A 54,359-nucleotide genomic window follows, 5' to 3' on the forward strand; every position below is an offset into this window, starting at 1 on the left:
TGCAAGGTCGAAAATCTTCGAAGAGGGGGAGATTAAAAGGGTAAAATTGTAAAAGTCAGACTTTTCCGGAGTGAAGTTATTTTCTCGAAGGTAAGCTGTTACGATACTTGCGGGAATATTAAGAGCTGCCTCACCGCTTGTCACTGACTGTTTGGTAACGAAGATAACCTTGCATGGGTCCAAATAATGTAACTCAGGTTCAATCAATGTTGTAGAGGCTTCGCCAGGTTTAACCGGAAAATAGGGTAGCGAGTCGGTCGATGTAAAAAAATGCTCATGGTTCGGAGAGACATATTCTCGACTCCCATAATAGGGAGATATGTAACGGCATCGTCTTGAAACAAGTGATCTGAACTCGAATGCTGTACTCGCTGCACTGTTCCATAGAAGCTCTCCGTAGCCACCTGCGTGCACTGCAGCATTAACCTCTAGAGACATAAATAATGGATAAAACGGACTCGTGGAAGAGTGGAGCATAAACGCATTATTGAAGACATGCTTTGAGCAGTATTGCGACTTGTGCTCTATGTGCTTATCTTTCTTGTGTATTTGGGATGTTTGCGAAAAGCCGGACATTTGCTTGTGTACTGACTGGGTGACAATCAGGCCAGGCGACTCTTCAGATACAGGTACGTTTAACGGCGAAAGATGAGCTAGCTGAGCCACAAAAGGCTCGTATCCTGACCAAGCGGAGTCAAAAAGAATATAATCGCAAAGATGACCTATTTTTTTGACCAACGCTCCCGCGTCCACTATCACTCCATCACACGTTGCATGCTGCACTATCGCAAGACGGAAGGGCCTTTCTTGTCCAGACTTCGCCACACTCGTCTGCGAAGCCTTGAATCTGAGAAGTCCTTCATCTAATGAGCCATTCTTGTATCCACCTAGAACGCCGCAGTCATCGCGAAAATTTTCTAAATACACGGGGAGCGCACCACTTTGAATAAGAGCTCCCAGAAAAATAGACTTATGGTTGTTACGATCCATGAGAACCAAATCGCCCGCTGTTAACAGTGCGCTGGTGACAATCTTATTCGCCGTCGAGGTCCCGTTTAATACAAAATATGTCTCATCCGAATTGAATACATCGGCTGCCAAACGTTCAGCGTCTCTGACGGGACCTTCATGACAGAGGACATCGCCGAGCTCCGGTGCCGCATGGGGAACGTCAACCTGAAATATCTGCTCACCTAGCAACTCCTTGAGTCTTGTTCCTGCTGGATGAAGGTCTAGACATTTCCCTCCCTGGTGCCCGGGGCACGCAAATGTCGGCCTTTTCCTTGAAACAAACTCGGCAATAGTTCGCGTAAATGGAGGATGAGACGCTAAATTAAAATTCTTGGCGGCAGCGTGTATTTTCTTGATAGTGAGTGGCGACACTAGATCTCGTAAAATCACGGCCCGTTGCCTGATCAAGGGGCTGGATGGCTCTGCCTCACTGGTGAGTAAAACTATAAAAAGAGGGGTATTCCAACATTGTACGAATTCCATCACCCTCTCGGTTAAAGCATCATTTAATGTAAGAACAAGTGCAGAGGCAGAAACCAAATTAACGCATAGGCCGAGTTCTTCTAACGTAAAATCAGATTGGGCAAGCAACTCAATGGATAGGCTATGTACGATTTTTGCTCTCATCCTCTTTCCCCTTTGCACTCCAGCGCAGTGGCGCGAGTAGCAGCATAAACGTTATGCCAACAAATGTTGCTGGCCCAACGATAAAAAAGACAAAACTAGCAACAAGTCCTGAAACGGCATCACCTATCACGGTTGTGAAATAATACAGCGAAAAATTTTTACCTATTTCATTCTGGTTGGATAGATATTGAATGTTTGTAACAATAGCGATGTCGACAAAAGCCCCTACAAATCCCACAAAAAATAAAATAATCAGTGATACAACAATATTGAACTCCAACATAACTGCTGCAAGAAAAAACAATATTCCATACAGCGTCCAGTACTTGAAAACTGATCTGGCAGTTGTTTTCTTGTTAAACCTGGTATACAACGTGCCGCCTAACACTGTACCCAGCGCAAGCAATGAGAAAACATAACCGACAGCAGCCTCTGATTGGAACCGTTCCAGCACCGATGCAGGTAATATGAAACGCAATACGGATGTAGCAAACATGGCGCAGATGGTCGTGCAACAGATAACACCGAACAGGGAGGCGTTAGACTCACGGAGCTGAGCTACTATACCAGCAGTTTCCTTTATAAGGGCAAGACAGTTGAAAGGAGCGGGCTCCTGTTTCTTACTTGTCGCGAGTGTTGATATGCAAATAGCGGATAATAATAAAAAGACCGCAAAAAACAAAAATGTAAAATTTGGTGAGAATAATATTGAAATCATTGAAAAAACTAACGGGCCAATAATAGACGAGGTGTCCTCAACAACTTGTACTCCGCTATTTATCGAAGAGAGATCATCCTTTGCCACGATTTCAGGAAAGTAGGCGCGAAAAGTCGGGACGTAAAAGCAGTCCAGCGCAGTCATAACCATGGCAGCCGCAATTATAGCTGCGATAGTCGCTTGTGAAAACTGGAACAGAGCAAAAAACAATATTGCGACTATACACTTCAACAGTTCTACAATGATAAGTGTTGTTTTTTTTCTGTAGTTATCCGCCAGCCATCCACCAACTGGAGAGAATAACGCGCTGGGCAAATATCGCAAAAAATACACGAAGCCAACCAGTAAAATATCTGCATCGACCAAAGTAACAATTGCGACAGCAAATGCAGTTTCAAATGCAAATTCTCCGCACTTTGACAGAAAGTATGCAGACGAAAGAATTTTGGTGCTTGAATTAAATGTCAATGCCTGCATATCCTTGGCCGTCTTAGTGCTATCTATGACGCGGAATAGATTAATTCGTCTCGTGTAATATCTCGTCCTGAGGTATTCAGTTTTTCAAAGACCAGCTTTTTCAGAATGTTCTGCTCGCTTTTCGGAATCAAGTAATACATGATGTTGCTGTACCATAAGTATCCTAAGCGAGTTAGTTTGTATGCGTCATCTGTTTCGGTGATTAGCTGTGCGTCTAATAGCGAATGGACTTTATCCATAAGTTCTTTTGGCATTTTCTCAATTTTTGCTCTACGCTTATTAATCTCGCCGTGATACGGCAGGCGCAGCACTACCGGTTTTATTGTGTCAAGAATCGCGTCATGATGGCTGATCTGACAAATACACTCACCTTCCGACATTTTATTTATATATTTTTCGCGAAGTGGTGTATTAGTTATCACGTTTTCTGCAACCGAAGAAATGGCGCCCACACCAAATCCCAGCAAATCACAATCTTCGTAGCCATAAACATGCTCGTGATAAATAAAAGAGTAATCTTTAGTTATCAGTTCACCGCTGTTTGAGGATGTACGTACATATCCATGTCCATTGTAAGGCACAAAGCCTTTCTGTCTCATATGTTCATCTATCATTAACTTCATATTAAGTTTGCGCATCGCTGGCATAACCTCGTTGAAGTTTTCCTTGATTTTTTTGTGCAATTTGACTGAGGTCGCAACATTATTGATTGGGTATATGTCAATATTTGTCAGCCCGAGTTCTACAGCTTTATCGATGTCCGCCAGGGTCTGACTCTCCCCGCTCCCGTTCATCCCATACATGATGTCACACAGGACATTCTTAAAATTTGGAACCAGTAGTGCGGCCGCTCTCTCGATTTCGCCAATATCGTCATTTAGGTTGAATAGTTTTCGCCACATCGGATCTATTGTTTGCAATCCAAATCGCGCATGTGTAACACCGATGTCAGATAGAGCAATGACACGCTCCTTGTTGACGCTTGATACGTTAAATTCAAAAGAAAATTCGTCAACTGTCGACATGTCGAAGTGGCGATGTAAGGATTCGCCGATATCGTAGATGTTTTTCGGGGACAGTAGTGAGGGCGTTCCGCCACCGAAAAATACCGCCTTGACCGGAACTTTCTTGTAGTCAATCAATCTTGATTTGTACTCTATTTCCTTTAATAGAACAGCGGTGTATCTATTTATATCTTCCTTATCCTTATATAGTCCGCGAGTAAAGGGGCAGAACGAGCAAATTGCTTCGCAAAAGGGAATGTGAAAGTACAGAGCGCGTGAATTTGCCTTTTCATTTGCCGTAGTCAATATCTGCGACAGTTGGCTCTCAGAGGATTGAAAGACTTTTAACGACTGCGAAGGGAAGAAGAAATTGTAAAGTGGAAATTGATAGTCGAACTTCACAAGGCCGTTATTGATAAGTTTCATTTCCATTCCTTCCCTTGCAGTGCAGGGTACAGGCCGTCCTACAAGACGACACGATAACTGTCCGGACATCCATGTCGATGAAATTAATAACCCCAAGTAGCATTGGGTTTTGTCCTGTGGCACGATTTCCACAACTTATAATTGCCCGGCGTAAAGCAAAAGGGGAGGGAAGTTTCCCTCCCTCCCCTGGCTATTACCACATGCAAACGCCCTTGGTGGTAACGTCGGTTACATCAGTTTCGAACAGTTCAATTGCGGATTTCATATATATTTCCTGTTTTTATATGAGTAATGATGTCCCGTGTTCCTAGGACATTTGGAATCTAAGCTTGGGTATCAGCATTCGTCAAATCTGCGTGAGTAACTAATTATTACTTAGTGGTCGCAACGGTAGAGTGTAATAGCTGACCTTTTCGGTAAAGTGTTGCGTTTATGTCCAATTACGAACTAAGTGTTGTGAAACCTCTTTTCCTACAAATCCTTCATATACACACTGTTTAAGCGGTTGAAATAACGACGCTTTTTAGGTTGTGTACGAAATGTCCTTCAGAAAAAAGATCGCTGCGATGTTTGGCTGGTGGCTAACATGGCAAAGCGTTACGCACTCACCGATTCTGCTTGGGAATTGATCGGGATTTGGTTGCTGGTGCGAACTTGCTTTAACAGCTATTCGAGGATCTGTGGCACGCTGCGCTGTTGAAAGATCCGCCAGTTGGAACCGCAGATTGGCCCGGGCCAGTTCGGGCTCGATCTCGCTCCGGTACCATTGCGGCGATGGCCGGTATTGCCCTGTTCGAAGCGACTGGTCAGGCCATGGACATGGCGGTGCCGAATGTTCGGTGCGACGAGTTGATCCAGCAGAGTCGCGAAGTCGGCGTTGGCCGGGCATGGCAACTCCTGCTTTTTATTCCCAGGGGCGGGTTTAAAAGCCTCGCGTAAATGGCGCAGCGGCCATGCGTGACAAGGGTTACTGCGACTACAACTGGTGGCACCAGCTGCAGAGCAAGGGCGCTTTCTTCGTCACCCGGCTGAAGAAAAACGCCAACATCAAGGTGCTGCACGCGCACTCAACCGTGGCCGACCACAGCCCGGTCATGACCGATGAAGTCGTTCAGTTCGGCAAAAAGCATCTGGGCGGCAAACGCCTGAATGACTATCGAGACGAACCGGTAAGACGCGTCATGGTGGAGCGCGAGGGGCATGCGACGCCATTGATCCTGGTGACCAACGACTTCTCGCGAACGGCCGAACAAATCGCTGACTTGTATAAAGATCGCTGGAAGATCGAGCTGTTTTTCAAGTGGATCAAGCAACATCTGAAACTCAAACGCTTCTATGCCTGCTCCGAAAACGCCGTGCGCCTGCAGATTTACAGTGCCTTGATCAGCTACTTGTTGCTGCACCTTTTCCACCGGCGCTCCGGGTTTCCCGGCTCGTTGTTTGAGCTGACGGTTCGCATTGCTCATGTCTTGCATGAACGGCCTGCTACCCAGGAATTTAAAGCCCGACGAAGGCAGGAGCGAGAAAAGCTAAAGGCTGCCCAAGGCAGCCTTTAGCTATGAAACAAGTTTACCGGACACTAGTGATGCGGAGCGTGGGAACGAGAAGGGAACGAGAACTGGTCGTGTGTGGAGCTGATGCAGATCAGCCAGAGGCTGGTTCGCTGAGCAGCAGTTGGGCAGGTACGCCGAGGAGGTCCAGGCAGGGGGGATTGCGCGCAGGTCCGTCTGCACGGAGCCCTTGGGGTGCGTGGTCGAAGGATGAATGTAGTGAAAGTCTTTTCCGCTAACAGTTGGGTTACAAGCCCGTAGCTCATGAGATACGGGCTTGTGGCAGCCCTCAGAATTTTGCTGCGGCTCCGCGCGAGTTGGGGTAGTCCAGTTGCTGCGCGATTTGGTCTTTGATCAGCAACCTCTTCTCCTTGAGTTTCTTTAGTTCGTCATCCGCGGCTGCTTGCGATTCTTTATCCAGGACCTCTGCGTCGACCGTGTGATATTTGCTCAGGAGCGTGTCGAGCTTGGGGTCAGTTTTCCTGCGGTTTTCGATCTCTTCCTTTGACCGCTTCAAATCCTCGTACAGATTATGTCTTACCGGCATCTCGTCACCTCTCCGTGTTTCGTGCAGGAGTCATGAGACCTTCAGGATAGTCTTGATTTGGCCGTTGGTCGCTCCTTTCGGTCGGATCAATCCGGAGGCGGGGAGTGTTGCCACTCGATTAGTTTGCAACAGGCCGCTAGTCTTCAGGTTCCTCCCCATGGATAAGCGTAATCGTCATGCCCCACCTTCATCTGGAATACACCCAAAACCTGCCAGAGCTGGACGCCGACAAGGTGTTGCTGAGGCTCAATCATGTGCTGCTGGCCAGCGGGCAGTTCAGCAATGAGGTGGACATCAAGAGCCGGGCGATCGAATTGGGCGTCTTTCGGGTCGGCACCGCGATGGCCGAGCGGGGGTTCGTGCATGTAAAGCTGGCGATACTCAGCGGGCGCTCGCCGGAGGTGAAGAAACAGGTGTCCGAAAGCCTCCTGGCGGCCTTGCGTGAGGCTGTGCAGTGGCCGGCCGATGTGGACGTTCAGCTGTGCGTGGAGATACTGGACATCGACCGCGATTCGTACTCCAAGATGCACCTGGCGGCGATTTAGGACCGGTCGCAGGGGCAGGGTTGTCCTGGCCTGCCTCTGAACCAAAGCTGTTGGCAACGCACCGACCGCACCGGTCCCACGCCTAGCCGGGCCAGCGCTTTTCAGCAGTGCTCTTGTCGAGTCAATGCCCAGTATTGGCCTGCGCCGATATATACTGCGCGCCATTGTTCGAGGGAGAGCCTTGTGGCCATCGATATTCACTGGATTCGCGACGACGCCAGCCTTGCCAGCCATTGTGCGCAGTGGCTGGGTTTGCCGTATGTTGCACTCGACACCGAGTTCATGCGCGTTGATACCTTTTTCCCGATCGCCGGTTTGATCCAGGTCGGGGATGGTGCGCGCGCCTATTTGATCGACCCCTTGCTGATCAGCGACTGGACCCCCTTGGTGGGCCTGCTGGAAAACCCGGCGGTGATCAAGGTGCTGCACGCCTGCAGCGAAGACCTGGAAGTGTTGCTGCGCCTGACCGGTACCCTGCCGACGCCGCTGTTCGACACGCAACTGGCGGCGGCTTATTTGAACCTCGGCTTCTCCATGGGTTATTCGCGCCTGGTGCAGGAAGTGCTGGGTATCGAGTTGCCCAAGGGCGAGACGCGGTCGGATTGGTTGAAGCGCCCACTGTCGGACACCCAGATCAGCTACGCCGCCGAAGACGCCGTACACCTGGCCGAAGTCTACGAAAAGCTGCGCCCGCAATTGTCCGACGATAAGTTCGGCTGGGTGCTCGAGGACGGTGCCGAGCTGGTGGCGCAATTGCGTCGCGAGATCGATCCCAATGAGCTGTACCGTGACGCCAAGCTGGCCTGGAAGCTGTCGCGCGCTCAACTGGCGGTGCTGCGTGAGCTCTGCGCCTGGCGTGAGCGTGAGGCCCGCGCCCGGGACCTGCCGCGCAACCGCGTCATTCGCGAGAACGCCCTGTGGCCGTTGGCCAGGACCCAGCCGGACAACCTGGCGACCTTGGCCAGGATCGAGGACATGCACCCGCGCACCGTGCGTCAGGACGGCGAGTTCCTGCTCGGCCTGATCAAGCAGGCCGCCAGCGTCCCGCCTGCGGACTGGCCCCCGGCGCTGCCCGAGCCGCTGCCGATCGAAGCCTCGGCGGTGCTCAAGCAACTGCGCGCTATCGGCCAGGCCGAGGCCGAGCGCCTGAACATCGCGCCCGAGCTGATGCTGCGCAAGAAAACCCTGGAAGCATTGCTCAAGAGCGGCTATCCCAACGGTCCCTACCAACTGCCTGATTCGTTGCGCGGCTGGCGGCGCGAACTGATGGGCCAGGCGCTGCTCGACAGCCTCGCCTCTGCCGGAGAACAGTAATGAAACGCATTTGTTCGATCTACAAAAGCCCACGCCGCAACGAGATGTACCTCTATGTTCTGAAGGCCGACGGCCTTGAGCGCGTACCCGAGGGCCTGTTGCCGGCCTTTGGCAAGCCGCAGCATGCCTTTGACCTGGTCCTGTCGCCCGAGCGCAAGCTGGCGCGCGAGGATATAGCTCTGGTGCTGGCGAACCTCGAGAAGCAGGGCTATCACCTGCAGATGCCGCCGGCCGAGGATGAGTACATCGAGCACTTGCCCGAAGAACTGTTGCGCCGTAACGATCCGGTCTGATTCAGCCACAGCGACTGTTTGCAGCGATAATCGACAGGTATTTCCACTGGGGCCGGCAACGGGATATTCCCGCTGCCGGCCGCAGGTTTGAATTTGAAAGGTTTTATCAATCATGCGCGTTCTGATCGCAGAACAGGATTACGCCCTCTACGCCCAACTGCTGCGTGAGGCCGTCCCGGACCTTGAGGTCCTGACCAGTGGCGACTCGGCCGAGCTGGCCGCCCTGGCCGCCGATTGCCCGGTCTGGCTGGGCCAGCCCGATCTTTTGGCGACCCTGCTGCGCCAGGGTCATCAACCCCAGTGGCTGCAATCGACTTGGGCCGGTATCACGCCGTTGCTCGCCGAGGGTGTGCCGCGCCATTACCGCCTGACGCGCGCCGTTGGCATTTTTGGTCAAGTGATGGCCGAGTACGTGCTGACCTATATGCTCGGGCATGAGCGTGAAGTCCTGCCGCGGCTGGTCAGCCAGGTCGAGCGCAAGTGGGACAACCGCCCAGGCCGGAGCCTGGCCGGGCGCAAGGTGTTGATTGTCGGCGCCGGTGATATTGGCCAGAGCGTTGCCGAGTTTCTGCAGCCGTTCGGCGTGAAGCTGTACGGCGTTGCCAGCCAGGCGCGCAACCAGGCACCGTTCATCGAAGTGGCTGCCCTGGAAGATCTGGGGCGCCTGGTCGGTGAAGCCGATTACGTGATCAATCTGCTGCCCAATACGGCGGCAACCCAGGACCTGTATGACGCGGCCCTGTTCGCACGCTTCAATCCCAATGCGTTGTTCATCAACGCCGGGCGCGGTGTGGCGGTGGTCGATGCCGACCTGGTCGAGGCCTTGAAGCAGGGGCACCTGGCCGGTGCGGTGATCGACGTCTGTCGTCAGGAGCCGCTGCCACAGCGCCATCCGTTCTGGACCGCCTGGGGCTTGTTGTTGACCGGGCACAGTTCGGCGCCGACCTCGCCGCCGGCCATGGTGCAGTTGTTCGTCGACAACCTGCGGGCGTATCAGGCAGGCCAGGCATTGCGTGGCGAAGTGGATTTCCAGCGCGGCTATTGAGAGGGGAGCGGCCCGTGACGCCCGGTGACGGGCCCCACCGCCCCGGCACACTAGACTGACGGCCTTTTTTGCTTGCATCGCTTTTATCGAAACAGGACACCCGTACCATGGCGGCTAAAGTCGAACCCTTCTGGATGCGCAAGACCCTCGAGCAACTCGACCAGGGGGAATGGGAGTCGCTGTGTGACGGCTGTGGTTTGTGCTGCCTGCAAAAGCTCGAAGATGAAGACGACAATACGGTCTATTACACGCGCATCGCCTGCAAGCTGCTGGACCTCAAGACCTGCCAGTGCAGCGATTACGGCAATCGCCGCGCCGTGGTGCCCGATTGCATCCAACTCACGCCGGGCCAGGCCGATCAGTTCAAATGGCTGCCGCCCACCTGTGGCTATCGCCTGGTCAGCGAGGGGCAGGACTTGCCGCTCTGGCACCACCTGGTCTGTGGCGATCGCGAGCAGGTGCACAAGCAGCGGATCTCCCAATCCGGGCGCATGCTCAGCGAGAACAACGTGGCTGAAGATGACTGGGAAGACTATCTGATTTTTCGTGCGGGTTGAGCGCCCGGGGGTTGATGGGCACTGCCACGGGTTGGGTTGAACGGAGTCTGTATGCGTGTGTGTGGCCGACTGGGGTTGGCGTTTTTACTGCTGGTGCTGGGTACGTCGTCGTGGGCGGCGAAAAAGGTCGATCTGGATTACCGCGTTCGCCTGCTGCCGCAGAGCGACCAGGCCGAGGTTCAATTGACCCTGGCACAGGGCGCGGCGGTGCGCAGCCTGGATTTCGACCTGGGCGAGCAGGGTACCTACAGTGATTTCAAGGCCGACGGCAGCTGGCAGTTGCAGGCCGATGCCAGGCGTGGCCAGTGGCATCCGGCAGAGGGCAAGGCCAGCTTGAGCTACCGGGTGCGCATCAGCCGCGCGCACAAGTCCGGCAGCTTCGACAGTCGCATCACCCCGGCCTGGGCATTGTTTCGGGGCGATGACCTGGTGCCGCCGGCGCGTCTCGACCAGCAGGACGGCACCGAATTGGTGGCGCGCCTGACCTTCGAGCTGCCGGCCGGCTGGAAAAGTGTCGAGACCGCCTGGCCGCGCATCGGCAAGCAGCGCTTTCGCATCGACAACGTATCAAGGCTGTTCGACCGCCCGACCGGCTGGATGCTCGCCGGCACCATCGGCAGCCGCCGCACCCGGCTGGGCGAGACCGAAGTCACCGTCGCCGCGCCCCAGGCCCAGGGCATGCGGCGGATGGATGTCCTGACCCTGATGACCTTCGTCTGGCCGCAATTGCAGTCGGTATTCGCGCGTACGCCAGCGAAACTGCTGATTGTCGGTGCCGGCGATCCGATGTGGCGCGGGGCCCAGGGGGCGCACAATTCGATCTTCCTGCACAGTGCGCGGCCGCTTGTCAGCGAAAGCGGTTCCAGCCCGCTGGTGCGCGAGCTGGTGCATGTGTTCGGACGTATACAGGGCAGCGAGCGCAGTGACTGGATCGACAAGGGCCTTGCCGAGTACTACGCCATCGAGCTGGTTCGTCGCGCCGGCGGCATGAGCGAGGAGCGCTACCAGAGCCTGCAAGCGGGCTTGACCAAGGCCGGTCACAAGGTCACCAGCCTGCGCGGCGAGCGCATCAATCAGGCGACGATTGCCCGTGCGGTGTTGTTGCTGCAGGACCTGGACCGCGAAATTCGCCTGAAGACCCACAACAAGCGCTCGCTGGACGATGTTACCCAGGCGTTGATGCGGTTGGGCAAGGTCGGTACTCCCGAGTTCATCCAGCTCAGCGAAAGCGTGATTGGAGAGCCTTCGCGGGTGTTGGAGAGCAAGTTGTTGCAATAGCGGTGAACCGGGAATCCCTGCGGCCGCTGCGACGCTCGGGCGCGTAGCGGCCGCAAAAAGCCCAAGGTCACCGCTTGTTCAGCGCATCCTCATCGGCCTTGAGCGCCTTCAACTCATCACCCGCACGCTCGATCCGCGCACGAACATTGTCGATATCCCGGCGCCCCCTCTCCAGCAAGCTCTTGGCCGAACTGTGCCCGGTAATGCCACGCACCAGTGCGACGCCACCAATGGCAACCTGAATCATCCCGAACAGCCCGCCGCGTCGCAGGCCCTTGCCGACCATGATCACGCCACCGGCAACGGAGCCGGCGCGTTCCCAGCCCTGGACGTTGTGCTCGGGTTTGCTCTGCAAGGGGGTGGATTCGATAAGTGCTGCATGCTTGCTGTCGCTCATGATCGTTCTCCTGGCGGGCGTTGATATTAAGCTGACTGCCGGCACGCCGGGCTGTTCCCTCGGCGTGCGCACTTTCTCACTTGAATTTTGGGCCGGAGCGGGTGTTGTTGCCCTTGGCCATACGATCGTACAGCACCACATTGACCGTGGCTGCCAGGTTCATGCAGCCGGTGGTGGGGATGTAGATGGTGTCTTCGCACCAGTCGCGCACGCTTTGGTCCAGCGAGCCGTCTTCGGGGCCGAAGATATAGATCGCGCGATCAGGGTGCGTGTATTCGGGCAACGGGCGGGCGCCATCGACCAGTTCGACCGCAACGGGCGTGCAGCCCAGCGGGATGATCTTCTGCAGATCGTCGATGCCGATCAGCGGAATGTCATAATGGATACGCTTGGTATCGGTGACGAAGTCGCGGGCGCGTTCATAGCGTTTACCGGTGTAGAACACCGAATTGACGCCGTAGCAGCCTGCAGCACGCATCACCGAGCCGACGTTCTCCGGTGATTTGGGGTTATACAAACCAATGCAGCTGTACCGTTTGTTTGCCACGAGCCGGTGCCTTCACGAAAAAACCGCGATTATAGAGCTTGCCGGCACGTGGTGGTCGGTCAATCGTCTTTCTTCATCAACCCGGCCAGGGCTGCGAAGGGATTGTGCGTTGCCTTGGCGATTTTCGGGGTGCTGAGCGAGCCTTCGGCGTAGTACTGCTGGTCGGTGTAGCGCGAGTGTTCGTTGTCGTGGCAATACAGGCAGAGCAACTCCCAGTTGGAGCCGTCCTGGGGGTTGTTGTCGTGGTTGTGGTCACGATGGTGCACGGTCAGTTCGCTCAGGCGCTTGCCGGAAAACTCACGGGCACAGCGGCCGCACACATGCGGGTACATCTTCAGCGCCTTGTCGCGATAGCCCATCTCACGGTCACGCTGGGCGTCGGCCAGGATGCGGTCCAGCTTGGCGGTATTGGAAGGGGGTGTTGCCGAACTCATGGGTTCACCTTTATTGGCTTGGTACGGTTATAAGGCCAGTTTAGCGCGTTGCTCAGCCTTTGAGTTTTTCCGCGATCCAGATGGTATGGCGGGTGCCCTTGTTGCCGTGGGCGAACACCTGCACTTCTTCGGCCTTGAAGCCGGCCTTGCGCAGTTTCTCGGAAAACTGCCGGTCGGCGCTGGCCGACCAGACCGCCAGCACGCCCTTGGGCCGCAAGGCGCGGGCGCAGGCATTGAGGCCGCCGGCGCAATAGAGCCAGCTGTTGGCTTTCTGGGTCAGGCCTTCGGGGCCATTGTCGACGTCGAGCATGATCGCGTCGAAGCCTTGCGGCTCGGCCTGCAGGACCTTGGCCACATCCTCCTGACGAATGGTCGTGCGCGGGTCCAGCAGTGGCCGACCGGATTTTTCGCCCAGCGGCCCGCGGTTCCATTCGACCACCCCCGGCACCAGCTCGGCGACCACCACCTCGGCAGTCTTGCCCAGGTGCTTGAGCGCCGAGGCCAGGGTAAAGCCCATGCCCAGGCCGCCGATCAGCACCCTTGAGCCGGGCCTGCCGGCCACCTTGCGGCAGGGGATCTCGGCCAGGGCGTCTTCGGAGCCGTGCATGCGGGTATTCATCAATTGCCCGCCATCGCCGCCCTGGATCTTGATGACGAAATCCTCGCCATACTCGAACAGGCACAGGGCACCGCCGTTTTCGGGAATCGGGGTGGTGTCGAGCAGCACAAAACGTTTCATGGATTTCTCATTGGGGGAGGGCAAGTTTGCCGCGTTGGGAGTAGCCTGAAGCAGACACTGTTCGTCTGGCGACGGAGCCATTGGAGCCATTGATGAAGCGTTCGATTGTATCGGTGATTGTCGTTGCCGTGCTCGCTCTAACGACAGCGCAGATGCTGGACCGGCCACCCCCTCCCAGAACCGGCCCGGCCCCGGGTGCGCCCGGGACGCCAACCCCCACGCCTTATCCGCAGGTCGTGGCACCGACGGTGCCCAGGGCCGGCAGCATCGATCGTGGGTCGCCACTGTTGCCGCCGATCAAGGTGCCGGTGCCGCCCAGGGACCAGCCATTGCCTGGGTTGGAGCCGCGCAAGGAGAAACCCGGGGTTCCAGGGGGGTAGTCAGGACCCCATCGCTGGCAAGCCAGCTCCCACAGGGTTTATGCCAGGCCAAATACTAATGTGCACCGGTAATCCTCTGTGGGAGCTGGCTTGCCAGCGATGCGATCTATAGGGCTTACACCACTCCCAACACCTTGAACACAAACCCATACTCCAGCGCCACATCGCGCAACCCCTGGTACCGCCCGCTCATGCCGCCATGCCCGGCACCCAATTCGGTCTTGAGCAACAACAAGTTGTCATCCGTCTTGTGGGCACGCAGTTTCGCCACCCACTTGGCCGCCTCCCAGTACTGCACGCGGCTGTCGTTGTAACCGGCAACCACCAGCAGCGCCGGGTAGGCCTGGGCGCTGACGTTCTCATAGGGCGCATAGGCCTTGATCCGCTCATAAACGGACGGGTCTTGCGGGTTGCCCCACTCGTCGTACTCGGTCACGGTCAACGGCAGCTCGGGGTCGAGCATGGTGTTGAGCACGTCGACGAACGGCACTTCGGCGATGGCGGCCTTGAACAGCTCCGGGCGCTGGTTGAGCACCGCGCCGATCAACAGGCCACCGGCACTGCCGCCACTGATGGCCAGTTGCGCGGGGCTGGTCACGCCAGCCTCGATCAAGTGCTCGGCACAGGCGATGAAGTCGCTGAAGGTGTTGTGCTTGTGTTCCTGCTTGCCCGCCCGGTACCAGGCTTCGCCCAGTTCGCCGCCACCACGTACATGGGCGATGGCAAACGCCACCCCACGCTCGAGCAGGCTCAGGCGGGCGTGGGAGAACCACGGGTCGAGGCTCTCGCCGTAAGCGCCATACCCGTACAAGTAGAGGGGCACCGGCTTGCCCAGGTCCTCGCGGCGGCTCACCAGGCTGATCGGCACCCGGGTGCCATCGGCGGCGGTGGCCCAGAGGCGCTGGCTGACATAAGCGTCGGCGTCGAACGGGCCGAGCACCGGGGTTTCCTTCAAGACTTTCTGCTCACCGCAGGCCAGGGTCAGCTGCCGTACCTGGGCTGGACGGTTGAGCGATTCATAGCGCAAGCGAACGAACTTGCTGGCGAATTCCAGGCTGTCCTGCACATACAGGCTGTAGGCAGCGTCCGGCAGTTGCACGCGATAGTGCGGCAGGCCCTGGGGATGCACCTCGATGACCGGCAGGCCACCTTCGCGCAGGCTCAGGGTCAGCGCCGAGGCGTTGAGGCTGATGCCTTCGAGCATTACGTCGTCGCGGTGGGCGATCAAGGGCTGCCAGCGCTCGCGGGTCGGTACCTCCTGCCCCTGTTCGGGCGCCTGGAACAGGGCGAAGTTGATGCCGTCCTGGTTGCTGCGGATAAACCACGTCCAGACGCCGTCGAGCTGGCCGTGGTCGGGAAAGTACTCGTGGTTCTCGACCCGCGGCGCCAGGCAGGCGAAGGGCTTTTCCGGATGGTCGGCATCCAGCACCCAGGCTTCGCTGGTGGTCTTGCTGTTGAGCAGGAGGACCAGCTGCCGCTCGGAGCTGGACCGGTAGCAATGCAGGAAAAAGCGCCCATCGGGCTCGTGGAACACCTTTTCGACGGCCGTGCCGCCCAGGTGGTGGCGGTACAGCTTGTGCGGGCGATGGGTCTCATCCAGTTCGGCGAAGAACAGTGTCTGGCTGTCGTTGGCCCAGGTCATGCTGCCGTCGCAGTCTTCGAACGGCAGCTCGCGGATCACGCCGCTGGCCAGTTCTTTCACGTACAGGCGGTAAACCTCGTCACCGCTGGTGTCGAGGCTGTAGGCCAGGCGCTTGTGGTCCGGGCTGATATTGAATGCGCCCAGGGACAGAAAGCCGCCGGCGGCCAGGGCATTGGGGTCGAGCAGCAGTTCTTCCTGGCTTTCATCGACGGTGAGCGAATCGTCGGCCGGGCGCGGGCAGCGGTAGTGCCGAGGGTATTCGTCGCCAGCGGTGGTGCGGGTGAAATACATGTAGGGACCCCAGGGCGAGGCCAGTGACAGGTCGGTTTCACGGATCCGCGCCTTGATCTCCTGGAACAGCTGCTCACGCAGTTCTGCCTGGTCGGCCAGTTGCGACTCCTGGTAGTGGTTTTCTGCCTTGAGGTAGTCGAGCACTTCATTGCTGTCGCGCGCTTGCAGCCAGGCATAGGGGTCGGCACCGTCGGCCAGGTGGGCAATCGGGGCGCTGGAAGCGGTGGCTGTTGAGGACATGCGAAGCTCTCTTTTTGCTGAAGGTAACCGCTGTGCCCGGTGGCCGCCCGGAGGCTGGCAATACTTGGGGGCGCCTGCGCGGCGAAAAGTCGTTATCATAAGCGCCTATTTGCCTACCTTGCCACGGACGCCATGACCGAGAACGATTATCTGCTCGCCTGGGGCCTCTACGCCTTTGCCGCCCTGGGCTGCCTGCTGGTGTGGTGCCTGTTGACCCGCTGGATGTGGCGCTGGCTGCGCGAGCCGCTGCGGCTGCTGGTGGCGGTCCTGTTGCTGACGCCCACCATCATTGACCCGGTCAAGGAAAAGTTTGCTCCGGCCGTGGCCATCTCTGCGCTCGATCTGCTGTTCAAAGTGGGCAACAACGCCTGGCGGGCGATCTCCGACCTTTTCATGTACGGCATCATGGTCTTTGCGCTGTATGCGGTCTTTGCGCTTGTGCGTTGGGTGATGGAAAAGCGTGCCAGGGCACGTCGCGCGCTGGCCGATGCCGCAGCCGCGCAGCAGGATGCCTATGAACCGCCTTCACCGGATGAGCCATTTGCCGCCGACAGCAACGACCGTTACGGGCGCAAGCCGCCTGCACCCCCGGCTCCCGGTGGTCGCCTGCGGGTTGAACCACGTTTGTAGTCCCCGCCGCCTGACGCGAGAGTTTGAGCATGTGTGAACTACTGGGCATGAGCGCCAACGTGCCGACCGATATCGTTTTCAGCTTTACCGGGCTGATGCAGCGTGGCGGTCGTACCGGCCCCCACCGCGATGGCTGGGGCATCGGCTTCTACGAGGGGCGCGGCCTGCGCCTGTTCCAGGACCCGGCCGCCAGCAGCGAGTCGGAAGTCGCGCAGCTGGTACAGCGTTATCCGATCAAGAGCGAAGTGGTCATCGGCCACATTCGCCAGGCCAATGTCGGCAAGGTCAGCCTGGCCAATACCCATCCATTTGTCCGCGAACTGTGGGGGCGCAACTGGTGTTTCGCCCACAACGGCCAGTTGGCCGGGCATGAGCCTGCGGCCGGTTTTTATCGGCCGGTGGGCGATACCGACAGCGAAGCGGCCTTCTGTGATCTGCTCAATCGGGTTCGCGAAGCGTTCCCGGAACCGGTCGACATCGACCGGTTGCTGCCCGTACTGGAAGCCGCCTGCAGCGAATATCGCGCCAAGGGCGTGTTCAACTGCCTGCTCAGCGACGGCGACTGGCTCTTTTGCTATTGCTCGACCAAGCTTGTGCACATCACCCGCCGGGCGCCGTTCGGCCCTGCGCGCTTGAAGGACGTCGATGTGATCGTCGATTTCCAGGCCGAAACCACGCCCAATGACGTGGTCACGGTGATCGCCACCGAACCCTTGACCGAAAACGAAACCTGGAACCGCTACGAGCCCGGCCAATGGGGCCTGTGGCGTCGCGGCGAGTGTGTCAGCCAAGGCCGGACTGAATAGGGAAACCTGTAATGCTGCGAAGCTACCTGCGATTGGTGTTGTTCGCCCTCGGCTTGCTGGTGGGCGTGCAAGTGCCCGGGGTGATCAACGATTACAGCCAGCGCGTCGAAGCCCACCTGAGCGAAGCACGGCAGGGCCTCAAGGGGTTCAACGAGACGGCCGAGCGCTTCTTCGACGGTGACCTGCAAGCCCTGGTAGCGCACTATCGGGCCAGCACCGACCCGGTGTTTCGCAGCGACGCCGACAGCATTGCCAGCCTGCTTGGCCGCAATCAGTTGCTCGAGTCGGAATGGCAGGCGCTGCAAGGCCCCTGGTATGCCCGCGCCTTGCACGTGATTGCCGCGGCCGACCCGCAATTGCGCGAAGAAACCCTCAAAGGCTACAGCTACCAGATCCTGCTGGCGCCCGAGGCGATTGCCTGGGGCCTGGCCTGCGCGCTGCTCCTGGCCTTGGTCGTGGAAAGCCTGTTGCTGCTGGTCGGTTGGGTTGTGCTGGGTGGTCGACGCAAGCCTCTGCCCGAGCGTAGCGGGCGCTAGCTGGACTGCGGCCTTGCCGGCATAGTGTTACAGCCGGCCCAGCCGTTATGATGGGTGGCAAGTCCCTCAGCCTGCACTCAGGAGCAGTGATCGTGAGCCGCCTGTTATTGAATTGCGACATGGGTGAAAGTTTCGGCAGTTGGACCATGGGCCTGGATGCCCAGGTCATGCCCTTTATCGACTGCGCCAACATTGCCTGCGGTTTCCACGCCGGTGACCCGGGCATCATGCGCAAAACCGTCAGCCTGGCATTGGCGCACGATGTGATGATCGGTGCGCATCCTGCCTACCCGGACCTGGTCGGTTTCGGGCGCCGCTCGATGGCCTGCACCACGCAGGAAATCGAAGACCTGCTGCACTACCAGATCGGTGCGCTCGACGGCATCTGCCGGGCCCAGGGTGGACGGGTGCGTTACGTCAAACCCCATGGTGCGCTGTACAACGACATGATGGCCGATGCCGAGAAGCTACGCGCCGTGATCAAGGCGGTGGCTGCCTACGATCGGCAATTGCCATTGATGCTCATGGCCACCCGCGACAACAGCGCAGCAAAGGCCCTGGGCGATGAATACGGCCTGACGCTGTGGTTCGAGGCCTTTGCCGACCGGGCCTACGACGCGGCCGGGCGCTTGGTTTCGCGGCAGCTGCCGGGGGCCGTGCACCACGCCCTGGAAGTCATCGTCGAGCAGGCGCTGCGCCTGGCTGCCGGCAAGGCCCTGACGGCCAGCGATGGCAGTGAGTTGCTGCTGGCGGCCGATACCCTGTGCGTGCATGGCGACAACGCCAGCTCGGTCGCTGCGGTGCAGCGCATTCGTGAAACCCTCCAACGGCAGTCCGCGTCATGAAGGTGCGGATAGAGGTGGTAGCCATCGATTGCCTGATGGTGCGCCTGTTCGATGCCATCGACGAAGCCAACATGCCCTGGATGCTCGCTGCCGGCCAACGGCTGCGCACCGGGTTCGGCGAGGGGCTGGTCGATCTGGTGCCGTCCTACACGACGCTGATGGTGCATTACGACCTGGCCCGTTTTTCGCCACGTGCCGCCCGTGAATGTATCGCCGAGGCGCTGACCGACTTGCAGCCCGATACCGGCAGCGCCGGGCGATGCCACGATATTGCGGTGTGGTACGACCTGAGCGTCGGCCCGGAACTGGCGCTGTTGGCGCAGCGCAGCGGCGAATCGATCGAGCAGGTGGTCCGTCGGCACTGTGGGCGCGAGTATCAGGTGTTCGCGCTGGGTTTCGCGCCGGGCTTTGCCTTCATGGGCCTGGTCGACGAACAGCTCGCAGCGCCTCGGTTGGCTACCCCGCGCAAGCGCGTCGCCGTTGGCAGCGTGGGCATCGCCGAGCGCCAGACCGCTGCCTACCCGGCCGTATCGCCCGGTGGCTGGAACCTGATCGGGCGCACGCCAGACAAACTCTTCGATCGCCAGCGTGAAGGTTACAGCCTGCTGCAACCGGGTGATCGGGTGCGCTTCGTGCCCATCAGCCATAACGAATTCATCAGCCTGGGCGGCGACGATACGCCCTTGGAGGGCCAGGCATGAGCCAGCTTTCGATTGAAGCCAGCACGCCCCTGTGCCTGCTGCAGGATGCCGGGCGTTTCGGCGTGCGCCACCTGGGCGTGACCCAGGGCGGCGCGCTGGATTGGGTATCGATGTCCTGGGCCAACTGGCTGCTGGGCAATGCCCTGGATGCCGCAGTCGTGGAAGTGACCCTGGGTGGCCTGATGCTGGTGGCCCAACAGGATTGCGTATTGGCCCTGGCCGGCGCCGATCTGGGGGCAACGCTCGATGGCCAGCCGCTGGCGCCGTGGCGCAGCTTTGCCATGGGCCGGGGGCAACGCCTGCAGTTCACTCAGCCGGTGTTGGGCGCACGCGCCTACCTGGCGGCCCCCGGCGGTTTCGACGCGCCGCAGGTGCTGGGCAGTTGTGCCAGTGTGGTGCGTGAAGAACTGGGCGGGCTCGATGGCTTCGGCAAGGCCTTGGCCAAGGGGCAGTCATTGAGTTATTCAGGGCAGGCGCCGAGCGTTCGGGTCTTGCCGCACGTTTTGATTCCGGACTTGGCGGCCAGCCAGCCGCTGGACGTGGTGCTGGGTGCGCAGATCGGTGATTTCGGCGGGCAAAGCCTGTTCGATGCGTTCAACGCCAAGTGGACCCTCGACACCCGCGCCGATCGCATGGGCATTCGCCTGCTGGGGCCCGAGTTGAAGTACCTGGGCAAGCCGATGATCTCCGAAGGCATCCCCTTGGGCGCGATCCAGGTTCCGCCGGATGGGCAGCCCATTGTGCTGCTCAACGATCGGCAGACCATTGGCGGCTATCCGCGGTTGGGGGCGTTGACGCCATTGGCGTTGGCGCGGCTGGCGCAGTGTTTGCCGGGGGCGGTGGTCAGGTTGAACCCGGTGGTGCAGGAGACGGCGCATGAGCAGCAGCAGACGTTCATGCAACGTTACCGCTGACGCCTCGCAAACCGTAGCCGCTGCCGAAGGCTGCGCTCGCGCCCGTCAGGGCGCGCAGGATCTCGAAATCGCCGGGGGCCTGGCGGCCCCAGCGCAGCCTGACGGCAGCGGCTACAGTCGATCGCCGTAGCCACCGCGAGTTACTTCGACAAAAACCGCATCCCTTCCTCCAACCCACGCAAGGTCAGCGGATACATCTGGTCCTCGATCAAGTCACGCACGATGTTGGTCGAGGCGGTGTAGTTCCAGGTGTCCTTGGGGTACGGGTTGATCCAGATGAGCTTTTTGAATTTCTCCCTGAAGCGCTGCATCCACACATAACCCGGCTCTTCGTTCCAGTGCTCGACGCTGCCGCCGGCCTGGGTGATTTCGTAGGGCGCCATGGCGGCGTCGCCGACGAAGATCACCTTGTAGTCGGCGCCGTACTTGTGCAGCAGGTCATGGGTCGCCGTGCGTTCGGAGGTGCGGCGCAGGTTGTTCTTCCACACCGACTCATACACGAAGTTGTGGAAGTAGTAGTACTCCAGGTGCTTGAATTCGGTCTTGCAAGCCGAGAACAGTTCTTCGCAGATCTTCACGTGGGCATCCATCGAGCCGCCGATATCGAACAGCAACAGTAGCTTGACGGTGTTGCGCCGCTCCGGACGCATCTGGATGTTCAACAGGCCGGCATCGCGGGCGGTATGGTCGATGGTGCCGTCGATATCCAGCTCTTCGGCCGCGCCCTGGCGCGCGAACTTGCGCAGGCGGCGCAAGGCGACCTTGATGTTGCGCGTGCCCAGCTCGACCTGGTCGTCGAGGTTCTTGTACTCGCGCTGGTCCCAGACCTTGACGGCCTTGCCCTGGCGCTTGCCGGCATCGCCCACGCGAATGCCCTCGGGGTTGAAACCGCCGGAGCCGAACGGGCTGGTGCCACCGGTGCCGATCCACTTGTTGCCGCCGGCATGGCGTTCCTTCTGTTCTTCCAGGCGCTTCTTGAACTCTTCGATCAGTTTGTCCAGGCCGCCGAGGGACTGGATCTGCGCGCGCTCTTCATCGCTGAGCGAGCGCTCGAACTCCTTGCGCAGCCAGTCCTCGGGGATCAGCGCCTGCAAGTGGTCGTCGAGCTTTTCAAGCCCGTTGAAATAGGCCGCGAACGCCCGGTCGAACTTGTCGAAGTGACGTTCGTCCTTCACCAGGATGGCCCGGGACAAGTAGTAGAACTCGTCCATGTCGGCGAAGGTCACGCGCTGCTTGAGCGCGTTGATAAGGTCGAGCAGCTCGCGTACCGAGACCGGCACCCTGGCTGCGCGCATTTCATTGAACAGGTTGAGCAGCATGGCTGTCGCCCTTTGATCCAGGTGGAATGATCAGCGATTGCCGCGACGGCTCATGAACGCCAGGCGCTCGAGCAATTGCACGTCCTGCTCGTTCTTGACCAGGGCGCCGGCCAGCGGCGGAATGGCCTTGGTCGGATCGCGTTCGCGCAATACCGCTTCGCCGATGTTGTCGGCCATCAGCAGCTTGAGCCAGTCGACCAGCTCGGAGGTCGAAGGCTTTTTCTTCAGGCCAGGCACCTTGCGTACGTCGAAGAACACATCAAGGGCTTCGCTGACCAGCTCATTCTTGATGTCCGGGTAGTGCACATCGACGATCTGTTGCATCGTGGTGCGGTCCGGGAAGGCGATGTAATGGAAGAAGCAACGACGCAGGAAGGCGTCCGGCAGCTCTTTCTCGTTATTGGAGGTGATGATGATGATCGGGCGCTGCCTGGCCTTGATCGTCTCATTGGTCTCGTAAACGTAGAACTCCATCTTGTCCAGCTCCTGCAACAGGTCGTTGGGGAACTCGATGTCGGCCTTGTCGATTTCGTCGATCAGCAGGATGACCCGTTCTTCAGCCTCGAACGCTTCCCACAGCTTGCCCTTTTTCAGGTAGTTGCGCACATCGTGCACTTTGTCCACGCCCAGCTGCGAGTCGCGCAGACGGCTGACCGCGTCGTACTCGTAGAGGCCCTGGTGGGCCTTGGTGGTGGACTTGATGTGCCAGGTGATCAGCTTGACGCCGAAAGACTCGGCCAGTTGCTCGGCCAGCATGGTCTTGCCGGTGCCGGGCTCGCCTTTGACCAGCAAGGGCCGCTCCAGGGTGATCGCTGCGTTGACCGCGAGCTTGAGGTCGTTTGTAGCGACGTATGCGCTGGTGCCTTCGAACTTCATCTGCCAATCCTCGAACGTGTCGCCAGGCGGTTTGCTGCCGGCGGAATTTAAAATTGTGCACGACTATAACGCGGGCTCTGGTCGACTGTGAACGCAGACGCCCCATTCAGTCTCTGAATGGGGCGTCACCTCGTGACTCAGTCAGCCTTTGGTGGTGGTTGCTCATAGCGTGCGTTGAAGGCTTGAATGAAGCCATTTCGCAGAATCTGGAAGAAGGCCTGCAGCCCACTGATATCACTTTGGTGCACGTTGCCCCTGAGTTCAACTCGGGTGGCGAACTGATTCTTGCGCAGAGCGGCCAACATAACGGCGTTTCATGGTCGAGGATCCATGGCGGTCTATATAGTCATTGACTGCCGCTGGCGGCATCGGTTCGGCGGGGGTGGACGCACCGGAGGCCGAGGCATACCCTTGAAGTTTTCGCCTGGTGTCAAAAGGACCCCGCCATGAGTCGTATTTTTGCTGACAACGCGCAATCCATCGGCAACACGCCGCTGGTCCAGATCAACCGTATCGCCCCCCGAGGCGTGACCGTGCTGGCCAAGATCGAGGGTCGTAACCCGGCCTATTCGGTCAAGTGCCGGATCGGGGCAAGCATGATCCGGGACGCTGAAAGCAGCGGCAAGCTCAAGCCGGGCATGACCATTATCGAGCCGACCTCCGGCAACACCGGCATCGGCCTGGCGTTTGTCGCGGCGGCGCGGGGTTACAAATTGCAACTGACCATGCCGGCGTCCATGAGCATCGAGCGCCGCAAGGTGCTCAAGGCCCTCGGTGCCGAACTGGTACTCACCGATCCTGCCAAGGGCATGAAAGGCGCCATCGACAAGGCCGCTGAAATCCTCGCCAGCGATCCGGCCAATTACTTCTTGCCGCAACAATTCAACAACCCGGCCAACCCGGCCATCCACGAGAAAACCACAGGCCCGGAAATCTGGAACGACACCGACGGCGCTGTCGATGTACTGGTCTCGGGCGTGGGTACCGGCGGCACCATTACCGGGATATCGCGCTACATCAAGAACACCCAGGGCAAGCCGATCCTGTCGGTGGCGGTGGAGCCCCTGGTTTCCCCGGTGATCACCCAGGCCCGGGCCAACGAGGAGATCAAACCCAGCCCGCACAAGATCCAGGGCATCGGCGCCGGTTTTGTGCCGAAAAACCTCGACTTGTCGATCGTCGATCAGGTGGAGCTGGTCAGCGACGAAGAATCCAAGGCCATGGCCCTGCGCCTGATGCAGGAAGAGGGGATCCTGTGCGGGATTTCCTCGGGCGCGGCGATGGCAGCGGCCATCCGGTTGGCCGAGAAACCGGAAATGCAAGGCAAGACCATCGTGGTCATTCTGCCGGACTCCGGTGAGCGGTACTTGTCGAGCATGCTCTTCAGCGACCTGTTCACTGACCAGGAAAACCAGCAGTAGCCTGCAGCGGTTTTATTACCGGATCCTCAAGACAGATTGTCATCCTGGCCGGTTATTGCCGGCCAGGGTTCGGACTATCATGACAATCGCATACAACCGACGGCCAGAGTGTGCAGGGTGGTCGCCGGGATAGTTGTATCCGCCACGCTCTGATTGATGACAGTTTCTGGTTACCCGATTGCTGACACAAGGAGTGATGCATGACCCTATCCTTTGCCGCCAAGGCCGTGGTCTTGTCGCTGTTTCTGGGTAGTACGCTGTATGTCCATCTACGCGGCAAGGCCCGCTTGCCGTTGCTGCGCCAGTTCGTCAACCACTCGGCGTTGTTCGCCCCGTACAACGCGTTGATGTATCTGTTTTCCGGCGTGCCATCTGAACCCGCACCGCGATCCCTTTGCCGGCTCCGTGCGCTACCACCTGGGGCTGTCGACGCCGAACTCCGATGATTGCCGGATCTACGTCGACGGCCAGGTGTATGCCTGGCGTGACGGTGAAGACGTCATGTTCGACGAAACCTACGTGCACTGGGTGAAAAACGAAACCGGGCAGACCCGGGTGATCCTCTTCTGCGATATCGAACGCCCCTTGAACAATGGGCTGATAAGCCGAATCAACCGTGGCGTCAGTGCTTTCCTCGGGCGTGCCACCGCGCCGCAGAATCTCGACGACGAACGCGTGGGCGGGATCAACCAGGCCTATGCCTGCAGCAAGCGCTTCAGCAATGGCATCAGTGGCTGGGTCAAGCAGATGAAGCGTCGCTATCCCAAACTTTATCGCGTGCTGCGGCCGGTACTGGCGGTGTTCGTGCTGGTGTTGCTGGGCCAGTGGTTGTTCGGTTGATCTTTTGCCGGCTTGAGCACAAACCACAGCGCCACGGCAATCAGCAGGCCGCCGTAGAGATGCGCCATCGACAAGGGTTCATCGAGCAGCCAGTAACCCCAGAGCACGCCGAAGGGGGGGATCAGGAAGGTCACGGTCATGGATTTGACCGGGCCGATCTCGCTGAGCAGGCGGAAATACAGGATGTAGGCGAGCGCCGTGCACACGAGCCCCAAGCCCAGCAGCGACAACCAGACACTCCAGCCACCCCAACTGGCCGGTGGCTGGGTCAGCGCGCTGTAGCCGAACAGCGGCAGCAACAGCAGCGTGGCGCCGAGCATGCTGCCCAATGCCGCCAAGCGGCTGTCCAGCCCGCCGCGCTGGTCGAGCCAGCGCCGCGCCAGGAACCCTGCGAAACCGTAACAGGTGGTCGCGGCCAGGCATGAAAGGGCGCCTTGCAGCAGGGCCAGATCGAATTCCACGGGACCGGCGCCGCTCAACACACCGACACCGAACAGCCCGAGGAAGATGCCGGTCAGTTTGCTCAAGGTCATTGGCTCGCGAAAGAACAGGCCGCCGATCAATACACCCATCAACGGGGTGGTGGCATTGAAAATCGCCGAGTAACCGGCGGGCAGTACCTGGGCGGCCAGCGAATACATGGCTGCGGGGATGCCGGAGTTGATCATGCCCAGCACCAGGCAGACCTTGAGTTTGCCTCGGAAATTCCAGTCGATGCGCATCAGCGCCAGAATCACCAGCAGGCCGGCGGCGGCAATCGACACACGGAAAAAAGCCGTAGGCATCGCACCGATCACTGGCGCGATGATGCGCATGAACAAAAAGCTCGCGCCCCAGATGGCGGCGAGCAACAGCAGGTGGATAGCGGCAGTGGGGCTCACGGTGATCTCCAGATCCTTTTGGCAGGGGCGGGAGTGTTACTGAGCGCTGAGGGCGGCGCAATCGGGATATTGCGGTCGAATTGGGCTTGTGGTGCCTGGGCGGGCCCCATCGCTGGCAAGCCAGCTCCCACAAGGTACAGCTGTGTTCACGCAAATGGCATTCTGGGCGCTGAACCTTTGTGGGAGCTGGCTTGCCAGCGATGAGGCCCTGACAGCCAACATAGAACCCCCCGCAAACGTGACCACCCAGCCACAGATTGCGCTTTTCCAAAGCCCGGTCGATGGATAAGCTCAGGCTTTCGAATTCCCGCAGAGGACGTTTTATGCCCCAGCAATGGCCGGCCGCCGATATCGCTCGAAGGATCCTCGATGGCTTCGACAATTACCGCGAGCATTTTCGCCAGATCACCGATGGGGCGCGTGCACGGTTCGAACAGGCGCAATGGCAGGGCACCCAGACGGCCTCCGCTGCGCGGATCAACCTGTATGAAGAAAAGGTCAGCGAGGTCACCGGTTGGCTGCGCAAGGGGTTCGAGGCGGAGGGGCTGCTGGATGTCGGACTCTGGCCGCTGGTCAAGAGCGCCTACATCAGCCTGATCGACCTGCGCCTTGACGATGAGTTGGCCGAAACCTGGTACAACTCGATTTTCTGTGGGCTGTTCAGCCATGACCTGATCAGCGACGGTTGCATGTTCATTCACACCACCCGGCCATCGATGCGCGTGCATGAGCGGGTGGCGCAAACGCGCACGTATCGGCCCGAAGGGGCGCTGTCGAGCATGCTCGCGCAGATCTTCGCCGAGTACTCGTTCGATGTGCCCTACGCTGATCTGGCGGGCGACCTGGGGCGTCTGCAAGGCCAATTGCGCGAAAGCCTGCCCGATTGGGTCTGCAAGGACCCCTCACTGAGCGTCGAATTGTTCTCCTCGGTGCTGTACCGCAACAAGGGCGCGTACCTGGTAGGGCGCATTTTCACGCCCGATGAACAGTGGCCGCTGGTTATCCCGCTGCTGCACCGCGAAGGGCACGGCATCCAGATCGATGCGCTGATCACCGATGAAGCCGAAGTGTCGATCATCTTCTCCTTCACCCGTTCCTACTTCATGGTCGATGTGCCAGTGCCAGCCGAGTTCATCGGCTTTCTCAAGGGCATCCTGCCGGGCAAGCATATCGCCGAGCTGTACACCTCGATCGGTTTCTACAAGCATGGCAAGTCCGAGTTCTACCGGGCGCTGATCAACCATCTGGCCAATACCGACGACCGCTTCATCATGGCCCCGGGTGTGCGCGGCATGGTCATGAGTGTGTTCACCCTGCCGGGCTTCAATACCGTGTTCAAGATCATCAAGGACCGCTTCTCGCCGTCCAAGAACGTCGACCGGGCCACGGTGATCGAGAAGTACCGCCTGGTAAAGAGCGTCGACCGGGTCGGGCGCATGGCTGATACCCAGGAGTTTTCCGACTTCCGCTTTCCACTGAGCAAGTTCGACCCCGACTGCCTGGCCGAATTGCTGGAGGTTGCGGCCGGGACGGTGGAAGTCGAGGGCGATACCGTGCTGATCCGCCACTGCTGGACCGAGCGGCGCATGACCCCGTTGAACCTGTACCTGGAGAACGCCAACGAGGCGCAAGTACGCGAGGCACTGGATGACTATGGCCTGGCGATCAAGCAACTGGCGGCGGCGAATATCTTTCCCGGTGACATGCTGCTGAAGAATTTCGGGGTCACCCGTCACGGCCGGGTGGTGTTTTATGACTACGACGAGATCTGCTTCCTGACCGAAGCGAACTTCCGCTATATCCCGCCGCCACGGTACCCGGAAGACGAAATGGCTTCCGAGCCCTGGTATTCGATCGGGCCGCTGGATGTGTTTCCGGAGGAGTTTCCGCCCTTTCTGTTCGCCGATGCCGGCCAGCGGCGGCTGTTCAGCCAATTGCATGGCGAACTCTATGATGCCGATTACTGGAAGGGCCTGCAGGGCGCGATCCGTGATGGCAAGGTCATCGATGTGTTCCCGTACCGGCGCAAGGGGCGCAACGAGTGAGGTGATCCGGCGCGTCAGGATGAAGCGGCTGTTTTCAGGCATTCAAGGTTGTGCAAATCCTGGCGCACGTCGGCGATTTTGTGCCGCAAGCGCTGGCGCTGTGCCGGGGTGCTGTCTTTCATCACGTCGACCAGCAGGCTGCGCACGGCCTGTTCATTCTGTTTTTGGGTCTGGCGATACTGGAGTGTCCATACGCTGTCGCGATCCTTGAGCAGGCGTTCGACTTGCTGCGCAAATTCCGGACGCTCGCGTTGCTGCATGGCCGCGATCAGTTGTGCCTGCCAACGTGCGCGGTTGTCGATCCACTGACGGTTCTGTTCACCCAGCGATTGCGCCCACGCCTGCACCCGTACCCGTTGGGCGGGGGTCAGGTCGCCCAGCCAGGCCGTCAGGCGCTTTTCCATGCGCTGGGCGCGATTGCCGATTTGCCGCTCAAGCGGCGTGTTGACGTATTTCTCATGGCGTTTACGCACATCCTCGGCAAAGGTCTGACGCAATTCCCTGATTTGTTCGTCGTCAAACCCGCGCAGCAACTCGACCGCCGAAGGGGTGACGGCCTTGGCAACGTCAGCAATGGCCTGTTTCGCCTCTTTGGCGCGTGCTTGCAGCTGTTGATCGTTGACCTGATTGCTGGCCACCATCCGGTCGACCCGATCGAGCCAGCTCCGATAGACGGGCAACTGAGTGCTGCAGTGCCAGCGCAGGTGAACCTTGAGGCGCTCATCGAGCCAGGTTTTCTGCTGGGCATTCATGCTCAGGTAGTCATTCAATGACCAGGGAATGAGCAGGTCGAGGTTGCGATAGGCCAGATCGACGCTGGAACAGGCAAGCAGCAGGGTGCAGAGAATCGGCAACGACAACGCACGTACGGATACACGCAGGCAGCGATACATGGTCGAATCCTTGCGAGGGCATGCTTGTCTTTATAGAACAACGGTGGCGGGTGCAGTTCCACTAAGCCGAGCAATCAGACGGCTGTACGAAGCGTTGCGAGAGGCGTTGAGTGAGGATCAGGTATCACACGAGGGTAATGCGAGGGAGGAGGCGGTGGGCTTTGGCTGATCGAGTGTCAGGGCGCCCACGGGCCTCAGGTGTTTCTTTGGTGCCGGGTATTACTTCTTGCCCAGGCTGATGTGCTTGGACGGCGTGAAGGTCTGGCCGCTGACGCCTTTGGCGATTTGCTGGATTTCACCACCGGATTTCAGAAACGCGGCGATCTGATCGTTGATCGATTCGCTGGTTTCAACGGCGGGGGCTGGCTTCACTTTGCTGTTCGATGCTTTTACGCGCATGGCTGCCATTAACCTGTCTTGACATCAATATGGCCAGCCATTGTACACGAATATTCAACCTTTTTGTTAGCCAACTATCGGCTGGGAAATAAGCGGATAAATAGCGACCCGGGGTAAAAGTTGAAGCTTAAAATAAACCCCTAACTCGCTGTTTTTACTGGGAAGTTCCCCGTTGTCCGCTGCCGGTCGGCTGCGCGGGCCTCGGACTGTCGCGACCCAGGGTCGCAGCCCGCGAAAATCGGGCCCTGAGCAAGGCTTGCAAGGCAAAACGAGCAATCTCGGGTAGAATGCTGCCCACGCAATGAGGATTTTCGGAAATGGCTTTAATCGGTCGCTACAACAGCTTGCAAGTGGTCAAACATACAGATTTCGGTTTATACCTCGACGGTGGCGCGGACGGTGAAATCCTGCTGCCCAATCGGTATATTCCTAAAGATATTCCCAGTGAAGATGAAGACTGGTTGAATGTTTTTGTTTATTTGGACAGCGAAGATAAATTAATCGCCACGACTGAAAAAACAAAACTTCAAGTCGGCGAGTTTGCCAGTTTGAAAGTCGTCGAAGTCAACAGCATCGGCGTGTTTCTCGACTGGGGCCTGCCCAAGGACCTGCTGTTGCCGTACTCCGAAGAAAAGCGCCAGATGAGCGCCGGTGAGTACTGCGTCGTGCATGCCTACCTGGACAAGCGCACCCGTCGCATCACCGCCACCGCGCGCCTGGACCGCTACCTGGACAAGGTACCGGCCAACTATAAGGTCGGCCAGGAAGTCGATCTGCTGGTGGTCGAAGAAACCGACATGGGTTTCAAGGCGATCATCAACAACAAGCACTGGGGCCTTATCCACAAGAACGAAGTGTTCAAGTTCCTGCGTTCGGGCAAGCAAGAGAAAGGCTATATCAAAGAACTGCGTGCCGACGGCAAGATCGCCTTGAGCCTGCAGCCGGTTGGCCAGGATGCCAGCATCAGCCTGCACACCAAGATTCTCGACAAGTTGCGCGAGAACAAGGGTGTGCTGCCGGTCAGCGACAAGAGCGATCCACAAGTGATCAGCGGTTTGTTCGGTGTCAGCAAGGGCAACTTCAAGAAAGCGATCGGCGCACTCTACAAGGAAGGCAAGATCGTGATTCACGCCGACCGCATTGAACTGAGCTGAGTTGCCCGGGGCTGAGGCTCAGGGCTGCAGAAACTGGGCAAAGCCCACGCCAGTGCCGGCAGGTCGTACGTCCTTGAGGAACGAGTCCTTGTCGGCGCTGAGTTCCAGGCTGACCGTGGACTTGCGTTTGCCGGGGTTGCGCACGACCAGCCCCTCGAGTTTTTCCCGCATATAGACCGTCGGCACCTTCAAGTGCAGGAGCAGATCGGTCTGCGGGTTGTGCAGCAGCAAGTGCACCCATTCGTACTGGCCGATCTGCAGGCGCGCGACCGGGATATCGAACCACCAGATGTTGCGCTTGCCATCGAGCAGGGTGAAGTGGCAATTGTTGACGCCCAGCACCGCGCCGCCGAGTTCTTTGTTGCGGCGCGCAATGGCCAGGGGTTTGTCGAGTTTCATAAGGTTCCTACAGGTGTGAATCTTCAGCACAGCGTCAAAGATGCTGTGCATTCTGGTGGGAACGCCCGCAAACATAAAGTTAAAACTTGAGTGTGGGGCAGTCTGTCAGGGCCTCATCGCTGGCAAGCCCGCTCTCACAGAGGGTGTGGGAGCGGGCCCGCCCGCGATCGAGCGCGCCAGCGCTCGCCAAGGCCCACAGAAAAATCAATTGAAACTCACACATTGAAACACTGCTGGTTGGTCGTCAATTAAGGTAATTTGATGTAATAAAAACCGGCCACTGCCTTCGATATACGGCAGATAGATGAACATAGAGCGGCGAAAGGAGACGCTATGTTTTTTCCGGATTTGCGCGGATTACCGCTGCACCGGGTACTGGTGCGTACGGTTCATGAATTCGCGGCTGATGAAATGTCGACCTACGCCTCGGCGCTGGCCTATCAGATGCTGTTTTCGCTGTTTCCCTTCCTGTTGTTCCTGATCGCCCTGATCGGTTTCCTGCACCTGCCCGATTTCTTTTCCTGGTTGCGCCTGCAATCGGAGTTGGTGTTGCCGCCCCAGGCGCTGGAACAGGTCAATCCGGTCATTGACCAGTTGCAGCAGTCCAAGGGTGGGCTGCTCTCGGTCGGTATCGTCATTGCCTTGTGGACCGCTTCGGCTGGCGTGCGCTTGATGATGAGCGCGATGAACGCCGCCTACGACGTGGTGGAAGGGCGACCGGTATGGAAGCGGTTTCCGCTGTCGATTATCTACACGGTCGGTATCGCCGGCATGCTGCTCGCCGCTGCCGCACTGATGGTGATCGGGCCGCAGGTCATGGGCTGGCTGGCCGGGCAGATTGGCATGGAAGAGTTCATCGTCACCCTCTGGACCGTGCTGCGCTGGCCCTCGATCATCATCCTGCTGATGGTTTCGGTGGCCTTGATCTACTACGTGATGCCGGACGTGAAGCAAGAGTTTCGCTTCATCACCCCGGGTTCGGTACTGGCGGTACTGGTCTGGATCATCGCCTCGCTGGGTTTTGGTTATTACGTCAAGACCTTCGCCGACTACAACGCCATGTATGGCAGCATCGGGGCGATCATTGTCCTGCTGCTGTATTTCTACATTTCCGCGGCCGTGCTGTTGCTTGGCGCGGAGATGAACGCGGTGATCGAGCACATGTCGGCCGAAGGCAAGGATCCGGGCGAGAAGGATTTTGACGGGACAGGCCACGAACATGAGAAAAAGCATGTGTCGGGGCTGGGTCGCGACCACTCCCTGGATGCCGAGCACTTCTGAGCGCGTCGTAACCGAAGATCAAGGCGCGCGCTGCCACTGCAGCGCTATCAGTGGCTTGCTCCGTTGGTAGCGCACGAGCCGCTCGCAAAGCGAGCCTGGCAGGTCGCCGGCTTCGACAAAGCCCAGGCGGTGATAGAAATCAAAAAGTTCGGGATGGCAGAACAGCCAGATCGACGCCTCGCACTGCCCCTGTACCTGCTCGATCATGGCACGGGCCACGCCTTGCCCGCGCCATGCGGGATCCACCAGCAGGCCGGTCAACCAGAAGCCTTCGCTCACGGGCCGCAGGCACAGGGCGGCAACGATTTCGGCAGCCCTTGCCACCCACAACTGAGCATCGCAAGCGCTGCGCATGGGCGATCGATGGGCTCGGTAGAACTTGTCGAGCAATGGCCGTGAAAGGTCGGGTAGCAGGCTGTAGTGCAGGTCGGGCACCGGAGTGAATCCTGTGGTAACTGTTACGGATTGGGTAAGAGTGAATGTCGGCGTTCAGGCTTTAATAATCAACCTGAAGTTGTAACCTGTGCCTGTCCCGAACATTGAACAAGCAGGGATAAGGTACTTCGTGTTACGCCTGACGCTGTATTTGCGTAACAACTTCTTCCCGCCAGCTCGGCAAATGAAGTCAATCTTTCAATGCGATTGCTTTAAAGGCCATTGATCATGAAAACCCTGTTAACCCTGGCCCTGGTCGGCTTCTCGACACTTGCGGCGGCCGGAGACGTCCAGACCGCCAGCCAGGCCCCGGCGGAAAAATACACCTATTCGACGGACCTGGATATTGCCAAAGTGGTGAGCATCTCGTCGATCCCGGACGTCTGCGAAGTGGTGCCGGCGCAAATGACTTACGAAGATCATCAAGGGCAACGCCACACCCTCGAATATCGCGTAATGGGTAACGGTTGCTCGAAATTCTGATGCATTGCGCCGCAAGCCCGCGCGACGAGATTCAGCCCTTCAGATACTTCTGGATGTTTTTCATTTGTTCATTCCACCCGTTGCTGTTCATCTTGAACGCTTCGTCGCGACGTGCAGCGGGAATTTTCTCGAAGCCCGACTCGACAACGCGTAGTAGCGTGCCATCGGCCAGTTCCTGCAGTTGGAAAACTACATGGGTGGTGGGCTCCTGCGAATAATCCACCGCGGGGTCGACGGCGTAGGGGTGCCAGCGAAAGGCCAACAAGTGCTCCTGCTCGATACGCTCGACCTGTACGTCGAACTTCAGGTGTTCGTAGCCGGGATAGGTGATATGCCCTCGCGTGGGGGAGCCGACCTTGAACTGCTGGCCCTGGAGTGCCACGCCAAACCATTGACCGAAGGTTTCGGCATTGGCCAGCGCTTTCCAGACTTCGGCCGGTGGTGCCTTGAGGCGAACTTCTTTTTCGATGCGATCTGTCATGGGCAACCTTTCGAATGTGGGTGGGTTTTCACACACCCAGCGTAGAAGGGCCTGGGCGGTGTGCAACATCGGTTTGGCGTTCCACCGTCGGCGTAGCCGCTGCCGCAGGCTGCGCTGGAGTCCCGCAGGGGCTCCCCGGCGATCTTGAGAACCTGCGCCCGCTTCGCGTGCGAGCGCAGCCTAGCGGCAGCGGCTACAGTGACCGCGGCGGGGCGCTCGAGATCACCGCCGCGGCAACCCTTTCCAGCGCCAGCTTGAGCTCGGCCCGGTTCCTGGCCGCCGACAGGCTGATTCGAATCGCCTGGGTATCACTCTGCTTCACGGCGAAAACCTCGGCCGGCACGACGTCGACCTCGGCGGCGCGGCAGGCCTGTGCCAATGCCGTGGATGACTGCCCGGCCATCACCCAGATATGCGGCGAAGGGATGTCGGTCTCGAACAGGGCAGGCCCGAGAATTTTCCTGGCCAGGCGCCAGCGTTGGGTGACTTCCTCGGTTTGCCAGGCCAACCGGCGTTGCGCGGTGCCGTCCTCTATCCATTGGCAGGCAATGCTCAGGCTCAACGGCGATATCGCCCAATGCGTGGCTTGAGCGTGCGGGTCGATGCGCTCGAGTACCTCCGGGTCTGCAACGATCCAGCCGAGACGCAGGCCAGGGGCGACGGTTTTCGACAGGCTGGTCACCAGCAGCCCATGACGGCCGAGCACTTTGGACAGCGGTGGTATGCGAGCAAGGCCACCGTACACGTCGTCTTCAATCACCAGCAGGTCATGCTGCCTGACCACCTCGGCAATCTCCAGTTGCCGCTGGACAGTCATGGTCGCCGCCGTGGGGTTTTGCAGGGTCGGGGTGAGCACGATGATTTTCGCCCCGGTCGCTCGCGCCATGCGGTCGAGATCGTCCGGCACGATGCCATGTCGGTCCAGCGCCACTCCATGCAAGGGCAGGCGCAATTGGCGGCAGGCGGCCTTGATGCCCGGCGCGGTAAAGGCTTCCACGAGCACGGGCTCACCCGGCTGGCAGAGCGACAGCAGGGCCGTGAACAGCCCTTGCTGGGCCCCGGCACAGAGCAGGATGTTCTGCGCCGGTACGTTCAGGCCTCGGGCCTGCAGCCAGGCAGCGCCGCGAACACGGCCGAGCTGCAGGTCCTCTGCGCCGAGGTAGTGTTGCAGGTGCCGGGCCTGGCCGCTGTGCAGCAATGCATGCAAGGCCGTTTCGACATCCTCTTCATGTTCGTCGGTCACCGGTACGTTGGTGGACAGGTCGATCAGGGCAGGCCGCTCGCCTGGATGCTTGAGGCGAAACAGCGTCGCTTCCTTGCTGCCGGCCAGCACATAGGTGCCGCGCCCGACTTCGCCCGCTACCAGGTGCCGTCGCGCCGCTTCGCGGTAGGCCTGCATGGTCGTGCTCGGGTTCAGGCCCAGGTTCCAGGCCAGGCGCCGTTGCGGCGGCAGGCGCTCACCGACCTTCAGCTCGCCGTTCTCGATGGCCTGGGTGATGGCTTCGACCAGGGCCAGGTAGCGGGGCAGGGGGCTGTCGGTCAATCGAGGAGTCCACATTTATTACTGCCCATGCAATATAAGATTTTACCCATACAATGCAGTGCTCCTAAGATCAGGTCAAACCCCCGACCTGACAGGTGCCTCATGTTCGATCTCAATGGCCTGCGCGAAGCGGCGCAGCATATTCGTGGCCACGTTGCGCCGACTCCGCAATTGGCCTGGCCACGGCTGGCCGAGCGGCTGGGTTGCGAGGTCTGGGTCAAACATGAAAACCACGCGCCGACCGGCGCTTTCAAAGTCAGGGGCGGCCTGCTCTACGTCCAGGCGCTGCTCGAACGTTCGCCCGGCGTACGCGGGCTGGTAACCGCCACGCGCGGCAATCATGGCCAGAGCCTGGCCCTGGCGGCGCGCAGTGTCGGGCTGCCGATCATCATCGTGGTACCGCAAGGCAATTCCCGGGAAAAGAATGCCGCCATGCGCGCCTTGGGCGCCCAGCTGATCGAGTATGGCCAGGACTTCGACGAAGCCCGCAACGAAGCCGCCCGCCAGGCGCAACTGCATGGCTACGAAAGCGTCCCGGCCTTTCATCCCGACCTGATCCGCGGCGTTGCCACTTACGCGCTCGAGTTGCTCGAAGCGGTGCAGGATCTGCGCTGCGTCTACGTGCCGATCGGCATGGGGTCAGGCATTTGTGGGTTGATCCAGGTCCGCGATTTGCTGGGCCTCAAGACCGAGATCGTTGGCGTGGTTTCGACGGCCGCGGACGCCTATGCGCAAAGTTTCGAACAGGGGCGGATCGTCACCACCGAAACGGCCAATACCTTCGCCGATGGCATTGCCTGTCGCCTGCCTTCGGCCGATGCCTTCGAAATCATCCGCCAGGGTGCTGCGCGGGTGGTGCGGGTCAGCGATGACGAGATCGCCGATGCCATGTGCATTTTCCACGAAGACACCCACAACACCGCCGAAGGTGCGGGAGCGGCCGGGCTGGCCGCGCTGATCCAGGAGCGTGATCGCCAGCAAGGCGCCCGGGTTGCGGTGGTGCTCAGCGGCGCCAATATCGACCGGCTGCGCTATGCGCAGACGCTGGCCAGGCCTTCAGCTTGAGGCGCCAGGGCGCACGATGACTTCCAGCAGATGACCATCGGGGTCATCGAAATAGAAGCCCCGGTCGCCGTTGTGATGGTAGATCTCGCCGGGGCGATGCTTGCCCGGGTCGCCCCAGTAGGGCAGGCCGCGTTCGCGTACCCGCGCGAACGCGGCGTCGAACTCATCCTTGCCCACCAGAAAGGCATAGTGCTGGGATGAAAACTCGTCGTTGTCGTAGAAATCCATCGATACGTCGTTGCCCAACTGCACGACCAGCATCGGCCCGAAGGGCGTCGCCGGGGGCAGGCCAAGGATTTGCGTGAGGAAGGTTGCCGAGGTCTGTTTGTCCCGGCACCAGACGATCGTGTGGTTCAACTGGATGCTCACTTCGCGTTCTCCTTTCCAGACCAGTAGCACGCGTCGGTCCTGCGATGCCCTCTAGTATTAGATGAAAACAACCAGGAGGTGGGAAATGACCGCTTCATTTTCGATCCATCCGTCTGTCGACAAGGGCATCGAGGCCGGCATGGACAATTTCACCGGCGGCAGCCTGGTCTGTAAATGCCCGCAGGATCCGGTACGCGTCCAGGTCGATGCGCAGTCGGCCTTCAACCATGCCTGTGGCTGCACCAAGTGCTGGAAACCCGAAGGCGCCTTGTTCTCCATGGTCGCGGTGGTGCCCCGGGACAAGCTCAGGGTCACCGAGCATGCCGAGAAACTCGCGATCGTCGACCCCAAGGCCACGATCCAGCGGTATGCCTGTACCCAGTGTGGCACGCACATGTATGGGCGAATCGAGAACGCCGCGCACCCCCTGTACGGGTTTGACTTCATTCACACGGAACTGTCACCGGACAAAGGCTGGACTGCCCCGCAATTTGCCGCGTTCGTTTCATCGATCATCGAATCGGGGACCGACCCGGCGATCATGGGCGAAGTGCGCGCGCGGCTCAATGAACTCGGCCTGGAGCCGTATGATTGTCTGTCGCCACCCTTGATGGATCTGATTGCGACCCATATCGCCAAGACCTCGGGCGCCTTGAAGTCGTGACGCGGGTGGCGAGCGCCGCTCAGTGACACTCGATACGGTTGCGACCATTTTTCTTGGCGCGATAAAGCGCCAGGTCGCTGCGTGAAAGCGAGGAATGGGCGCTGTCATCGTTGGCATGCATGGCCGCGACGCCCACGCTGACGGTCAGGGGAATGCGCTGATCGCCTGCGAGCAGGGGCGTTTCCTCGATCCGTTGTTGCATCTGCCGGGCAAATGCCGTGGCTTCGGCGATGTCGGCACCGCTGAGGACCACGGCAAACTCTTCACCACCGACCCGACCGGCAAGGTCGGTCTCGCCCAGCTGATCACTCAAAATGGTCGCGAAATGCTTGAGCGCCTGATCACCCACGGCGTGTCCCCAGCGATCATTGATCGTCTTGAAGTGGTCCAGGTCGCACATCAGCACGGCGGCACAGCGGTCGCCGGTGCGCTGGATCAGGGCCAGTTCGGCTTCGATCTGCATCATGAAATGGCGGCGATTGGGCAATTGGGTGAGATAGTCGACGGTCGCGAACTCCTGCAGTTCAGCCTCGATGCGCTTGCGCTCGGTCACATCGGTGATGAAGCCGTGCCAGAGGGTGCTGCCGTCTTCCAGCTGGCGGGGCTTGGCGTCACCCTGACGCCAGCGCAGGCCCTGCCGGGGTAGCTGGACGCGGTACTCGCAGTGCCAGGGAGTCAGGTTCGCAGCGGACAGGTCGAACGACGAACGGTAAGCCGCGAGGTCCTCTGGATGAATGAGCGCGTTGATCGCTTCGGTATGGGTGGCGACCTGCTCTGGGGTGAGCTCGTAGATATCGCGGATGCCTGCACTGGCATAGGAAAAGAATGATGTTGCGTCTGGCATCAGCCGATATTGAAACACCAGGCCAGGCACTTCATCGGTCAGGCTGGTCATCAGGTCGACCGTGTGCTGCAACTTGTCCGACATTGCCCGCATGGCCGAAATATCGGTGGTTGTGCCGACCATGCGCAGCGGCCTGCCTTCGCTGTCGCGGCTGACCACCTTGCCACGGCTGCAGATCCATTTGTAGCTGCCGTCCTTGCAGCGAATCCGGTGTTCCACCTCATAGCTTTCGGTCTGCTGATCAAAGTGCGCCTGGATCGTTGACTTTACATAGGCCCGGTCATCCGGATGCAGGCGTTCGTAGCTATCGTCGATCCGGTTGCTGAGCTCGTGCTCGGCATACCCCAGTATCGCTTTCCAACCGGAGGAATAGTGGATTTCACCCGTTGTAACGTTTCGGTCCCAAACACCAGTGGCGCTTCCGGAGAGGGCCAGTGCCATCCGTTTTTCGCTTTCACGCAGGGCTTCCTGCGCTGAGCGGTCCTGAGTGTCGGCAATGTCGAGCGAACTCTGGGGGCTTACCAGGTCAGGTTCCGCGGGAGTCAGCATATTCAGCTCAGTCGACAGGGCTGGAGGGGATGCAGACATTTTATATCAGCTAATTCAAGGCGTAGCTCGCCGAACAGCGCCTGCAGATGCGCTTCGGTGCCCCATAGCGGAGGCGGTTGGGCGCCTGCCGGCGGCGGCAGGTGCCGCCCGAGCGTCTTGAACATCTGGCCGATATAGCCCCTCCGGCGTCCAGTTCGATCCTTGTCCGAGCGTCCGATAAGGCTGGCCATTCATCCGACCGGGCGGGTTTGCTCGATCGCGCCTCTAGGCGAGGTTTGCGAAGGCGCTCAATATCATTGTGATACGGTCCAGGTGGAGAGCAACCATGGCAGCCCAGGACATCGCCACCGCACTGCAGCGTGTGGAGACGGTATTACGACGGCACCCCGAGGCCGGCCTGCATGACGATACACCGGTGATGGCGCGCTGGGAGGGCGGTACACGGGTCGCCGCTCGCCATGCCAACGGTACGCAGGTGTTGACCGACATGCCGACCCAACTGGGCGGCAACGACGATCGGGTTACACCCGGCTGGTTGTTGCGTGCAGGCCTGGCCTCCTGCGCCCTGACCGGGATCGCCATGGCCGCGGCCCTCGAAGGGATCGAACTCGGTAGCCTCGAAGTGCAGGCCAGCAGCCGTTCCGATTTGTGCGGCCTGTTGGGCGTGCCCGGCACCGATGGCCAGCCGGTGGGGGCTGAACCCCAGGGTGTGGAGCTGCAGGTACGGATCAGCGCGCCTGGCGTTTCGCCGGAGCGCTTGCAGGCGTTGGTCGAGGACAGCCAGCGCCGTTCGCCGGTCTGCTGTGCCTTGCAACACCCCGTTCCCGTTGTCTTGCACATCGAGGTTGTCGGCGGCTGATGGACGCCCTGTCGGAAACCCTTCGGGTCGTGCACCTGGTGGGCGATGAGTTCGGCGCACCGCCTGCGGCCTTGCGGCGAAGCCACGGGGTGGGCGCGCAGCGCCGCAGTGGCTGATCAGTTCGTCGCGGGTCGAATCGCAAAGCCCTCCTTGGACTCGCTGACAATCCGGAACTGCTCGCGCTCACCTGCCTTCAACTCAACCGCCAGTTCACGGTGCAGACGGCCCTTGCCGCAGAGGGTGTCGTCTTGCTCATCGACGCCAATGCCGACGGTTCGGGCGCCTGCGGGCAGCTGAAAACGGGCCTCCTCACCGATGCCGATACGTGCGGCCACCTGACGGTCGATCAGTATGGCCACGTAGCAGCCACCGCCGAGCATGCCGATGTCGCGGTTGACCACGATCTGGCCGGCGCCTTCGAGGGGTTGTTGGTAGGCCAGCAGGCGATCGGCCGGTACCGGGGTCACGCGTTCGGGGTCGGCGCGAAAGGATGAGCAGCCGGCCAGGGCCAGCAGGGGCAGCACTGCACAGAGCATTCTCATCGAGGCGTCCTCCGGCGCAGCGGCCCATCCCGGGTATGCTCCGGGATGGGCAGGGTCATGGCAGTTATGCACACATCCCGAGAAGCTGAATATCAGCTTTTATGCTTGGTGGTGATTTTCAGGATGTCGGTATAAATGACGTCCACCGTCTGGCCGACCTTGAGATTTTTCATCCGAGCCCGAAGTTCTGGGTCTTCGACGGTGACCACTTTTTCCTTGCCTTCAGGTGGCATCAGCGTCACCTGATGCTTATCCAGGTCAATTTTAGTGATCTTCGAGGTGATCTTGATCTGACGGTATGCCTCGCCGCCTGGGTTGGGATTGTCCTTGGTTGCGCGCGCGACCGCGGTTTCCTGGCTTGCCCCCGGTGCACCACCCACTTCAGTATTGAGCACCGCAGCGACCGAACGAGTGACATCCACGTTGACCTGATCACCGACTTTCAGATTGTGCAGGTTCTTGGCCTGATCGCTCAGTTGAATAGGTATCTTGCTGCCATTGGGTCCCTCCACCGTCACCCGATGGTTGGCCGCATCGACGGCGAGGACCTGGGTGACCACATTATCTTCTATCGCTGTGCCCCCTATGAACACTTCGTCTGCATGGACCGAGAAGCTGGCTGCCGACATAAGCGAGGCGAGAGCGATGGCGTGGGTCAGAGTGCGAAGTTGTTTCATAGGCGTACGTTCCGTGTGATGGCTATGGAGAAACAGGGTGGGCATAACGTCGTGGGAGAGAGCATAGACGCTGGATTCCATTTCGGGAGGCGGCACTCGGCGCAACATGGCTGCTCAACACGGTCGGCGTAGCCGCTGCCGCCAGGCTGCGCTGGAGTCCCGCAGGGGCTCCCCGGCGATCTTGAGATCTTGCGCGCGCTGCGCACGCGAGCGCAGCCTTCCGCAGCGGCTACATGGGGTCGGCGTTCCACGGTCGGCGTAGCCGCTGCCGCCAGGCTGCGCTGGAGTCCCGCAGGGGCTCCCCGGCGATCTTGAGATCTTGCGCGCGCTGCGCACGCGAGCGCAGCCTTCGGCAGCGGCTACATGGGGTCGGCGTTCCACGGTCGGCGTAGCCGCTGCCGTCAGGCTGCGCTGGAGTCCCGCAGGGGCTCCCTTGGCGGTCTTCCCTCGTTCCCTCAATCATCCCGCGTCAGCACTTCCAGCAGCTCGATTTCGAAGATCAGGTTTGAGTTGGGCTTGATATGCGCGCCAACCGCTCTTTCGCCATACCCCAGGTGCGCCGGCACGAAGAGCTTGCGCTTGCCGCCGACCTTCATGCCCATCAGGCCCTGGTCCCAACCCTTGATCACACGGCCGGTGCCGATCACGCACTGGAAGTGCTTGCCGCGCTCATGGGAAGAATCGAAAACCGTGCCGTCCTCCAGCCAACCCGTGTATTGGGTGGTGATCAAGGCACCCTTGACCACTGCCTTGCCATCGCCCAGTTGAATGTCTTCAACCTTCAATTCGCTGCTCATCGCTCGATCTCGCTTACCGGTTAAGCCGGGGGGACTTCAAACGTCGCCCGAAAGGTTTCGCATGATCGCGCGCCATCACGGGCCGATCAACCTGTCCGGCAAAGGGCAGGTGACCGCCCAATTCAATGTGGCGTCACTGCTACATCCTTACTTGCGATGATATTGCGCCATGCATGCCTTGCGATTCGAACTGCATAATGAGCTCCACTCTCGCCCCTCGATCTATTTCAACGAACCGGCCCATGTGTTCCACCTGGCGTTGCTGGAACGCGATGGCGCGCTCGAAGAAGTCATCGGCAGGCTCTATGCATCGCCTGCAACGGACAATCAGCAGGTGCAGCAACAGGCCCAGGGCCTGCTTAAGCTCGACGGGCATGACTTGAAGTGGGAACGTCACACCGAGTTCCTGTCGCTGACCCTGGTGGTGCCCAGATCGGCCGATGCCGAGCTCTGGCCGACCTTCCCGGAGAGCCTGACAGCGCTGGTGCGTGGCCATGAGCATCTGCTGATCAACGCCACGCAGATCCTGGTCGAGTCCGAGCAAAGTTGGGCAGGCGAAACCGCTCGCTATGGCTTCAAGGACCCGGCCGGCTCGCACATCGGCAGTGGCGATGCCATCGTCTGGAGCGATTTCAAGTTGACCGAAGGCGGCAGCAATCGACTGCTGCTGATCAATCGCTCGCTCAATGCCTATCGGCTTGGGCGAATGGTCCGTCGCTTGCTGGAGATCGAAACCTATCGAATGATGGCGTCGCTGGCCTTGCCGGTGGCCAAAGAGGTCAGCCAGCAGCTCAAGGTGTTCGACGAACAATGGGCCCGGCTCTCGGACCAGAACGCCATCGCCAACAGTGCGACCGCGCGGCTGATCCTGAGCGATATTTCGGCGCTGTCGGCCAGGATCGTTCGCACGACAGCCCAAACGCGCCAGCGCTTCAGCGCCGCCGAAGCCTATGCCCAGATCGTGTTCGAACGCATCGCCGAACTGCGCGAAAGCCATCTGGGCGATTGCCAACGGTTGGGGGTTTTCATCGAGCGCCGCTTCAAGCCAACGGTACGCTACTGCTTGGCCACCAACCAACGGCTGGAGCGTCTGAGCGACAGCGTCGCCAATCTGGGTGAACTGCTGCAGGCCCGGGTTCAGGTGGAAGTCGAAGAGCAGAACACGGAAATCCTGCACAGCCTCCACACCCGCGCGACCACCCAGATCAAGATCCAGAAAGCGGTCGAAGGATTGTCGATCATCGCGATCACTTACTATCTGCTCAGCCTGTTCAAGCTGCTGTATGGCGGCTTGCACAGCCTGGGCCTGGATATAAGCCCCAAGGAAGCAACCCTGTTCCTGGCGCCGCTTGCGGTATTGATCATCGGTGCGACTGCGCTGCGGATCAGGAAGGCGAAGGAGGAGTGAGGCGGGAGGAGGGCAAGCGGGTGGCATTCATTGGTAGTCTCGACGTTGGCAGTTTTTCCCGAGCCACAGACGTTAGTAGAATGCCGCCGCTGCGGCAATTTCTTCCCATGCGCCCATTCACTCTCAAGACAGCAGATCACTCATGCCTTTTTCCAACGGCTTTCTCCTGAGCCTTTCGCTGTGCCTCGACATCGGCGTGGCCAATATCGCCATGATTACCCTGGCCATGCAACGCGGTTACCTGCAAGGCTTCTGGCTTGGCCTGGGCACCTGTGTCGGCGATCTGATCTATGCCCTGCTTGCCCTGGCCGGCATGACCGTGCTTTTGCAGTACGAGTCGGTCCGTTGGGTACTGTGGGTCGGCGGCTCGGCGCTGCTGGTATATTTCGCAGTGAAGATGCTGCTGGCGGCGTTCAACAGCGCCACGGTCGTGTCGGCAGAGGGTGAGGTGGTGGTCGGCTCCTCGTGGAAGGAGTTCTCCCGGGGTATTTTTCTGGCCATGTCTTCGCCGAGCGCGATTCTGTGGTTTGCCGCGGTCGGTGGGGTGCTGATTTCCCGTTCCGGCAGTGGCAGTGCCGTGGATGCGGGGTTGTTTCTGGCGGGCTTTTTCTGCGCTGGCCTGGCCTGGACGATTTCGTTGTGCCTGGCCGCGACCCACGGCGGAAAACTGCTCGGCGACAAGCTGCTTAAATACTCCTACATCGCTTCGGCGGGCATTTTTTGCTACTTCGCGTTCTATGTCATCGTTTCCGGCTACCAGGAATTCATCGTCGCCTCATCACTTGCGCCAGCGGGTCTATAATCAGTGCTTGCAGCGCCAGACAGGCGTTGCCTTAATCGGGAGGGCCTGGCCATGAAAGGTCTCGATGCGAAGAAGTCCACCAAGAAAAAACCCGCCAAGACAGCCATCGAAAAACGCCATGAGAAAAAGGCGAAAAAGTCCAATGTCGGGTTATTGGGCGGTCATTAACGAGAAAGAGCTCCGTAAGGGGCTCTTTTTTTGAGATCGCCCGGGGAGTCCCGCAGGGGCTCCCCGGCGATCATCGACCCGGCAAGAAAACTTCGACCCTGGCTCAGAAACGTCTATGGTTGTTGAGATCATTTATCGTCATGAGTGTGAAGCATGTCAGACCCACAGGATTCGGGGGTTGCCCCGGTACGCTATGAAAATGGATCTTCGTTCATCATCGCCGGGCTCGGCGAGCGCTACACCCTGGAGACTAACAGCGGCATCCCGGCGCTCTGGCAGGCGTTCGAACCATTCATAGGCAAGGTTCCCGGCCAGCAGGGCGGGGAAACCTATGGTGTGTGCTGCAATCCGGAAGGCGACAGTTTCGAATACATCGCCGGCGTCAGGGTCAGTACGACAAAAGGATTGCCGCCACGCTTTCGCTCGGTTGTACTCGAGCCTCAGCATTACGCGGTGTTCGAGCACCGTGGCCCCATCTCCAGCATCAGCAAGACGTTCCAGGCCATCTGGAAAACCTGGTTGCCGGTTTCGGGCAAACAGGCGGCGGATACGCCGGAGTTCGAGCGTTACAGCGCAGACTTCAATCCGCTGACGGGCAGCGGAACCGTCGAGATCTGGTTGCCGATCAAGCCATGACGGTTGAGAGCGCAAGCACCAGCTTGCGCTCATAGCCGAACTTGCTCCGATAGGCTTCTCCACAATCGACCCAGCCCTGGGAAAGGTAAAGGTTGAGTGCGACCTGGTTGTGGGGGTCGACCGAGAGCATCAGTTGGGTGATTTCAGGCCATGCGCCGCGCGCGACGCCGGGCAGGGCCTGCAGGCAGGCTCTGCCCAGGCCTCGCCCCTGGAAACGCCAATCCACTTGAAACGCATGAAGCGAGGCGGCGTTTTCATCGGCCCAGAGTGGCAGGAAGGGGGGGCGTTTGAGCAACAGAAACGCCACAGGCCGGTCGTCGACCAGCAAGGCAAAACCCCTTATCCCGGGGGCAGGGCGATTGAGCAGGGTATACAGGGCTGACTCGATATCACCCGAGGCGTCCAATTGCTCGGGGCGCACCTCAAGTCTTTTCAAGTGCGCGACCTGCAATTGGCTGAGCGCCGCATAGGGGACGAGGCGTGCTTGCATCGATTTCTCTTTCATTGTGCAGACCCTCACTGGCCCATTCTGCGGCCGCCGCTGCGCCTGCGTACAACTCTTTTCACAATTTTCAGTGAGCTTGTCGATTCTTGTTCGGGTCAAACGACTATCCATGACTTCGCTTGATAGCCATGGGAGCTGTCAACGAGCACTCCCGCCATTGCCTGAAAGGAGAACGATCATGAACGTTGAAACCCGCACCACCGCCGAAACCGAAATTCGTGCCCTGATCGAGCGCTGGCAACGCGCCGTGGTCGCCAAGGACATGGATGGCATCGTGCAGCCCTATGCCGACGACATCGTCGCCTTCGATGCGGTCAAGGCGCTGCAGTTCAAGGGTAAGCAAACCTATCGCGCCCACTGGGAAGCCTGCCTGGAGCAGTGCCCGGGAGCAGGCATCTTCGAGTTCGAGCAACTGAAAATCGCTGCGGCCGAAGATGTCGCGTTCGCCCACTGGCTGACCCACTGCGGGCCGGCGCAAGGGGAAGGCGAAGACCAGAGTTGCTACATGCGCGTCACCGCAGGTTACCAGCGCATCGGCGGGCAATGGAAAGTCGTGCATGAGCACTGGTCGGCACCCTTCGATATGGAAACCAGCAAGGCGTTGTTCAACCTTGAGCCCTGAGCTGAAAAGCGCAGTTTTTATGTCCAATTGCGCTTTCGCAAAATGTCCATTGTGCAGCCATAGTTGTTTTACGTGCCCTGGAGAAGCCCATGAAATACCTCTGTCTGGTCTATTGCGACGAATGCATTTTGCACAGCGATCCCGACAGCCCGGCCGATGCCGAATGCCTGGCCTATGCCCAGACCATTCAAGGCAGTGGTCGAATGATTGCCGCCGAAGCGCTGTCATCGACCCAGACGGCAACCACAGTGCGCATGCGCAACGGACACATGAGCATTACCGATGGTCCCTTTGCCGAAACCAAGGAGCAACTGGCCGGGTTCTACCTGGTCGACGCCAGGGACCTCAATGAAGCCTTGCAAATTGCCGGCAAGATTCCGGCGGCTCGGGTGGGCAGTGTTGAGGTGCGGCCGGTACGTGAACTTCAACCCTGAACCAACGGAGAAAGACCAGGATGAGCCTTCAACCCACCGGCCCGGCGAAGGCCGAACATGAGCTGTCCATCAGTCGCCTGATCGACGCGCCTCGCACCAAGGTATTCCGGGCCTGGACCGAACCCGAGCTGCTGGCCCAATGGTGGGGACCGCACGGCATGACCACGCCGATCTGCGAAATGGAGCTTTGGGTTGGAGGCTTGTTCCACACCGTCTTGCGCGCGCCCGATGGCAGCGAGTATCCCAACGAGGGGGTCTTTCTGGAGATCTTCGCGCCACAACGGATTGTCTTCACCGATGCCTTCCGGCCGGGCTGGATACCGTCGAAAAAAGCCTTCATGACGGTGATCGTGACGCTGGATGACGTCCACGGCCACACTCGCTACACCGCCCGTGCATTGCATTGGAGTGATGCTGACCGCCAGGCCCACGAACAAATGGGGTTTCACCGTGGCTGGGGTGAAAGCCTCGATCGCCTGGTCGACGTCGTGACCCGGAAAATGCCGAACTGATGGTCGCCGAAGCCGAAGTCCGTCAGCAGGTAGAGGCTATCTATCGCCAGGAATCGCGGCGGATTCTGGCGACGCTGATTCGTCTGCTCGGTGATTTCGACCTGGCTGAAGAGGCCATGCAGGAGGCTTTCTTCATTGCCGTCGAACGCTGGCTGCGCGATGGTATCCCGGCCAGCCCGCGGGCCTGGCTGATTTCCACCGGTCGCTTCAAGGCAATCGACGGCCTGCGTCGCCGTGCCCGTTTCGAGGCCCCCCAGGCACGCTTGGCCGAGGCGCTGGAAGCACTCCAGGCACCGGATTTTTGTGAGGATGAAGTGGAAGACGATCGCCTGCGGCTGATCTTCACCTGTTGCCACCCGGCATTGGCGGCCGACGCCCAGGTGCCCTTGACGCTGCGGGAAGTCTGCGACCTGACGACCGAGGAAATCGCCCGGGCGTTCCTCAGCAGTCCGGCAACCATCGCCCAGCGCATCGTGCGCGCCAAGGCCAAGATTCGCGAAGCGCGGATTCCCTACCAGGTGCCCTCCCGGGCGGAGTTGCCCGAGCGGCTGGACAGCGTGCTGCGGGTGATTTACCTGGTGTTCAACGAAGGTTATTCGGCCTCCAGCGGTGCCAGCCTGACCCGCAATGACCTGAGTGAGGAGGCGATCCGCCTGGGGCGGCTGTTGCTGGAACTGCTCCCCGACCCTGAGGTCATGGGCCTGTTGGCGCTGATGCTGTTACATGCTTCGCGCAACCGGGCGCGGACATCGGCCGACGGCGAGCTGATCCTGCTCGATGAACAGGACCGTTCGCTATGGGACTGGCCATTGATTGCCGAGGGTTGTGCGCTGGTCGAACAGGCCCTGCGTAGCCGACGCTTCGGGCCTTATGGCCTGCAGGCCGCGATCGCTGCGGTGCACGCTGAGGCGGCGACGGCGGCCGACACGGACTGGGAGCAGATCGTCGCTCTGTACGACGTCCTGTTGCGGGCGGTGCCGTCTGCGGTGATCGAGCTCAATCGCGCGGCAGCCATCGCTCGGCGCGATGGGCCGCAGGCCGGCCTGGTATTGGTCGAGGCGATCTTCGAGCGCGGCGAGTTGCTCGACTATCACCTGGCGCATTCTGCCAAGGCCGAATTCTGCCGCCAGCTGGGGCTGACCGAACAGGCACGCCAGGCCTTTGAAACTGCGCTGGGCTTGACTCGGGTGGAGCCGGAACGCCGCTTTATCGAACGCCGCCTGAGCCAGTTATAGCGCACTCAGGCGGCAGCGTGATCAGCCGATGCTGATCGGCGGCAAGGTCGGCAGGGTGACGGTCTGCTGCTTGCGCGGGGCGAGGATTTCGGCTTCGCCGTCCACTACCAGCTCTTCGCGCTGGTTGAACACGCGAGTGGCGATACGCACGCGAAACTTTGGCAGCTTCTCGAGGATCTCCAGGCGCACGGTCAGGGTGTCGCCGATTTTCACCGGCTTCTGGAAGCTCAATTGCTGGCCAAGGTAGATGGTGCCCGGGCCAGGCAGTTCGCAGGCGACCGCGGCGCTGATCAGTGCGCCACTGAACATGCCGTGGGCAATGCGCTCCTTGAACATGCTCGCGGCAGCGAACGCTTCGTCCAGGTGCACAGGGTTGTGGTCACCGGACATGGCTGCGAAGAGCTGGATGTCACGTTCCTCGACGGTCTTGCTGTAGCTGGCGGTCTGGCCGACCTCAAGGGCTTCGTAAGGGGTGTTGGTGACCTGGGTCATTTGGCAGGGAATCCTTGCAAAAATTAATTGGAAACTACTCGGTACGCGCCGGGCGCTGGAGGCTCAAGGCCTGATCGAGCCAGTCAATCACATCGCGGGTGACTTCCTCGCGATTGGTTTCGTTCAGCAATTCGTGGCGCGCCTGAGCATAGAGCTTGAGCTGCAAATGCTGATTGCCCGCCCGTCGAAACGCATCGCTCAGATTTTTCAGACGCTTGCCTTCGCTCACCGGATCACATTCGCCGCCAATGATCAGCAGCGGCAGGTTCGGATCGACCTGGGCAAGATTGGCCGGTTTGCTGATTTGCTGCAAGCCGGCCAGCAGATCCAGCCAGAGTTGATTGGTACAGCGAAAGCCGCACAGCGGGTCGTTGGCGTATTTGTCGACCTCGTCCGGGTCGCGGCTGAGCCAGTCGAAGGCCGTGCGCGTGGGTTTGAACGCCTTGTTGAAGCTGCCAAACGACAACCATTCGATCAAGGCACTGCGCCCGTTCGGGCCCTGGCGCCAACGCTCGAAGCGGGCGATCAGGCTGGCACTGCGGTAAAGCGCCACCGGCTGGAAGTTCGAACCACTGAGAATCGCCCCCTGCAGGCTGGCGCTGTGGTGCAGCAGATAGGCCTGGGCGATGTAACTGCCCATGCTGTGACCGAACAGAAACAGCGCAGTACCGGGTTGTTGCTGGCCGATGTACTGGCTCATCAGGCCGAGGTCGTCGACCACCTTGCACCAACCTTTGTTTTTGGCATACAGCCCCAGGGTGCCCAGTTCGGCGGTCCGGCCATGGCCACGCTGGTCGTGAGCATACAGGGCATAGCCGGCGGCGCTCAGGGCCTCGCCCAGGCGATGATAGCGCGCGGCATGTTCAGCCATCCCGTGGGCGAGGAGAACCACGGCTTTCGGTGGGCCCGACGGTAGCCACTGATAGACGTAAAGGCTGCAGTGGTCGCTTGCCGGCAGCCAGAAAGCATCGTGATTCATTGGCGATTCCTTATGCACGGGGGGCTGGGACATTGTAGAGCGCATCCTCTGGATTGAAGTTGGACCAGCAATAAGATTCACAATGTAAATGACGCGGGTTTGTATATTTGCCACTCCCCCCATAACTGCTAACGTCCAGAAAGCCCGTACTCGCAAACACGCGGTGCGGCCGGACCGGCGCAGGCAAGAGGACAAGAATAATGCAACCTGATTTCTGGAATGATAAGCGCCCCGCAGGCGTCCCTACACAACTGGATCTGGGTGCCTATAAATCGGTAATCGAGGTTTTTGAGCGCTCGTGCAAGAAGTTCGCCGATCGCCCAGCGTTCAGCAATATGGGCGTTACCCTCAGCTATGCGCAAGTCGAGCGTTACTCCTCGGCGTTTGCCGCTTACCTTCAGCAACATACTGATCTGAAGCCCGGCGATCGCATCGCCGTGCAAATGCCCAACGTCCTGCAATACCCCATCGCGGTGTTCGGTGCCATGCGCGCCGGCCTTGTCGTGGTCAACACCAACCCCTTGTATACCGCCCGGGAGATGCGCCATCAGTTCAAGGATTCCGGTGCCAGGGCGCTGGTCTACCTGAACCTGTTCGGCAAGCTGGTGCAGGAAGTGCTGCCCGACGCCGGCATCGAATACCTCATCGAAGCGAAGATGGGCGACATGCTGCCGCCGGCCAAGGGCTGGCTGGTCAACACCGTGGTAGACAAGGTCAAGAAAATGGTCCCGGCCTATCACTTGCCCCAGGCGGTGTCATTCAAGACGGCGCTCAAGCAGGGGCGTGGGCATGGCCTGAAGCCTGTGAATATCGGCCTGGAAGATATCGCGGTGTTGCAATACACCGGTGGCACCACGGGCCTGGCCAAGGGCGCGATGCTGACCCACGGCAACCTGGTCGCCAATATGCAGCAGGTCATGGCCTGCTTCTCCCAGCACGGGCCGGACGGGCAGAAGATCATCAAGGAAGGGCAGGAGGTGATGATCGCGCCATTGCCGCTGTACCACATCTATGCCTTCACCGCGAACTGCATGTGCATGATGGTGACCGGCAACCACAACGTGTTGATCACCAACCCGCGCGATATCGGCGGCTTCATCAAGGAACTGAAGAAATGGCGGTTCTCTGCCTTGCTGGGCCTCAATACCCTGTTTGTTGCCCTGATGGAGCACCCGGAGTTCAAGACCCTGGACTTCTCCAACCTGAAAGTGACCAACTCAGGCGGTACCGCGCTGGTCAAGGCCACGGCCGAGCGCTGGGAAGCCTTGACCGGTTGCCGCATCGTCGAGGGCTACGGGTTGACCGAAACCTCGCCGGTGGCCTGCACCAACCCCTACGGTGACAAGGCGCGCCTGGGCACTGTCGGTATTCCGGTAGTGGGCACGGCGCTGAAGGTGATCGATGATGCCGGCAATGAATTGCCGCTGGGCGAGCGCGGCGAGTTGTGCATCAAGGGCCCGCAGGTCATGAAAGGCTATTGGCAGCGTCCCGATGCCACCGCCGAAACCCTGGACGCCGAGGGTTGGTTGAAAACCGGCGACATTGCCGTGATCGACTCGGACGGCTTCGTACGCATCGTCGATCGCAAGAAGGACATGATCATCGTCTCCGGTTTCAATGTGTACCCGAATGAAATCGAGGACGTGGTGATGGCACACCCGAAAGTCGCCAGCTGTGCAGTCATCGGCATTCCGGACGAGCGTTCGGGCGAAGCGGTGAAGCTTTTTGTGGTGGCCCGTGACAACGGTGTCAGCGTCGAAGAGTTGAAGGCTTACTGCAAAGAGAATTTCACCGGCTACAAGGTGCCCAAGCACATCGTGCTGCGTGATTCGTTGCCCATGACGCCGGTGGGCAAGATTCTGCGGCGGGAGTTGCGGGATATCGCTTGAGTTAGGTGGTGTCTGCATCGCGGGCAAGCCCGCTCCCACAGGCACGATGGTGTCTTTGTGGGAGCGGGCTTGCCCGCGATTGGCCTTCAAGCCCCTATGAAATGCTTGAAATAGAGCTCTTTTGCGACGCTTAGTATTTTTACTCTAAAAATGACCATTGAGTTCTGCTAAGTCATTTTTGTGACTTTTTTAAGCGTTCTAGCCCTAGTAGCTCCCCGGCAAAGCTGCTACTCTCGGCGCGCTTTTGATCTTTCGGTTTGCAATAAACCGGAGAACCATATCAATAATAATCGCATCAACTGCGGTGTAGAATTCGCGCTGTCTCTGGAGGAGTGGGCTTCCATGGTCGAAAATTTTTGGAAGGATAAGTACCCGGCTGGGATTGCTGCCGATATCAATCCAGATGAGTTTCCGAATATCCAGGCGGTATTGAAACAGTCTTGTCAGCGTTTCGCCAATCAGCCGGCCTTCAGTAGTCTGGGCAAAACGCTTACTTACGGCGAGCTGTATGAGTTGTCGGGCGCTTTTGCGGCCTACCTGCAACAGCATACCGACCTGCAATCGGGTGACCGGATCGCCGTGCAGATGCCGAACCTGCTGCAATACCCCATCGCTGTGTTCGGTGCCATTCGCGCCGGGCTGATCGTGGTCAACACCAACCCGTTGTACACCGCCCGTGAAATGGAGCACCAGTTCAACGACTCCGGCGCCAAGGCTCTGGTGTGCCTGGCCAACATGGCGCACCTGGCTGAAAAGGTCGTTCCCAAGACGGGCGTCAAACACGTCTTCGTCACCGAAGTAGGTGACATCCTGCCGCCGGTCAAGCGCGTGCTGGTCAACAGCGTCATCAAGTACGTGAAGAAAATGGTGCCGGCCTACAGTCTGCCCAATGCCATCAAACTCAACGATGCGTTGAGCCAGGGCAAAGGGCAACCCGTCAAGGATGCCAACCCGGACAGAAACGACGTGGCCGTGCTGCAGTACACCGGTGGCACGACGGGCGTGGCCAAGGGCGCAATGCTGACGCACCGCAACCTGATGGCCAACATGTTGCAGTGCCGGGCCTTGATGGGCTCGGACCTCAAGGAAGGTTGCGAGATCCTGATCGCGCCGCTGCCGCTGTACCACATCTATGCGTTCACCTTTCATTGCATGGCAATGATGTTGATCGGCAACCACAACATCCTGATCAGCAACCCACGCGACATGTCGGCCATGGTCAAGGAACTGTCGAAGTGGAAGTTCACCGGCTTCGTGGGGCTGAACACGCTGTTCGTGGCGTTGTGCAATAACCAGGAGTTCCGCAACCTGGACTTCTCGGCCTTGAAGCTCACGTTGTCTGGCGGCATGGCCTTGCAACTGGCGGCTGCCGAACGCTGGAAGGAAGTCACCGGCTGTGCGATCTGCGAAGGTTACGGCATGACTGAAACCAGCCCCGTGGCTACGGTCAATCCGTCGACGAAAATCCAGATTGGCACTATCGGTATTCCGGTGCCTTCGACCCTGTGCAAGATCATCGATGACGCCGGCCAGGAGCAGCCTTTGGGTGGCGTCGGTGAGTTGTGCGTCAAGGGCCCGCAGGTCATGAAGGGCTACTGGCAGCGCCAGGATGCAACCGATGAGATGCTCGATGCCGAAGGCTGGTTGAAGACGGGCGATATCGCGCTGATTCAGCCCGATGGCTATCTGCGGATTGTCGATCGCAAGAAGGACATGATTCTGGTGTCCGGCTTCAACGTTTATCCGAACGAACTCGAAGATGTGTTGGTAACCTTGCCGGGCGTGATGCAATGCGCGGCCATCGGTGTGCCGGACGAGAAGTCCGGTGAGGCGATCAAGGTGTTTGTGGTTGCCAAGCCGGGTGTGACCTTGACCAAGGAGCAGGTGATGGCGCATATGCGTGCCAACGTCACGGCATACAAGGTGCCGAAGTCTGTCGAGTTCCGTGATGTGTTGCCGACGACCAACGTGGGCAAGATCCTGCGTCGGGAGCTGCGTGACGAAGAGATGAAGAAGCTGGGGCTGAAGAAAATAGCCTGATGCCTGATTCAACAAGAACCCCGCGATTGCGGGGTTTTTTGTCGGCCTTCCAACCAGTGATCAGCGCAGCTTTTCCAGCATCTGGTAATACCACATCCCCACCGCCAGCATCGGATTGCCAAACACATCCCCCAACGGCACCTTGATGTGCTTGCACCCGGCAAAGGTATCGAATTTCGCCAGCGTACCGGTCAACGCCTCGGCCATGATCTCGCCCATGATATGGCTGGTAGCGATGCCATGCCCCGAGTACCCCTGGCAATACCAGACATTATCCGAAAGCTTGCCCAGCTGCGGAATGCGGTTCACCACGATGCCCATGGCACAGCTCCACTGGAACTCAATATCCACGCCCTTCAATTCAGGGAACGTACGCTCGATGCATGGTCGCAGCTCCGCTGCGATATCCCGCGAGTCACGCCCCGAATAATTGGCGCCGCCACCAAACAGCAGCCTGCCATCGCCTGTCATGCGGTAGTAATCGAGAACAAACCGGCAGTCATACACCGCCAGATCCTGCGGGTTGATCTTGCGCGCCAGATCGCCCAGGGGAGCCGTCGTGACAATCCCGCCCATGGCCGGGAAGATCTTGCCCTTGAGCTGCTTGCGCTCAAGCTTGTGATAAACGTCACCGGCCAACAGCACCTGACGTGCATCGATCCGGCCGTGGGCCGTGACCACCGCAGGCCGGTCGCCATGGACAATGTCCAGCACCTCGGAATTCTCGAAAATCAACGCACCCAGGCCGTGCGCGGCACGTGCCTCGCCCAGGCACAGATTGAGCGGGTGCAGGTGCATATTGCGAGTGTTCTTCAGCGCGCCCAGGTACAGATCGCTCGCCAGGTGTTCACGCATGCCGGCCTGATCGAGCAGGGTTACCTGATCGCCCATGCCGCGTCGCTGCGCCTCGTCGCGAAACGCCTGCAGCTCCTCCATATGCGAAGGCTTCATCGCCGCATGCAAGTGGCCATGCTTGAGGTCGCAGGCAATCGCGTACTTGTTCACCCGTTGCTTGATGATCTCGTGGCCGCGCCAGCGCAGGTGCCAGATAAAATCGTCCACCTCATCGCCCAGGCGGGCACGCATCTGTTGGCGCATGGCTTCATCGCCCGACAGGCTGCCGGTAACCTGGCCGCCGTTGCGCCCGCTGGCGCCCCAGCCGATGCGATTGGTTTCGACGATCGCGACCTTGAGCCCGCGTTCGGCCAGCTCTACCGCGCTGGCAACCCCGGTGAAGCCGCCGCCGATGATCACCACGTCGACGCTGACCTGGCCCTGCAGCATCGGGTACTCGGTCGCGTCGTTGAGGCTGGCGGTGTAGTAAGAA

The 54,359-nt window shown here is 59.5% G+C and carries 58 protein-coding genes and 4 pseudogenes (2 of these 62 running past the window's edge); 33 read left to right on the forward strand and 29 right to left on the reverse strand.

The genetic code is table 11. From position 1 onward, the window contains the following. The 3 genes in view from NVV94_RS06570 to NVV94_RS06580 are tightly spaced (at most 23 nt apart) and all read right to left on the reverse strand, a layout consistent with a single transcriptional unit that may run on beyond the window. Positions 1-1,638: the 5' portion of an ornithine decarboxylase gene (locus NVV94_RS06570; protein WP_258446414.1), read on the reverse strand. The gene continues 498 nt to the left of window position 1, outside the view; 1,638 of the gene's 2,136 nt are visible here — the first part of the coding sequence; it begins with the start codon at positions 1,636-1,638; its stop codon lies beyond the left edge, outside the window. Next, positions 1,616-2,833: an MFS transporter gene (locus NVV94_RS06575; RefSeq protein ID WP_258446415.1), complete on the reverse strand. Its 1,218-nt coding sequence runs from the start codon at positions 2,831-2,833 to the stop codon at positions 1,616-1,618. The genes NVV94_RS06570 and NVV94_RS06575 overlap by 23 nt, the downstream gene beginning before the upstream one ends. 23 nt (positions 2,834-2,856) lie before the next feature. Continuing rightward, entirely contained in the window at positions 2,857-4,263 is a 1,407-nt protein-coding gene (locus NVV94_RS06580; protein WP_258446416.1) for a coproporphyrinogen-III oxidase family protein, read from the reverse strand. Between the two features lie 953 nt (positions 4,264-5,216). Here NVV94_RS06580 and NVV94_RS06585 point away from each other — a divergent pair. Then, positions 5,217-5,663, forward strand: a pseudogene (locus tag NVV94_RS06585) (IS4 family transposase); the annotation flags it as partial. Between the two features lie 439 nt (positions 5,664-6,102). On the opposite strand, the gene NVV94_RS06590 reads toward NVV94_RS06585, so the two are convergent. Further along, positions 6,103-6,360: a DUF465 domain-containing protein gene (locus NVV94_RS06590; protein ID WP_258446418.1), complete on the reverse strand. Its 258-nt coding sequence runs from the start codon at positions 6,358-6,360 to the stop codon at positions 6,103-6,105. 176 nt (positions 6,361-6,536) lie between these two features. Between NVV94_RS06590 and NVV94_RS06595 the strand changes: the two genes are divergently transcribed. The 6 genes from NVV94_RS06595 to NVV94_RS06620 all read left to right on the forward strand — a co-directional run bounded on the left by NVV94_RS06595 (position 6,537) and on the right by NVV94_RS06620 (position 11,392). Beyond that, entirely contained in the window at positions 6,537-6,905 is a 369-nt protein-coding gene (locus NVV94_RS06595) for a 5-carboxymethyl-2-hydroxymuconate Delta-isomerase (protein ID WP_258446419.1), read from the forward strand. A 183-nt stretch (positions 6,906-7,088) separates the two neighbouring features. Beyond that, on the forward strand, positions 7,089-8,219 hold the full coding sequence (gene rnd / locus NVV94_RS06600; protein ID WP_258446420.1) for a ribonuclease D: 1,131 nt from the start codon (positions 7,089-7,091) through the stop codon (positions 8,217-8,219). Beyond that, positions 8,219-8,512, forward strand: coding sequence for a YcgL domain-containing protein (locus NVV94_RS06605; RefSeq protein ID WP_258446421.1), 294 nt, complete (start codon positions 8,219-8,221; stop codon positions 8,510-8,512). Before rnd ends, NVV94_RS06605 begins: the two co-directional genes overlap by 1 nt. 112 nt (positions 8,513-8,624) lie before the next feature. Continuing rightward, positions 8,625-9,557, forward strand: coding sequence for a D-2-hydroxyacid dehydrogenase (locus NVV94_RS06610; RefSeq protein ID WP_258446422.1), 933 nt, complete (start codon positions 8,625-8,627; stop codon positions 9,555-9,557). A gap of 107 nt (positions 9,558-9,664) precedes the next feature. Beyond that, positions 9,665-10,114 (forward strand): YcgN family cysteine cluster protein, encoded by a 450-nt coding sequence (locus NVV94_RS06615; RefSeq protein WP_258446423.1) that lies wholly within the window; start codon positions 9,665-9,667, stop codon positions 10,112-10,114. 51 nt (positions 10,115-10,165) lie between these two features. Next, positions 10,166-11,392: a hypothetical protein gene (locus NVV94_RS06620; protein WP_258446424.1), complete on the forward strand. Its 1,227-nt coding sequence runs from the start codon at positions 10,166-10,168 to the stop codon at positions 11,390-11,392. 67 nt (positions 11,393-11,459) lie between these two features. Here NVV94_RS06620 and NVV94_RS06625 read toward each other — a convergent pair whose 3' ends face one another. The 4 genes from NVV94_RS06625 to NVV94_RS06640 all read right to left on the reverse strand — a co-directional run bounded on the left by NVV94_RS06625 (position 11,460) and on the right by NVV94_RS06640 (position 13,509). After that, entirely contained in the window at positions 11,460-11,789 is a 330-nt protein-coding gene (locus NVV94_RS06625; protein WP_258446425.1) for a DUF2892 domain-containing protein, read from the reverse strand. Between the two features lie 76 nt (positions 11,790-11,865). Further along, entirely contained in the window at positions 11,866-12,336 is a 471-nt protein-coding gene (locus NVV94_RS06630; protein WP_258446426.1) for an RNA methyltransferase, read from the reverse strand. Positions 12,337-12,395: 59 nt separating this feature from the next. Then, entirely contained in the window at positions 12,396-12,770 is a 375-nt protein-coding gene (locus tag NVV94_RS06635; protein ID WP_258446427.1) for a YajD family HNH nuclease, read from the reverse strand. A gap of 52 nt (positions 12,771-12,822) precedes the next feature. After that, positions 12,823-13,509 (reverse strand): spermidine synthase, encoded by a 687-nt coding sequence (locus NVV94_RS06640; protein WP_258446428.1) that lies wholly within the window; start codon positions 13,507-13,509, stop codon positions 12,823-12,825. A 92-nt stretch (positions 13,510-13,601) separates the two neighbouring features. On the opposite strand from NVV94_RS06640, the gene NVV94_RS06645 reads away from it, so the two are divergent. Next, positions 13,602-13,889 carry a hypothetical protein gene (locus tag NVV94_RS06645; RefSeq protein ID WP_258446429.1) on the forward strand — a complete coding sequence of 96 codons (288 nt, stop codon included), beginning with the start codon at positions 13,602-13,604 and terminating at the stop codon, positions 13,887-13,889. Between the two features lie 115 nt (positions 13,890-14,004). Here NVV94_RS06645 and NVV94_RS06650 read toward each other — a convergent pair whose 3' ends face one another. Beyond that, entirely contained in the window at positions 14,005-16,062 is a 2,058-nt protein-coding gene (locus NVV94_RS06650) for a S9 family peptidase (protein WP_258446430.1), read from the reverse strand. Between the two features lie 132 nt (positions 16,063-16,194). On the opposite strand from NVV94_RS06650, the gene NVV94_RS06655 reads away from it, so the two are divergent. The 7 genes from NVV94_RS06655 (at position 16,195) to NVV94_RS06685 (ending at position 20,624) form a co-directional block, all read left to right on the forward strand. Beyond that, entirely contained in the window at positions 16,195-16,692 is a 498-nt protein-coding gene (locus tag NVV94_RS06655; protein ID WP_258446431.1) for an MFS transporter, read from the forward strand. Positions 16,693-16,721: 29 nt separating this feature from the next. Then, positions 16,722-17,498: a class II glutamine amidotransferase gene (locus NVV94_RS06660; protein WP_258446432.1), complete on the forward strand. Its 777-nt coding sequence runs from the start codon at positions 16,722-16,724 to the stop codon at positions 17,496-17,498. A gap of 11 nt (positions 17,499-17,509) precedes the next feature. Next, entirely contained in the window at positions 17,510-18,034 is a 525-nt protein-coding gene (locus NVV94_RS06665; protein WP_258446433.1) for a DUF2937 family protein, read from the forward strand. Positions 18,035-18,126: 92 nt separating this feature from the next. Then, complete coding sequence (locus NVV94_RS06670; RefSeq protein WP_258446434.1) at positions 18,127-18,879, forward strand: 5-oxoprolinase subunit PxpA; 753 nt, start codon at positions 18,127-18,129, stop codon at positions 18,877-18,879. After that, positions 18,876-19,580: a 5-oxoprolinase subunit PxpB gene (pxpB, locus tag NVV94_RS06675; protein WP_258446435.1), complete on the forward strand. Its 705-nt coding sequence runs from the start codon at positions 18,876-18,878 to the stop codon at positions 19,578-19,580. Before NVV94_RS06670 ends, pxpB begins: the two co-directional genes overlap by 4 nt. Further along, the gene (locus tag NVV94_RS06680) at positions 19,577-20,494 is read left to right on the forward strand and encodes a biotin-dependent carboxyltransferase family protein (protein WP_258446436.1); all 918 of its coding nucleotides are present in this window, start codon (positions 19,577-19,579) and stop codon (positions 20,492-20,494) included. Before pxpB ends, NVV94_RS06680 begins: the two co-directional genes overlap by 4 nt. Next, positions 20,457-20,624: a hypothetical protein gene (locus tag NVV94_RS06685; protein WP_258446437.1), complete on the forward strand. Its 168-nt coding sequence runs from the start codon at positions 20,457-20,459 to the stop codon at positions 20,622-20,624. The genes NVV94_RS06680 and NVV94_RS06685 overlap by 38 nt, the downstream gene beginning before the upstream one ends. 10 nt (positions 20,625-20,634) lie before the next feature. On the opposite strand, the gene NVV94_RS06690 is transcribed toward NVV94_RS06685, so the two are convergent. From NVV94_RS06690 to NVV94_RS06700, 3 genes and pseudogenes are all read right to left on the reverse strand, one after another. Beyond that, positions 20,635-21,813 (reverse strand): VWA domain-containing protein, encoded by a 1,179-nt coding sequence (locus NVV94_RS06690; protein WP_258446438.1) that lies wholly within the window; start codon positions 21,811-21,813, stop codon positions 20,635-20,637. Positions 21,814-21,843: 30 nt separating this feature from the next. Next, positions 21,844-22,689 (reverse strand): MoxR family ATPase, encoded by an 846-nt coding sequence (locus NVV94_RS06695; protein WP_258446439.1) that lies wholly within the window; start codon positions 22,687-22,689, stop codon positions 21,844-21,846. A 137-nt stretch (positions 22,690-22,826) separates the two neighbouring features. Continuing rightward, positions 22,827-22,976, reverse strand: a pseudogene (locus tag NVV94_RS06700) (hypothetical protein); the annotation flags it as partial. Positions 22,977-23,135: 159 nt separating this feature from the next. Between NVV94_RS06700 and cysK the strand changes: the two are divergent. Both cysK and NVV94_RS06710 read left to right on the forward strand, forming a co-directional pair. After that, positions 23,136-24,110, forward strand: coding sequence for a cysteine synthase A (cysK, locus tag NVV94_RS06705; protein WP_258446440.1), 975 nt, complete (start codon positions 23,136-23,138; stop codon positions 24,108-24,110). Between the two features lie 200 nt (positions 24,111-24,310). Next, a pseudogene (locus NVV94_RS06710) lies at positions 24,311-24,950 on the forward strand (aspartyl/asparaginyl beta-hydroxylase domain-containing protein). Here NVV94_RS06710 and NVV94_RS06715 read toward each other — a convergent pair. Further along, complete coding sequence (locus tag NVV94_RS06715) at positions 24,881-25,831, reverse strand: DMT family transporter (RefSeq protein ID WP_258446441.1); 951 nt, start codon at positions 25,829-25,831, stop codon at positions 24,881-24,883. The pseudogene NVV94_RS06710 and the gene NVV94_RS06715 sit on opposite strands and share 70 nt — an antisense overlap. 323 nt (positions 25,832-26,154) lie before the next feature. On the opposite strand from NVV94_RS06715, the gene aceK reads away from it, so the two are divergent. Next, positions 26,155-27,876, forward strand: coding sequence for a bifunctional isocitrate dehydrogenase kinase/phosphatase (gene aceK, locus NVV94_RS06720; protein WP_258446442.1), 1,722 nt, complete (start codon positions 26,155-26,157; stop codon positions 27,874-27,876). A 14-nt stretch (positions 27,877-27,890) separates the two neighbouring features. Here aceK and NVV94_RS06725 read toward each other — a convergent pair whose 3' ends face one another. Together NVV94_RS06725 and NVV94_RS06730 are read right to left on the reverse strand one after the other, a co-directional pair. Further along, positions 27,891-28,769: a DUF6279 family lipoprotein gene (locus NVV94_RS06725; protein WP_258446443.1), complete on the reverse strand. Its 879-nt coding sequence runs from the start codon at positions 28,767-28,769 to the stop codon at positions 27,891-27,893. Between the two features lie 219 nt (positions 28,770-28,988). Then, a complete protein-coding gene (locus tag NVV94_RS06730) occupies positions 28,989-29,177 on the reverse strand; it encodes a hypothetical protein (RefSeq protein WP_258446444.1) in 189 nt (62 codons plus the stop codon). 308 nt (positions 29,178-29,485) lie between these two features. Here NVV94_RS06730 and NVV94_RS06735 point away from each other — a divergent pair, with 308 nt between their 5' ends. Continuing rightward, positions 29,486-30,322: a S1 RNA-binding domain-containing protein gene (locus NVV94_RS06735; protein ID WP_258446445.1), complete on the forward strand. Its 837-nt coding sequence runs from the start codon at positions 29,486-29,488 to the stop codon at positions 30,320-30,322. Positions 30,323-30,340: 18 nt separating this feature from the next. On the opposite strand, the gene NVV94_RS06740 is transcribed toward NVV94_RS06735, so the two are convergent. Further along, on the reverse strand, positions 30,341-30,721 hold the full coding sequence (locus NVV94_RS06740; protein WP_258446446.1) for a hypothetical protein: 381 nt from the start codon (positions 30,719-30,721) through the stop codon (positions 30,341-30,343). A 333-nt stretch (positions 30,722-31,054) separates the two neighbouring features. Here NVV94_RS06740 and NVV94_RS06745 point away from each other — a divergent pair, with 333 nt between their 5' ends. Beyond that, positions 31,055-32,002 carry a YihY/virulence factor BrkB family protein gene (locus tag NVV94_RS06745; RefSeq protein ID WP_258446447.1) on the forward strand — a complete coding sequence of 316 codons (948 nt, stop codon included), beginning with the start codon at positions 31,055-31,057 and terminating at the stop codon, positions 32,000-32,002. An 18-nt stretch (positions 32,003-32,020) separates the two neighbouring features. On the opposite strand, the gene NVV94_RS06750 is transcribed toward NVV94_RS06745, so the two are convergent. After that, a complete protein-coding gene (locus tag NVV94_RS06750; RefSeq protein ID WP_258446448.1) occupies positions 32,021-32,437 on the reverse strand; it encodes a GNAT family N-acetyltransferase in 417 nt (138 codons plus the stop codon). A 228-nt stretch (positions 32,438-32,665) separates the two neighbouring features. Between NVV94_RS06750 and NVV94_RS06755 the strand changes: the two genes are divergently transcribed. Then, positions 32,666-32,920 (forward strand): DUF2790 domain-containing protein, encoded by a 255-nt coding sequence (locus tag NVV94_RS06755; protein ID WP_258446449.1) that lies wholly within the window; start codon positions 32,666-32,668, stop codon positions 32,918-32,920. Positions 32,921-32,951: 31 nt separating this feature from the next. Here NVV94_RS06755 and NVV94_RS06760 read toward each other — a convergent pair whose 3' ends face one another. Further along, complete coding sequence (locus NVV94_RS06760; protein WP_408733452.1) at positions 32,952-33,401, reverse strand: SRPBCC family protein; 450 nt, start codon at positions 33,399-33,401, stop codon at positions 32,952-32,954. Between the two features lie 193 nt (positions 33,402-33,594). Beyond that, a complete protein-coding gene (locus tag NVV94_RS06765) occupies positions 33,595-34,959 on the reverse strand; it encodes a PLP-dependent aminotransferase family protein (protein ID WP_258446450.1) in 1,365 nt (454 codons plus the stop codon). An 87-nt stretch (positions 34,960-35,046) separates the two neighbouring features. Here NVV94_RS06765 and NVV94_RS06770 point away from each other — a divergent pair, with 87 nt between their 5' ends. Beyond that, positions 35,047-36,009 carry a threonine dehydratase gene (locus NVV94_RS06770; RefSeq protein WP_258446451.1) on the forward strand — a complete coding sequence of 321 codons (963 nt, stop codon included), beginning with the start codon at positions 35,047-35,049 and terminating at the stop codon, positions 36,007-36,009. Here the strand turns inward: NVV94_RS06770 and NVV94_RS06775 are convergent. Further along, complete coding sequence (locus NVV94_RS06775; protein ID WP_258446452.1) at positions 36,001-36,378, reverse strand: VOC family protein; 378 nt, start codon at positions 36,376-36,378, stop codon at positions 36,001-36,003. The genes NVV94_RS06770 and NVV94_RS06775 overlap by 9 nt on opposite strands. Before the next feature lie 85 nt (positions 36,379-36,463). Between NVV94_RS06775 and gfa the strand changes: the two genes are divergently transcribed. Next, positions 36,464-37,042 carry an S-(hydroxymethyl)glutathione synthase gene (gene gfa / locus NVV94_RS06780; protein WP_258446453.1) on the forward strand — a complete coding sequence of 193 codons (579 nt, stop codon included), beginning with the start codon at positions 36,464-36,466 and terminating at the stop codon, positions 37,040-37,042. Positions 37,043-37,061: 19 nt separating this feature from the next. Here gfa and NVV94_RS06785 read toward each other — a convergent pair whose 3' ends face one another. Together NVV94_RS06785 and NVV94_RS06790 are read right to left on the reverse strand one after the other, a co-directional pair. Beyond that, the gene (locus tag NVV94_RS06785; protein WP_258446454.1) at positions 37,062-38,435 is read right to left on the reverse strand and encodes a sensor domain-containing diguanylate cyclase; all 1,374 of its coding nucleotides are present in this window, start codon (positions 38,433-38,435) and stop codon (positions 37,062-37,064) included. Between the two features lie 65 nt (positions 38,436-38,500). Then, positions 38,501-38,633 (reverse strand): annotated as a pseudogene (locus NVV94_RS06790) (SAM-dependent methyltransferase); the annotation flags it as partial. 127 nt (positions 38,634-38,760) lie between these two features. Between NVV94_RS06790 and NVV94_RS06795 the strand changes: the two are divergent. Next, a complete protein-coding gene (locus NVV94_RS06795; RefSeq protein WP_258446455.1) occupies positions 38,761-39,294 on the forward strand; it encodes an OsmC family protein in 534 nt (177 codons plus the stop codon). A gap of 116 nt (positions 39,295-39,410) precedes the next feature. Here NVV94_RS06795 and NVV94_RS06800 read toward each other — a convergent pair whose 3' ends face one another. The 3 genes from NVV94_RS06800 to NVV94_RS06810 form a co-directional block, all read right to left on the reverse strand. After that, positions 39,411-39,836: a 3-isopropylmalate dehydratase gene (locus NVV94_RS06800; protein WP_258446456.1), complete on the reverse strand. Its 426-nt coding sequence runs from the start codon at positions 39,834-39,836 to the stop codon at positions 39,411-39,413. A 92-nt stretch (positions 39,837-39,928) separates the two neighbouring features. Next, positions 39,929-40,513 (reverse strand): hypothetical protein, encoded by a 585-nt coding sequence (locus NVV94_RS06805; RefSeq protein WP_258446457.1) that lies wholly within the window; start codon positions 40,511-40,513, stop codon positions 39,929-39,931. Positions 40,514-40,968: 455 nt separating this feature from the next. Then, positions 40,969-41,310 carry an FKBP-type peptidyl-prolyl cis-trans isomerase gene (locus NVV94_RS06810; protein ID WP_258446458.1) on the reverse strand — a complete coding sequence of 114 codons (342 nt, stop codon included), beginning with the start codon at positions 41,308-41,310 and terminating at the stop codon, positions 40,969-40,971. A 169-nt stretch (positions 41,311-41,479) separates the two neighbouring features. Here NVV94_RS06810 and NVV94_RS06815 point away from each other — a divergent pair, with 169 nt between their 5' ends. The 3 genes from NVV94_RS06815 to NVV94_RS06825 all read left to right on the forward strand — a co-directional run bounded on the left by NVV94_RS06815 (position 41,480) and on the right by NVV94_RS06825 (position 44,324). After that, positions 41,480-42,718 (forward strand): DUF3422 domain-containing protein, encoded by a 1,239-nt coding sequence (locus NVV94_RS06815; RefSeq protein WP_258446459.1) that lies wholly within the window; start codon positions 41,480-41,482, stop codon positions 42,716-42,718. Between the two features lie 142 nt (positions 42,719-42,860). Continuing rightward, complete coding sequence (locus NVV94_RS06820; protein WP_258446460.1) at positions 42,861-43,520, forward strand: LysE family translocator; 660 nt, start codon at positions 42,861-42,863, stop codon at positions 43,518-43,520. Positions 43,521-43,841: 321 nt separating this feature from the next. Continuing rightward, complete coding sequence (locus tag NVV94_RS06825; protein ID WP_258446461.1) at positions 43,842-44,324, forward strand: GyrI-like domain-containing protein; 483 nt, start codon at positions 43,842-43,844, stop codon at positions 44,322-44,324. On the opposite strand, the gene NVV94_RS06830 is transcribed toward NVV94_RS06825, so the two are convergent. Continuing rightward, positions 44,314-44,814, reverse strand: coding sequence for a GNAT family N-acetyltransferase (locus tag NVV94_RS06830; RefSeq protein ID WP_258446462.1), 501 nt, complete (start codon positions 44,812-44,814; stop codon positions 44,314-44,316). The genes NVV94_RS06825 and NVV94_RS06830 overlap by 11 nt on opposite strands. A gap of 193 nt (positions 44,815-45,007) precedes the next feature. Here NVV94_RS06830 and NVV94_RS06835 point away from each other — a divergent pair, with 193 nt between their 5' ends. From NVV94_RS06835 to NVV94_RS06850, 4 genes are all read left to right on the forward strand, one after another. After that, complete coding sequence (locus NVV94_RS06835; protein ID WP_258446463.1) at positions 45,008-45,451, forward strand: SgcJ/EcaC family oxidoreductase; 444 nt, start codon at positions 45,008-45,010, stop codon at positions 45,449-45,451. 89 nt (positions 45,452-45,540) lie between these two features. After that, a complete protein-coding gene (locus NVV94_RS06840) occupies positions 45,541-45,885 on the forward strand; it encodes a YciI family protein (RefSeq protein WP_258446464.1) in 345 nt (114 codons plus the stop codon). Between the two features lie 20 nt (positions 45,886-45,905). Further along, complete coding sequence (locus NVV94_RS06845) at positions 45,906-46,397, forward strand: SRPBCC family protein (RefSeq protein WP_258446465.1); 492 nt, start codon at positions 45,906-45,908, stop codon at positions 46,395-46,397. Continuing rightward, a complete protein-coding gene (locus tag NVV94_RS06850) occupies positions 46,397-47,632 on the forward strand; it encodes an RNA polymerase sigma factor (RefSeq protein ID WP_258446466.1) in 1,236 nt (411 codons plus the stop codon). The genes NVV94_RS06845 and NVV94_RS06850 overlap by 1 nt, the downstream gene beginning before the upstream one ends. A 21-nt stretch (positions 47,633-47,653) precedes the next feature. On the opposite strand, the gene NVV94_RS06855 is transcribed toward NVV94_RS06850, so the two are convergent. Next, entirely contained in the window at positions 47,654-48,124 is a 471-nt protein-coding gene (locus tag NVV94_RS06855) for a MaoC family dehydratase (RefSeq protein WP_258446467.1), read from the reverse strand. A gap of 34 nt (positions 48,125-48,158) precedes the next feature. Beyond that, on the reverse strand, positions 48,159-49,103 hold the full coding sequence (locus NVV94_RS06860; protein WP_258446468.1) for an alpha/beta hydrolase: 945 nt from the start codon (positions 49,101-49,103) through the stop codon (positions 48,159-48,161). Between the two features lie 200 nt (positions 49,104-49,303). Here NVV94_RS06860 and fadD2 point away from each other — a divergent pair, with 200 nt between their 5' ends. Together fadD2 and fadD1 are read left to right on the forward strand one after the other, a co-directional pair. Next, entirely contained in the window at positions 49,304-50,992 is a 1,689-nt protein-coding gene (gene fadD2, locus NVV94_RS06865; protein WP_258446469.1) for a long-chain-fatty-acid--CoA ligase FadD2, read from the forward strand. Positions 50,993-51,334: 342 nt separating this feature from the next. After that, a complete protein-coding gene (gene fadD1, locus NVV94_RS06870; RefSeq protein WP_258446470.1) occupies positions 51,335-53,032 on the forward strand; it encodes a long-chain-fatty-acid--CoA ligase FadD1 in 1,698 nt (565 codons plus the stop codon). Positions 53,033-53,092: 60 nt separating this feature from the next. Here the strand turns inward: fadD1 and NVV94_RS06875 are convergent, their stop codons facing one another. Beyond that, positions 53,093-54,359: the 3' portion of an FAD-binding oxidoreductase gene (locus NVV94_RS06875; RefSeq protein ID WP_258446471.1), read on the reverse strand. It continues 47 nt past the right edge of the window; only the last 1,267 of its 1,314 coding nucleotides appear in the window; the start codon falls outside the window, past its right edge — the gene reads right to left on this strand; the stop codon is at positions 53,093-53,095.

Origin of the sequence: Pseudomonas sp. LS1212, from assembly GCF_024741815.1 — a bacterium.
Lineage (GTDB): Bacteria > Pseudomonadota > Gammaproteobacteria > Pseudomonadales > Pseudomonadaceae > Aquipseudomonas.

Bases quoted from the DNA above. Each gene is read 5' to 3' on its own strand.
- NVV94_RS06575 (WP_258446415.1), bottom strand. From the start codon at position 2,833: ATGCAGGCATTGACATTTAATTCAAGCACCAAAATTCTTTCGTCTGCA.
- NVV94_RS06580 (WP_258446416.1), bottom strand. From the start codon at position 4,263: ATGAAACTTATCAATAACGGCCTTGTGAAGTTCGACTATCAATTTCCA.
- NVV94_RS06590 (WP_258446418.1), bottom strand. From the start codon at position 6,360: ATGCCGGTAAGACATAATCTGTACGAGGATTTGAAGCGGTCAAAGGAA.
- NVV94_RS06595 (WP_258446419.1), top strand. From the start codon at position 6,537: ATGCCCCACCTTCATCTGGAATACACCCAAAACCTGCCAGAGCTGGAC.
- NVV94_RS06605 (WP_258446421.1), top strand. From the start codon at position 8,219: ATGAAACGCATTTGTTCGATCTACAAAAGCCCACGCCGCAACGAGATG.
- NVV94_RS06610 (WP_258446422.1), top strand. From the start codon at position 8,625: ATGCGCGTTCTGATCGCAGAACAGGATTACGCCCTCTACGCCCAACTG.
- NVV94_RS06615 (WP_258446423.1), top strand. From the start codon at position 9,665: ATGGCGGCTAAAGTCGAACCCTTCTGGATGCGCAAGACCCTCGAGCAA.
- NVV94_RS06620 (WP_258446424.1), top strand. From the start codon at position 10,166: ATGCGTGTGTGTGGCCGACTGGGGTTGGCGTTTTTACTGCTGGTGCTG.
- NVV94_RS06625 (WP_258446425.1), bottom strand. From the start codon at position 11,789: ATGAGCGACAGCAAGCATGCAGCACTTATCGAATCCACCCCCTTGCAG.
- NVV94_RS06635 (WP_258446427.1), bottom strand. From the start codon at position 12,770: ATGAGTTCGGCAACACCCCCTTCCAATACCGCCAAGCTGGACCGCATC.
- NVV94_RS06640 (WP_258446428.1), bottom strand. From the start codon at position 13,509: ATGAAACGTTTTGTGCTGCTCGACACCACCCCGATTCCCGAAAACGGC.
- NVV94_RS06645 (WP_258446429.1), top strand. From the start codon at position 13,602: ATGAAGCGTTCGATTGTATCGGTGATTGTCGTTGCCGTGCTCGCTCTA.
- NVV94_RS06650 (WP_258446430.1), bottom strand. From the start codon at position 16,062: ATGTCCTCAACAGCCACCGCTTCCAGCGCCCCGATTGCCCACCTGGCC.
- NVV94_RS06655 (WP_258446431.1), top strand. From the start codon at position 16,195: ATGACCGAGAACGATTATCTGCTCGCCTGGGGCCTCTACGCCTTTGCC.
- NVV94_RS06660 (WP_258446432.1), top strand. From the start codon at position 16,722: ATGTGTGAACTACTGGGCATGAGCGCCAACGTGCCGACCGATATCGTT.
- NVV94_RS06665 (WP_258446433.1), top strand. From the start codon at position 17,510: ATGCTGCGAAGCTACCTGCGATTGGTGTTGTTCGCCCTCGGCTTGCTG.
- pxpB (WP_258446435.1), top strand. From the start codon at position 18,876: ATGAAGGTGCGGATAGAGGTGGTAGCCATCGATTGCCTGATGGTGCGC.
- NVV94_RS06680 (WP_258446436.1), top strand. From the start codon at position 19,577: ATGAGCCAGCTTTCGATTGAAGCCAGCACGCCCCTGTGCCTGCTGCAG.
- NVV94_RS06685 (WP_258446437.1), top strand. From the start codon at position 20,457: ATGAGCAGCAGCAGACGTTCATGCAACGTTACCGCTGACGCCTCGCAA.
- NVV94_RS06690 (WP_258446438.1), bottom strand. From the start codon at position 21,813: ATGCTGCTCAACCTGTTCAATGAAATGCGCGCAGCCAGGGTGCCGGTC.
- NVV94_RS06695 (WP_258446439.1), bottom strand. From the start codon at position 22,689: ATGAAGTTCGAAGGCACCAGCGCATACGTCGCTACAAACGACCTCAAG.
- cysK (WP_258446440.1), top strand. From the start codon at position 23,136: ATGAGTCGTATTTTTGCTGACAACGCGCAATCCATCGGCAACACGCCG.
- aceK (WP_258446442.1), top strand. From the start codon at position 26,155: ATGCCCCAGCAATGGCCGGCCGCCGATATCGCTCGAAGGATCCTCGAT.
- NVV94_RS06725 (WP_258446443.1), bottom strand. From the start codon at position 28,769: ATGTATCGCTGCCTGCGTGTATCCGTACGTGCGTTGTCGTTGCCGATT.
- NVV94_RS06730 (WP_258446444.1), bottom strand. From the start codon at position 29,177: ATGGCAGCCATGCGCGTAAAAGCATCGAACAGCAAAGTGAAGCCAGCC.
- NVV94_RS06735 (WP_258446445.1), top strand. From the start codon at position 29,486: ATGGCTTTAATCGGTCGCTACAACAGCTTGCAAGTGGTCAAACATACA.
- NVV94_RS06740 (WP_258446446.1), bottom strand. From the start codon at position 30,721: ATGAAACTCGACAAACCCCTGGCCATTGCGCGCCGCAACAAAGAACTC.
- NVV94_RS06745 (WP_258446447.1), top strand. From the start codon at position 31,055: ATGTTTTTTCCGGATTTGCGCGGATTACCGCTGCACCGGGTACTGGTG.
- NVV94_RS06755 (WP_258446449.1), top strand. From the start codon at position 32,666: ATGAAAACCCTGTTAACCCTGGCCCTGGTCGGCTTCTCGACACTTGCG.
- NVV94_RS06760 (WP_408733452.1), bottom strand. From the start codon at position 33,401: ATGACAGATCGCATCGAAAAAGAAGTTCGCCTCAAGGCACCACCGGCC.
- NVV94_RS06765 (WP_258446450.1), bottom strand. From the start codon at position 34,959: ATGTGGACTCCTCGATTGACCGACAGCCCCCTGCCCCGCTACCTGGCC.
- NVV94_RS06770 (WP_258446451.1), top strand. From the start codon at position 35,047: ATGTTCGATCTCAATGGCCTGCGCGAAGCGGCGCAGCATATTCGTGGC.
- gfa (WP_258446453.1), top strand. From the start codon at position 36,464: ATGACCGCTTCATTTTCGATCCATCCGTCTGTCGACAAGGGCATCGAG.
- NVV94_RS06785 (WP_258446454.1), bottom strand. From the start codon at position 38,435: ATGCTGACTCCCGCGGAACCTGACCTGGTAAGCCCCCAGAGTTCGCTC.
- NVV94_RS06795 (WP_258446455.1), top strand. From the start codon at position 38,761: ATGGCAGCCCAGGACATCGCCACCGCACTGCAGCGTGTGGAGACGGTA.
- NVV94_RS06800 (WP_258446456.1), bottom strand. From the start codon at position 39,836: ATGAGAATGCTCTGTGCAGTGCTGCCCCTGCTGGCCCTGGCCGGCTGC.
- NVV94_RS06805 (WP_258446457.1), bottom strand. From the start codon at position 40,513: ATGAAACAACTTCGCACTCTGACCCACGCCATCGCTCTCGCCTCGCTT.
- NVV94_RS06810 (WP_258446458.1), bottom strand. From the start codon at position 41,310: ATGAGCAGCGAATTGAAGGTTGAAGACATTCAACTGGGCGATGGCAAG.
- NVV94_RS06815 (WP_258446459.1), top strand. From the start codon at position 41,480: ATGCATGCCTTGCGATTCGAACTGCATAATGAGCTCCACTCTCGCCCC.
- NVV94_RS06820 (WP_258446460.1), top strand. From the start codon at position 42,861: ATGCCTTTTTCCAACGGCTTTCTCCTGAGCCTTTCGCTGTGCCTCGAC.
- NVV94_RS06825 (WP_258446461.1), top strand. From the start codon at position 43,842: ATGTCAGACCCACAGGATTCGGGGGTTGCCCCGGTACGCTATGAAAAT.
- NVV94_RS06830 (WP_258446462.1), bottom strand. From the start codon at position 44,814: ATGCAAGCACGCCTCGTCCCCTATGCGGCGCTCAGCCAATTGCAGGTC.
- NVV94_RS06835 (WP_258446463.1), top strand. From the start codon at position 45,008: ATGAACGTTGAAACCCGCACCACCGCCGAAACCGAAATTCGTGCCCTG.
- NVV94_RS06840 (WP_258446464.1), top strand. From the start codon at position 45,541: ATGAAATACCTCTGTCTGGTCTATTGCGACGAATGCATTTTGCACAGC.
- NVV94_RS06845 (WP_258446465.1), top strand. From the start codon at position 45,906: ATGAGCCTTCAACCCACCGGCCCGGCGAAGGCCGAACATGAGCTGTCC.
- NVV94_RS06850 (WP_258446466.1), top strand. From the start codon at position 46,397: ATGGTCGCCGAAGCCGAAGTCCGTCAGCAGGTAGAGGCTATCTATCGC.
- NVV94_RS06855 (WP_258446467.1), bottom strand. From the start codon at position 48,124: ATGACCCAGGTCACCAACACCCCTTACGAAGCCCTTGAGGTCGGCCAG.
- NVV94_RS06860 (WP_258446468.1), bottom strand. From the start codon at position 49,103: ATGAATCACGATGCTTTCTGGCTGCCGGCAAGCGACCACTGCAGCCTT.
- fadD2 (WP_258446469.1), top strand. From the start codon at position 49,304: ATGCAACCTGATTTCTGGAATGATAAGCGCCCCGCAGGCGTCCCTACA.
- fadD1 (WP_258446470.1), top strand. From the start codon at position 51,335: ATGGTCGAAAATTTTTGGAAGGATAAGTACCCGGCTGGGATTGCTGCC.